This is a genomic window from Rhabdothermincola sediminis, assembly GCF_014805525.1.
Lineage (GTDB): Bacteria > Actinomycetota > Acidimicrobiia > Acidimicrobiales > Acidimicrobilacustridaceae > Rhabdothermincola > Rhabdothermincola sediminis.
Genome location: NZ_JACFSZ010000004.1, coordinates 111,065 through 167,217 on the forward strand (window position 1 = coordinate 111,065; position 56,153 = coordinate 167,217).

The window sequence follows — 56,153 nt, forward strand, 5'->3', positions numbered from 1 at the left end:
AGAGGAAGATCTGGTGCTCGATCGGTCCCCCGACGTCCACGCTCGTCGTGGTGGCGACCGGAACCGCAGCGAGCTCCCCGGCGTCGCCGATCCGCAGCGCGATCGTGAACGGCTCGGAGAGGGCCAGGTCGAGCCTGCTCGCGAATCGGTGGACGACCTCGATGTCCTCGACCCCCTCCATCACCACGACGAACTCGTCGCCGCCGAAGTGCCCGACCAGATCGTCTCCTCCCACCAGGGATCGGAGGCGTTCCCCGAACGCCACCAGCACCGTGTCACCCGCTTCGTGGCCCAGGCTGTCGTTGATCAGCTTGAATCGATCGAGGTCGATGAGCACCACGGCCACCGCCCCCCGGTCGTCAGCGCGGTCGAGCGCCGCCTCGACCCGCTCGACGATGGCCCACCGGTTCGGCAGCCCGGTCAGCTGGTCGTGGCGGGCCTGATGTTCGAGGCGGCGCTGGACCCGGTCGCGCTCGAGCGCGATGGCCGTGAGGTGCGAGGCCACGCCGACCACGTCGAGCTCCCGTGGAGTGGGCTCGCGTGGGTCGGGGTTGTACACCGCGATGGTGCCGAGCACCTCGGAGTCGTCCGTGTCCAGGATCGGCCGGGACCACGCCGATCGGATGCCTGCGACGAGGAACGGGCCGGGATCGGCGGCGGTGAGCGGATGGGTTCGGACATCGGGGACGATCACGGTCTCGCGGAGGCGGATGGCCTCCCCGCAGGTGCCGGCTACGCCTCCTGCCGCGGCAACCTCCAGGGTGTGCAACAACTCGGACGACGCGCAGGCCTGGGCATCGGCCGGAGCGGCGCGATCGAGGATGAACACCCCCGCCCGACCGCCGGTGTGGAACTCGATCATGCGGACGACCTCGTCGAGGATGTCGCGCAGGGAGGCATTGCGGGCGATCAGCTCGAGTACCCCTGCCTCATCGGACACGAGTGCTTCCGCCAATCTCACTTCGGTGACGTTGTGGGTGGTGATCACCACCGCGTCGACCGCGGGGTCATCGAGCTTGTTCACCGCCGTGTACTCGATGAGCTCCCATCGACCGTCGCGGTGATGGGTCCGGAAGACGTCGGTGATCGGCTCGCCGGGGTGGTTCAGCGCCCAGGTGAAGAGTTCCCGCGCCGTGGTGCGGTCGTCGGGGTGGATGAGGTCGAAGCCCGATCGCCCACTCCACCACTCGGCCGGGTAGCCGAGCACGTCGGTGAACTCACCCGTTGTCTGCTTGACCCGACCGGTGTGGTCGACCAGTGTCACCGTGTCGTTGGTGCTCTCCAGGAGCACGCGCCACTTGTGCTCCGCCTGGGCGACCGTCTCGACGGCCCGACGTTGAGCCGTGATGTCGATGGCGTACGCGACGATCGCGAGCGGGGTGCCGTCGTGAGCGGTGAGGACCGATGCCGAGCTGAGGGCATCGATCCGGGTTCCGTCCTTGCGTACCGGCCGGTATTCGACTGGGGGCACCGATTCGCCCTGGATCAGCCGGATCAGCGCTTCGGCGGCTCGTTCACGCTCCTCGGCAGGCAGGAACGGGACCTGTCGGCCGATGATCTCGCCGGCCTTCCAGCCGAACATCTCCTCGGCCGCGGGGTTCCACGACAGGATCCGGCCTCGGAAGTCGACCGAGTAGATGGCGATGGGCGCCTCCCGCACCAGGGTCTCGTCCGGCCCTGGCATCGGGAACGGGAGCAGTTCGGGACCGCGGGCGATTCCGGTGCCCGTGCCGTTCACCAGATCCTCGTGGTGCCCGTGATCGAGCGTCACTCGGTCCTCCCCCCAGCGTCGGCGCCGTCGCCCCCGGCTCCCCAGCCGTCAAAATCGACGCCGGGGAGAGCGTAGACGGCGGTGCCGCGGGGAGCCAGGGCGCCCGGACGGGGTGTCGTGAGCTGGTGGACCGACTGCTACGGTACGCACCCTGTTCGCCCGGGTAGCTCAGTCGGCAGAGCGGCTCACTCGTAATGAGCAGGTCAAGGGTTCGATTCCCTTCCCGGGCTCGTAAGGCTCTGACCAGGGGAAACGGCCCTGGCAGTGCAGGAGCGATGTGAGCACAACGCTCCGACACCGGAGAAGGTCGACTACTACGCCCACATCGACGAGGGCGACAAGGGCTGCTGCCTCTGCGCCCAGTGCCCTTCGTCCTACCCCCCGAGTAGCAGGTACGCTCAACCGGGTCGAACGGCCGTTCTGGTGGGTTGTGTGGTGCCTCAGGCGGTCGTACATTGCGCATCAATCCTCCCCACCTTTTGGGCTTCGCGCCTGGAATGGTGGGGATTTTTCATGCGGGAGTCAGGCAGTGCCGGACCGGCTCAGGGTGTTCATCGACTACCAGAACGCGTACATGCGGGCACGCGAGGTGTTCGGCAACGAGTCGACCAAGTACGACTTCACGTTCGGGCAGATCTACCCGCGTCGACTGGGGGTCCTGCTCCGGCAACGAGCTGAAGAGGCCGGGAAGCCCCGCACGCTCGATCAGGTACGCGTGTACCGCGGGGAGTCCGACGCGCAGCGCAACCCGACTGGGCAAGCGGCCTGTCAGCGCCAGCTCCGGTTCTGGTCAGCCCAACAGAGCGTCGAGGTGTTCACTCGCCCGCTCAACTACCGGCCGACGCGCTGGGAGAACGACAAGCCCGTGGAATGGGAGGTCCGCGAGAAGGGCATCGACGTGATGCTCGCGGTGGACATGGTCATGGGCGCGACCCGCGACGAGTACGACGTAGCCATCCTGATGTCAGCCGACACCGACCTGCTCCCGGCCGCTGAGGCCGTGATCGACACCGGGAAGTGGATCGAGTTCGCCGCGTGGCGGCCCGATGTGGGCTACGCCTCGCACCTCCGGATCGCCGGCCGCCGGACCTGGTGCCATCACCTCCGGCGCAAGGACTTCGAGATGGTCGCTGACCCGACCGACTACACCAAGCCCGTGCCCGGACCGCCGCCGACGACCTGACGGTCGACGACAGCGGATAACACCCACGCACAACGCTCGCCGCCGACCTGCGCTTCCGCAGGTGAGCACAGCGTTCAGGCCCGTATCACTCGTAATGAGCAGGTCAAGGGTTCGATTCCCTTCCCAGGCTCGTAAGGCTCTGACCATGCCACGCAGAAACCGGGACCGGGTCTCATCACCCACCGGCCTCGCCGGCGTGACCGGGCTCGATGCGACGCGGCACGAGGTAGCGGCCCACCAGCGGCAGGCGCACGAAGCCTTGGACCGCTCCGAACAGCACCGCGACCTGTGGCAGCGAGCGCTGGTCCTCGTAGACGATCACCCGCGGCACCCAGTCGGGCCGGAAGCGTCGGTTGAAGTCACGCAGCGACTTGACCTGGAAGAAGGGGTTCAGCGCGGAGACGAGGACACGCGCCACGCGCTGGCGGAGGGTGAATCGCACGTCGGATCCGAACAGGCGCCCCGCGAAGGCGAAGTTCATCGACAGGACCCGCTCCCCGCGATCGCGAAATGCGAACGCGGTGTTGGCAACGAGGAACTCGGTCATCCCGTTCCGTGTATCCGGATCGCGCCGCATCAGGTCCAGGGTGCGCCCCACGATCGGCACCGTCCCGCCGGGTTCCGGTTCGCCGTACACCGGCACCGCCCGCAGGAACCCCCCGACGCTCGCGTCGGCGCGGTGGTGCGAGATCGCGAGAAGGTACTGCTGCTCCTTGCCCTCGACGTCCTGGCCGAGCGCCATCGTGAACCCACGCTCGGGCGCCTTGCCCCGCCACCGCTCGCTGACGGCGTTGCAGGCCGCGACGGTCGCCGCACCGACCTCCGACTCGGCGACGAGCTCGAAGTCGTAGGTGCGGGCGACCCGGCCGACCGATTGCCGCACGCTCTTGTTGCGCTTGCCTCCGAGCGTGAACCTCGTGCAGTCGATGACGGCCTCGTCGCCGAGGTAGAGCGATCGCAGGCCCCGGCGCTCGTAGCGCGCGACCTGATCCTGCCGGACCGTCAGGAACGCGACGCCCCAACCGTGCCGGACGCACATGTCGAGGAACTCGTCGATGACCAGATCGATCGACGGCGCTGCACCGACCGGGTCTCCCGAGGCCAGCGCGTAGCGCGCGAGGTATGCGTAGACGATCATCGCGTCACCGTCGGACGAGAAGAAGTAGCTCTTGTCATGGCGGAGCGCGAAGTAGGCCAGCGTGTCCGTGCCGTACCGGTGGACGAGTCGCTTCGCGGCGACCCAGTCGGCCTCGGTCCGCGGCGTCGCTACGATCGGCCGGAAGATCAGCACCAGGGTGGTCACCAGGCCGATCGAACCGAGCGCGACGAGCGACATCGGGAACGCGACCCCGAAGAACCCCGGCTGGTACGTGTACTCCCCCTCGACGCCGATCAGGCCTTCGAGCACGCCGTCGCCGCGGTGACCGCCGTGACGCGTCGCGGCGACCGGACCGTCACCCGGGGGCAAAATGGTTCGGCAGCAGCGGTTCCCATCGTTCAGACCGGTCAGCCCAGCAGGTCCTCGGTGTTCTCCCTCGCGGCGAGCAGGGGCCGAGTCGGTCACGGGTCACGGACGGCGACGATACCGGCGCGGCGGTCGCCAGCTGGTCCAGCCGACGACGGTCAGGAAGGTCGAGGGTTCGACTTCCCGTCCCGGGCTCCGCGGCGGGCTCGTCGATCAGCCACGGTCGAGCGCCTCGATGATCTCGGAGGCTGCACCTCTCGACCAGCCGGGGGGTGTTCGCAGGAAGAGCCGGTCCAGCTCTGGCGTGGGCGAGGTGGTGAGAAGGCCCTCGACGGTGGCGTCATCGGCTCCGGCCGCCCGGAGCTCGGGCATGGCTCGCTGGATGCTACGGCGTACCCATTGGCAGTCGAGCGGGTGGGTGGCTCCGGCGGCGCATCGCTCCGTGGTCGCCGCGACCAGCGAAGGGGCCTCCTCGACCCGTCGGGCGAGCGCGGCGGTGAGGTCGATCTCCTGGCGATACCCGGGATCGGAGGACGATCGCACGTAGGAGCGGCCTCGTGCCCGGTCACCGCAGAGCGGGTCGGTCGTGGGGTCGGGCGGGTCGCCAGCGAGGCGGGCCAACCGGTACCGCGTGCCGAACGGCGCAGAGGTGACCCAGTCGTCGTGGATGTAGCAGGACCAGATCCCGTGCACCTCCACCACATCGGGCACCTGGACCTGCAGGAGGTAGTCGTCGAGGAGATCCGGGCGCGTGCGGCGGATCTCCGCGGCCACCGGGTCCCCGAGGAAGCCGAGGTCGACGAGGACAGCCGCCTTCTCGAACGAGAGCTTGCCGATGTCAGGTGCGGCGACGATCGTCCTCGGGAGCCCGGTGTCGTGCGCATGCTCGGCAGCGAGATCGAGCACCGCCCGGTGGTCCTCCACCGCACAGCACAGCTCGGCGTCCCCGGACCGCCAGGCCATCACCCCGACCGCCACCAGTCCGCCGCAGGCCAGCACCGTCGCCGCCCCGGCTGCTCGCCGAGCTCCCGCTTCCCACTCGGTGCGGAGTCTCGACGCGTTCGGAGGTGTGAGGAGCCACAGGGCCACGACCCCCGCACCCGAGGCCAGCAGGATCAGGCTCTGCCCTCCGATCCGGGGAGGATCGAGGCGGGCGGGACCGAGCACGAGCTCTTGGGCCATGGGCGCCATTCCCACCAGGAGGATCACGGCCCAGCTGAGCAGGCCCCCTGCCCGCAGGGCCCATCCGGCCGCCGCGAGCATCAGCAGACCGGCCAAGGCGATGACGAGCCGTGTGGGCACGTCGTCGAGGATCAGGCCGTCGGGGTCCGATGCGGCGACCAGGGCGATCGTGAGGAAGGCCATGCCCGCGAGCGAGGTCGCCACCAGCAAGCCGGCTTCTCGGCGCCATCGCCAGCCGACGCCCGCGAGCAGCGCGGCCACGGCACCGAGCGCCAGGAGACCGGTCAGCGACACCGAGGTCTTGCCCTGCACGATCGCCGAGTTCGGCAGGAGCGTGCCGAACGTGGCCGACCTCCAACCGTGGACGAGCGCCCAGATCGCGATCGCGATCCCGGCGACCCGGGCCGCCACGGCGGGCCGGTCGCGCCACAGCAGGTACGTGGTTGCAGCCAGCGCAGGCAGCAGGAACACGGCGAGCTCGGTGCGGGTGATGCCCGTGAGACCGAAGAGGATCCCTGCCGCGTAGCCGCGATGGGAGCGCTCACGGAGCACCCCGAGCGTGGTGGCCATCACGCCGAGCAGCAACGGCACCGTGATGCTGTTCTCCATCCCCGATCCGAACCACCCGAGCGCCACCCAGGTGCTCAGCCCCACGACTGCAACCGCGGTTCCGGCGACGAGGCGCGCCCGGGTCGGAGCGCCGGGCACGGCATGGTGCAGGAGGCGGGACACGAAGTAGCCGCAGAGGGCGAATCCGGCGAGCACCTGCACGTCGAGGAAGGTGTCCCAGCCCGAGCCACCCAGCCGGTAGTACAGCGCGGCGACGAAGAACTGCAGGGGCGCGGAGTAACCCTCGACCCGCTCGCCCGCCGCCGAGACCGACGGGACCCCGAGCTCCACCCAGCCCCGGGCATGCGACAGGGTGATGACCGCGTCGTCCCGCCACCGCCAGAGGGTCGGGTCGCGCAGGCCGAGCAGGAGGATGCCCACCGCGACCCACCCCAGCGCGCCCACCACGTCGATCGAGCGAGCATGGAGCAGGCCAGCACTCTGCCGCAGCCGACGAGCAGGATGAGGGTGGCGTCCCTGAGGAGGCTCCATGTCGGGTCGAACGTATCGTGCCGCCCGCGGCCCGTGAGGGTGAGGGGGTCGGGATGGGGTGGCTCCCGATCGAGCCTCGAGTTCCTGCTCAAGGATGCGTCGGGATCTGCCGATACCCGGGATGTCCCAACCCGATAGTGCACACACCGGAACCCCGGCCCCGTGCCGGGGTTCCGTCATCCCGACGGCGGGTAGGGTGGCATCGATGGCCGATCAGGCGAGGTTCGCGGAGCAGGCGATGGCGTACATGCCCTCGCTCTATGCCGCCGCCCTGCGCATGACCCGCAATCCTGCTGATGCCGAGGATCTGGTGCAGGAGACCTACCTCAAGGCCTACCGGGGTTTCAGCGGGTTCCAGGAGGGCACCAACCTCAAGGCCTGGTTGTACCGGATCCTCACGAACACCTACATCAACCTGTACCGGGCCAGGAAGCGCCGGCCCGACGAGCAGGAGCTCGACGAGGCTGAAGACCTCTACCTCTACCGCCGCCTCGGCGGTCTCGAAGCAGCCCAGGTCGGTCGCAGCGCCGAGGACGAGCTGATGGACTGGTTCACCGACGCGGAGGTGAAGGACGCCATCGAGTCCCTACCGGAGCAGTTCCGCATGGCGGTCCTGCTCGCCGATGTGGAGGGCTTCTCCTACAAGGAGATCGCCGAGATCCTCGACATCCCGATCGGCACGGTGATGAGCAGGCTGCATCGGGGAAGAAGGGCGCTGCAGAAGAAGTTGTACGAGTACGCGACGGGGCGAGGGCTGGCACCCCGGGACGCCAGTGACGAAGCGGTCGGGGAACAGGAGCCGGTGAGGACAGGTGACCGGGTGAGCGATGGGTGACCACCACCGAACGGACTGCAACGAGGCGCTCCGGGAGCTCTACGTCTTCCTCGACGGTGAGCTGACCGAGGAGCGCCGGTCGGTCATCGCCCGCCACCTGGACGACTGCAACCCGTGCCTCGAGGTGTTCGACTTCGAGGCCGAGCTGCGCCTGGTGATACAGCAAAAGTGCCGGGAAAAGGTGCCCCCCGAGCTCCGCCAGCGCATCGAGGAGACGTTGCGATCCCTCTCGACCGCACCCGATCAGCCACCCCGATGATCACCGGCCACGCCGGGTCGGGGTGGGCCGGCGGAATGTGTCGCGGCGGACGTTGCCCGTATGATCGTCCGCATGGATCCCGTCTTGGCCGTCGTGTGGCACTTCTGGATCGCCGTTGCGCTCACCGCGGGCGCGATCGGGCTCGTGCTCGCCATCGGCATCATGTACCTCAAGAAGGTCGAGATGCCGCGCTACCCGCGGGATTGACCTGGTGAGCGGCACGGTCGACTGGGCGCTGGCCGAACGGGTGGCCGTGCGTGCAGCCGGCCGGGAGCCGTTCGCCGAGAGCTACCACTACGCGTCGCTGGAGCCGGACTTCACGGAGTTCACCGCTCGGGCCGAGGACCTGGTCGAGCAGGCGACGGGGTTGCGGTCCCTCAACGGTGATGCCCGCGGGCGGGTCACCGACCGCGCCGGATGGGTGCGCGCCAACATCGCCTCTTTCCAGCGGCTCCTGCGCCCGCTCATCCAGCGGTTCGGCGAGCGGATGGCGGCGAGCCCCTTCGCGCCGATCACCCGAGCGGTCGCGGGAGCCGAGGTCGGGGTGATGCTCGGCTGGATGTCGAACCGGGTGCTCGGTCAGTACGACCTGCTCATCATCGAAGAGGAGTCACCCCACGACCAGGACCTCGTCTACTACGTCGGGCCGAACGTCCTGGCGCTGGAGAAGATGTACGCCTTTCCTCCCCGGGAGTTCCGTTTGTGGATCGCGCTGCACGAGGTGACCCACCGGGCGCAGTTCACGGGCATCCCCTGGATGCGTGAGCACTTCCTCGGGCTCGTGGAGCAGATGCTCGAGTCGGTGGATCCGGACCCCAAGCGCTTCCTGGCGGCGATCGACCGGGCCGTGGCTGCTGTCCGTCGAGGCGAGAACCCGTTGTCGGACGGTGGGGTCGTGGCGCTGGTGGCCTCCCCGGAGCAGCGGGCGGTACTCGATCAGTTGAGCGGGCTCATGAGCCTGCTCGAGGGCCACGGCGACATCACGATGGACCGGGCCGGTGCCGATCTCGTGCCGAGCGCCGGCCGGTTCTCCAGCGTGCTGCGCAAGCGCCGCCAGTCGGCCCAGGGCCTGGCCAGGCTCCTGCAGCAACTCGTGGGCCTCGAGGCGAAGTTGGCCCAGTACGAGCAGGGGGAGCGGTTCATCGAGGAGGTCGAGCGGGCGGGTGGGCCGTCCCTCCTCGAGCTGGCGTGGGAGCGGTCGGAGAACCTGCCGAGCATCGCCGAGATCCGCGAGCCTGCGACCTGGATCGCTCGGGTGGCACCGGCCCGCGTCGCTTGAGCGTGGGGAGATGGAGGGCGGGCTCGCCACCGAGCTGCTCGCCAGGTGTACGTTCCCGCCCCCCGGCACGCCCGTCGTGTGCGCCGTCTCGGGCGGCGCGGACTCGCTGTGCCTGCTCGTCCTCGCGGTGGAGGCGGGCTGCGTGGTCACCGCCGTCCACGTCGACCACGGGCTACGGGAAGGCTCCGAGGGCGAGGCCCGGGTGGTCGAGGCGGCCGCCAGGCGGCTCGGCGCGTCCTTCCGCGCCGAGCGGGTGACCGTCGAGCCCGGCCCGAACCTCGAGGCCCGCGCCCGAGCGGCGCGCCACGCCGTGCTACCACCCGGCGCCTTGCTGGGACACACGGCCGATGACCAGGCCGAGACCGTGCTGTTGAACCTGCTGCGCGGTGCCGGGCTCGATGGTTTGGCGGGGATGCGCCGTGACGGGAGGCGACCGCTGCTGGACCTGCGGCGGTGGGAGACCCGTGCGCTGTGCGACGAGCTGGGACTCGAGGTGGTGGACGATCCGAGCAACCGCGACCCGTCGCTGCGGCGCAACCGGGTGCGCAACGAGCTCCTTCCGCTGCTCGGGGACATCGCGGGTCGGGACGTGGTGCCGATCATCGGCCGGCAGGCAGACGTGGTGCGTGCCGCGGCTGAGCTGCTCGACGAGCTGGCTGCCGCCGTCGACCCGACCGACGCCCGGGCGCTGGACGCCGCGCCTCCGGCGCTCGGCGCGATCGCGGTGCGCAACTGGCTCCGAGGTTGCTCACCTGACTGGCATCCCCCGCCTCTGGCGACCGTGGAGCGCGTGCTCGCGGTGGCCAGAGGCGAGGCGACGGGTACCGAGGTCGGCGGCGGCTGGCGCGTCGACCGCAGCGGTCAGCGCCTCCGACTCCACCGGGCGAGCACGGGCGTCGAGCGGTAGGGTTCCGCTCGCCATGGAGCCGAGCGATCCGGACCGTGAGAGCAGCGTGGATCCGCACCTCGGAGAGGTCATCGTGCCCGAAGCGGTCCTGCAGGCGCGGATCGCCGAGCTCGGTAAGGAGATCACCGCCGACTACGAGGGCCGGTCACCGCTGCTGGTCGGGGTGCTGAAGGGTGCCTTCATGTTCATGGCCGATCTGGCCCGCCGGATCGATCTGCCGGTGGAGTTCGACTTCATGGCCGTGTCCTCCTACGGCAGCGCCACCAAGACGAGTGGGGTGGTCCGCATCGTGAAGGACCTGGACCTTGACCTCTCTGGTCGGCACGTGGTGCTGGTCGAGGACATCGTCGACAGCGGTCTGACCCTCAACTACCTCGTCAAGAACCTCCAGGCACGCCATCCGGCGAGCCTCGAAGTCTGCGCACTGCTGCTGAAGGAGGGGCGGCAGAAGGTCGAGCCCGACCTGCGCTACATCGGGTTCCGGATCCCGGATCAGTTCGTCGTGGGCTACGGCCTCGACGTGGCCGAGCGCTACCGGAATCTGCCGGACGTGGTCGCGTACCACGGTGGCATCACCTGAACGGCGGGGACCGGGCGGAGGCGCCTGCCGGTCGGCCGCCGGTAGCCTTGGCGGGTCGTGAGGAAGCATCTGTCCCGCCCCGTCGTGGTGACGGCGATCGCGCTCGGCGCCGTGCTGGCCATCGCGCTGGTCGTCGTCCTTCGTGACGGCTCAGGCCCGGAACGGCTCGATCTGGGTGCGTTCGAGGCCAAGTTGGCGGACCAGCAGGTGGCCACGGCGACGATCAAGGATCGCGACAACGTGGTCTCCGGGAAGCTCACCGACGGCACCGGATACAAGGTCGTCTACCCGGCTGAATACGCGGACGAGCTGACCCAGCGTCTCATCGAGGCGGGCATCGAGACCGACGCCGACGCCCAATCCCGATCGGTGTGGGCCGATGTGGCCCTGCAACTGTTGCCGGTGATGCTGCTCATCGGGGTGTTCGGCTACCTGCTGCTGGGCATGCAGGGTGGGCGGCCCAACTTCGGCCGGGCTCGTACCCGCCGGCCGTCGAGAGACGCGCCTCGGGTCACCTTCGCCGACGTGGCCGGGGCCGACGAAGCCGTCGAGGAGCTCCGGGAGATTCGTGACTTCCTCGAGAACCCTGCCAAGTTTCACGCCATGGGGGCCACCATCCCGAAGGGCGTGCTGCTGTACGGGCCTCCGGGCACGGGCAAGACGCTCCTCGCTCGTGCCGTCGCCGGGGAGGCCGGGGTGCCGTTCTTCTCCATCTCCGGTTCCGACTTCGTGGAGATGTTCGTCGGGGTCGGCGCCAGCCGGGTACGGGACCTGTTCAACCAGGCCAGGAGTGCGGCGCCGGCCATCATCTTCGTCGACGAGATCGACGCGGTCGGTCGCCATCGGGGCGCGGGCTACGGCGGTGGTCACGACGAGCGGGAGCAGACCCTGAACCAGTTGCTGGTCGAGATGGACGGCTTCGACGCCGCCAGCGGGGTCATCCTCATCGCGGCCACGAATCGGCCGGACATCCTCGATCCGGCGCTGCTGCGCCCCGGCCGGTTCGACCGTCAGATCGTGGTCGATCGCCCTGATCTGGAAGGCCGGCGTGCCATCCTCGGGGTACACACGCAGGGCAAGCCCTTGGCGGAGGATGTGAACCTCGACATCATCGCCAGGCGAACCCCCGGGTTCACCGGCGCCGACTTGGCGAACACGGTCAACGAGGCCGCGATCCTCTCCGCCCGCCGGGGGGAGAGCTGCATCACCATGGCCGACCTCGAGGAAGCCATCGATCGGGTGGTGGCAGGCCCGGAGCGCAAGACCCGGGTGATGTCGGAGCGGGAGAAGCGGGTGATCGCCTATCACGAAGGTGGTCACGCGCTGGTCGGCCACGTGCTGCCCAACGCGGATCCGATCCACAAGGTGTCGATCATCGCCCGCGGTCGGGCCCTGGGATGGACCCAGGCCCTGCCGGTCGAGGACAAGAACATCCGGTCCCGCTCGGAGCTGCGTGACGAGCTGGCGATGTTGATGGGAGGCCGCACTGCCGAGGAGCTCATCTTCGGCGACCCCACCACGGGAGCGATGAACGACATCGAGCGGGCGACCCAGATCGCCCGGGCGATGGTCACCCAGTACGGGATGAGCGACGCGCTCGGTCCGCAGCAGCTCGGGATGAGGACCACCGAGCCGTTCCTGGCGCGCGAGCACGGGCACGAGGTGAACTACAGCGACGCGATCGCGGCGGCGATCGACACGGAGGTGCGGCGGCTGCTGGACGAGGCCCATGACGAGGCGCGGGAGATCCTGACGTTGCACCGGGCCACCCTGGACCGGCTGGCTGACGCCCTCGTCGAGCAGGAGACCTTGGGCGATGTCGAGCTCATGCGCATCTTCGCCGATCTCGACGCGCCCGGCACCGAGCACATGCTCCCGGCGGATGGTGTGAGGGGCGCGGGCAGTGCCATGGGCGACAGCCTCACCGCCGCCGAAGCCGAACCTGGCCCGACCGAGAACCCCGATGGGGGCCCACCCCGCTTCCGCGACGCATGACCGAGCCCGACGTCACTCCGCCCTCCGCCACCACAGCGCTCCCGGCCGAGCCGGTCGACGGTCCGCGGATCGAGCGCGCGGTGCGCGAGATCCTGCTGGCGATCGGCGAGGATCCCGACCGCGACGGCCTCCGGGACACCCCCGCCCGTGTGGCTCGGCTGTACGCGGAGGTGTTCGCGGGCTTGCGGGAGGCACCCGATCACCATCTCAAGGTGGTGTTCGAGGCCGATCACGACGAGATGGTGATGGTGCGCGACATCGCCCTCACGTCGATGTGCGAGCACCATCTGGTGCCGTTCATCGGCAAGGCGCACGTGGCCTACATCCCCAACGACGATGGCCGGGTCACGGGTCTGTCGAAGCTGGCCCGCTTGGTCGACGCGTACGCCAAGCGACCGCAGGTCCAGGAGCGGCTCACGACCCAGATCGCCGACGAGATCGAACGGACCCTCCAGCCGAAGGGAGTGCTGGTGGTCATCGAAGCGGAGCATCTCTGCATGTCGATGCGCGGGGTACGAAAGCCAGGGGCCACGACGGTCACCTCCGCGGTGCGGGGGCTGTTCCGCGACAACACGGCCACGCGATTCGAGGCCATGCGCTTCATCGAGCGGGGCTGACGCCGGCGGCGAGCTCACCCTGGCCATCCGCTCCCGTTCTGGCAGGTCGCGTTCTGGCAGGCCGAACGCGTGCTGGAGCACGCGTTCGGCCTGCCAGAAGCGAACGCGATGGGGGAACGGGCGTGGCGGAGCGGTCGGTAGTCTCCCGGAGGTGACCGGCGAGGAGCGTGTCCTGCCACTGGTGATGGGTGTGCTCAACGTGACCCCCGATTCGTTCAGCGACGGTGGGCGCTGGTGCGATCCGGACTCGGCCATCGCTCGCGGCCTCGAGCTGGTGGCCGAGGGCGCGTCGGTGGTGGACGTCGGTGGGGAGTCCACCCGCCCCGGGGCGAGGCCGGTGGACGCGCCGGAAGAGATCCGCCGGGTGGTCCCGGTGGTCGAGGCGCTGGCGCCCGTGGTGCGGGTCTCGATCGACACCCGCAAGGACGAGGTCGCCAGAGCGGCCGTGCGGGCAGGGGCGACGCTGATCAACGACGTCTCCGCCTCCCTGTGGAGGACCGCCGCCGAGCTGGGCACGGGGTGGGTCGCGATGCACATGCAAGGAAGCCCCGAGACGATGCAGGAGGCCCCCACCTACACCGACGTGGTGGCCGAGGTCGCAACCTTCCTGGAGCAGCGCGCCGCGATGGCGGCGAGGGCAGGCGTGGAGGAGATCTGGCTCGATCCCGGCTTCGGCTTCGGTAAGACCATGGTGCACAACCTCTCGCTGCTCCGGCACCTCGACCGGATCGTCGCCATAGGGTTGCCGGTGCTCGTCGGCCTGTCCCGCAAGGCCACCATCGGCCGCCTGCATGCCGCATCCGACCGGGGCGAGGTGCCGACCGAGTCCACCGCGCCGGTTCCCACCGACGATCGCCTCGAGGGCTCCATCGCCCTCGGCGTGTGGGCGATGACCCAGGGGGCACGGATGATCCGGGCCCATGACGTGCTGGCCGCCGTGCACTCGGCGAAAGTCGTGGCAGCATGAGAGGCGTGGCAACGAAGGGCAAGTGGGCCCAGGGCATCCGCCCTCGGAACTTCCACTGGATCATCAAGGACCGGCTCGCCGTGTGCGAGCGCCCCGGCGGTTACGGCGACAACCACCGGCGGGTGCGTCGGCAGGAGGAGATCATCTGGATCCGCGAGCAGTCCTTCACCACGGTGATCTCGCTGATCCCCGCGCCCCACAACCTGCACAACTACGACGAGCTCGGAGTGGCGTGGCGGCACCGGCCGTTCGCGGCGACCGACGACCCGCACGCGCTGCTCGCCAAGCTCTACCCGGAGCTCGAGGAGCTCATCGGCAGCAGCTCCAAGGTGCTGGTCCACCAGGAAGAGCTCGGTGACCGGGTGTGCGGTCTCGTCGCCGGGTTCCTGTTGTGGAACGGCCTGATCGACACCGGACCACGAGCCATCCAGGTGATTGAGCAGATCACCCAACGCCAGATGGGGCCGGTCGGTCGTGAGCTGGTCACCGTGGCGCTCGACCTCTAGCGTTCCCGCCGTCATGGACATCTCCTCGAACCGCGGCGGTCGCAGTGGCGGGCGGCTGCCCGACACTCACCCGGTGCCGGACCGGATCGAGATCCGCGGGTTGCGAGCCCTTGGCGTGTGCGGGGTGCTCCCGGAGGAGCAGCAGCGCCCGCAACCCCTGGAGGTCGACTTGGTCATCGAGGCCGATCTCGCGGAGGCTGGGACCACCGACGACCTCGTCGACACGATCGACTACGCGGTGACGATCGAAGCGGTCGAGCGCGTGGTGGCGACGGAGCGGTTCCGGCTCCTCGAGCGGCTCGCGACCCGTCTCGCGGAGGTGGTGTTGGTCGACGAGCGAATCTCGGCGGTCGAGGTGGTGGTTCGCAAGCTCCGGCCACCGGTCGCGCACCACGTCGACACCACCGGTGTGCGCATCGTGCGGGGCCGCTGATGCGCGTCTACCTGGGGCTCGGCTCGAACGTCGGTGACCGGTGGGCACACCTGCGGGATGCGGTGCACTCGCTGGAGGGGCTCGGTCCTGTGCGGGTCTCGAACGTCTATGAGACGGATCCGGTGGGTGGCCCTTCCGGTCAAGGTCCCTACCTGAACCTGGTCGTGGAGCTCGACACCGACGCCTCTGCCCGAGAACTGCTCGGGATCTGCCATCGCCTCGAGTCCGCTGCCGGCCGGGTGCGCCACGAGCGGTGGGGTCCGCGCACCCTCGACGTCGACATCCTCTGGATGGAGGCCGGTCCGGTCGACGAGCCCGACCTTCAGGTCCCGCACCCGAGGATGTCCGAGCGACGGTTCGTCATGGCACCGTTGGCCGAGCTGGCGCCCGATCTGGTCCCCCCCGACTGGCAGGACCGGGCCGAGGGTCGGGTCAGCGTGGCTGGTTCGCTCTGGCCGTCCCGCGGTGCTGGCGCCGCTCCAGGATCGCCACGGTGACGGGGTCAGCGACGCGGGTGACGAGCGGGCCCGCCACGGCCAGGATCAGAACGTAGGCGGCGGCGAGCGAACCGAGGTCCGTGGTCAATCCCGCCGACACGGCCAAGCCGGCGATGATGATCGAGAACTCACCGCGGGCGATCAGGGCGGTGCCGGCGCGCACCCGCCCTCGGGTGGCGATGCCCGCCTGCCGAGCGCTCCACCAGCCCGTGTACACCTTCGTCACCGCGGTGACCAATGCCAGCCCGGCGGCCGCAGGGAGCACGGTCACGATCGACGCGGGATCGATCTGGAAGGTGAAGAAGACGAAGAACACGGCAGCGAACACGTCGCGTACCGGCGACAGGATGTTGGCCGCGTTGCGGGCAGCTTCACCTCCGATCGCGATGCCCACGAGGAAGGCTCCCACGCCTGCGGAGATCTCCAGACGGTCGGCCAGCCCCGCGATGAGCAGCGCCAGCCCGAGGATGCTGAAGAGCAGCACCTCGTCGGAGCGGCTGAACAGCACCCTGCTGATCAGGTCGCTGTAGCGGAACGCCACCACGAGGGCGACGGCCACCGCCACCACCGCGATCGCCAGCGAGGCAGTGAGCGATGTCACGGTGCCGCCGATGACCAGCGTGGCGATGAGCGGGAGGTAGATCGCCATGCCGAGATCCTCGATGACCAGGATCGAGAGGATCGTCGGCGTCTCTCGGTTGCCGAGCCGACCCAGATCACCGAGCGTCTTGGCGATCACCGTCGAGGACGAGATGTAGGTCACGCCGCCCAGGAACAGTGCTTCGGTCACCGACCAGCCGAACCACAGCCCTGCGAGCACGCCCGGGACGAAGTTCAAGGCCGCGTCGAGGACACCGGATCGTCCGTGCGCCCGGATGTTCTCGAGGAGCTCGTCACCCGTGTACTCGAGACCGAGGAGCAGAAGCAGCATCACCACCCCGATCTCGGCTCCGACCGCGATGAAATCGTCGACCGCGCTCAGGGAGACGACGCCGCCGTTGCCGATCGCCAGACCAGCGAGGAGGTAGAGGGGAATCGCAGAGATGTCGAGGCGGGTGGCCACCCGTGCCAGGACGGCGACGCCGACGAAGACGGCGCCGAGTTCGAGGAGAACGACCGCGTTGTCCTCGGTCGCTGACGCGAGGAGGGCAGCCGGAGCGGTCACGAGCCGAGCAATCGCGCCGCTTCGGCGAGACCCTCCGCGGTTCCCACGATCACCACGGTGTCGTTCGGCCGGAGCTCGTCATCAGGCCCCGGCGAGGGGATGGCCTCGTCACCACGGATGATGGCGATGATCGAGGCGCCGGTGCGTTGACGCATCTCGGTGGAGCCGATCGTTCGAGGCTCGAAGCCCGGAGCGAGTGGCAGCCAGTCGATGGCCAGACCCTCGACCTCGCTCACGAGCGACGTGAGCTGCTCGTTGATGCGCGAGCCACCGAGCAGTTCGCCGAGCGTGCGACTCTCGTCGACGGAGAGCTCGACCCTCGATCGCACCGCGTCCGGATCGTCCCGGTCGTAGATGATGAGCTCCCGCCGGCCTGAGTGGCGGGTGATGACCCCGACCCGTTGGCCGCCGAGGCACTCGAAGTCGTAGCGGATGCCCACACCGGGCAGGCGGGTCTCGTTGACGTCGGTCATGCTCCATTCTGACCGACCGCTATGGTCCGATCGTGCCCAGCCTCCGCGTCATTGGTCCGGGTCGAGCCGGGGGGAGCCTGCGCGCCGCGCTGGTCGGCGTGGGCTGGCGCGACGTTGGCGCGCTGGGTCGGTCCGACGATCTCTCGGATGCTGCACAGGACGTCGACCTGCTCGTGATCGCGACCCCGGACGCGACCGTGGCCCAGGTGGCCGCCGAGGTCCGGCCGAGTGCCGGCGCGGCCGTGTGCCACCTCGCGGGCTCGCTGGGTCTGGAGGTCCTCGCGCCCCATTCTCGCCGGGCGGCGCTGCACCCGCTGGTGGCGATGCCGAACGCCGAGGTCGGCGCGGCGCGGCTGCGTTCCGGGGCCTGGTTCGCGATCGCTGGCGACCCGATCGTCGAACAGGTCGTGGCCGATCTGGGCGGCCGTTCCTTCCGGGTGGCCGACGAGCACCGCAGCGCCTACCACGCGGCCGCGGTGATCGCGTCGAACCACCTCGTTGCGCTGCTCGGGCAGGCGGAGCGGGTGGCGCGGCTCGCGGGTGTACCGCTCGAGGCGTACCTCGACCTCGTTCGCATCACCGTCGAAAACGTGGCCGAGCTCGGCCCTGCAGCCGCCCTGACCGGCCCCGCGGCGCGAGGCGACTGGGACACCATCCACCGGCACCTGGCGGCGCTCCCCGAGGACGAGCGGGAGACCTACGAAGTGATGGTGAGAGCCGTGCGCCGACTGGTCGACGACCCCGGTGCCGGTGGCTGACCGGTCTCCTCGTTTCAGTCGCTCGGTCACCCTGTGACACGCTTCGCGCGTGGAGGTTCACGAGACCATCGCCTCGATCCGCCAGTCGCTCCTCGAGCAGCACCAGGCCGGGCGCAGCGTCGGGTTCGTGCCGACGATGGGGTACCTGCACGACGGGCACCTGTCACTCATGGCCCGCTCGCGAGCGGAGTGCGACGTGACCGTGGTGAGCATCTTCGTGAACCCACTCCAGTTCGCCCCGAACGAGGATCTGAGCACCTATCCACGTGACCTCGATCGGGATCTCGCCAGCTGCCGGACCATCGGGGTCGACGCGGTGTTCGCACCTGATGTCAACGAGATGTACCCGGAGCAGATGCTCACGTCGGTCTCGGTGGCCGAGCTCGGCTCGACGATGGAGGGTGCTGCCCGCCCGGCGCACTTCACCGGTGTGGCGACGGTGGTCACCAAGCTGTTCAACATCGTCGGGCCGTGCCGCGCCTACTTCGGGGAGAAGGACTACCAGCAGCTCGCCATCGTCCGGAAGATGGCCCGTGACCTGGACCAGCCGGTCACGGTGGTGGGGTGCCCGATCGTGCGTGAACCTGACGGGCTGGCGATGTCGAGCCGCAACGTCTACCTCGATGAGGACGAGCGCGCCGCCGCCCCGGTGCTGCACCGTGCGCTGCAGGCGGGAGCTGCGACCATCCTCGCCGGTGAACGCAGCGCGCCTGCCGTTCGCCATCTGATGGCCGGCATCGTGGAGGCCGAGCCGCTGGCGCAGCTGGACTACGCCGAGGTGGTCGACGCGGCCACCCTGCGACCGGTCGACCCGCTGGCGGGACCGGTGCGCCTGCTCGTGGCCGCCCGGTTTGGCAGGACGCGCCTGTTGGATAATCTTGGGGTCGAGGTCCCCGCCAGGGGGTGAGCCCACGCACGGCGACTGCTTCGCAGCGCCAAGCCAACAGGGAGTCCAGATGCGCAGGCGCATGATGAAGTCGAAGATCCACCGAGCGCGGGTCAGCGACGCCAACCTCCACTACGTCGGGTCCATCACGCTCGACACCGAGCTCATGGCCCTGGCAGACATCCGGGAGTGGGAACAGGTGCAGGTGGTCGACATCGACAACGGCGCCCGGTTCGAGACCTACGCCATCCCCGGTGGGCCTGGTGACGTGTGCCTGAACGGCGCAGCGGCCCGGCTGGTGCAGCCTGGTGACCGGGTCATCATCATCACCTATGCGGATTACGACGAGGTGGAGCTGGAGCACTTCGCCCCGAAGGTCGTGCACGTCGATGCCGCCAACCGGCCGGTCGACGAAGTGACGGCCAAGGCCTTGGCCGCCGGTGAAGGTCCCGGGCCCGTGCGCTACCAGGAGATCCCCGCCGAGCTCGTCTCGCCCTGATCCGTCTCTCGCCTCCCCCGGGACCCACCCATGACGACCGAGCCGCTCGATTTGCTCGTGCTCGGCAGCGGAGTGGCGGGACTCTCCGCCGCGGTCCGCGCCGCGGAGATCCACGGGATGCGCGTGGGTGTGCTCACGAAAGGCGAGCTGCACCAGGCCACCACTCGCTGGGCGCAGGGCGGGGTGGCGGCGGTCCTCCACGACGATCCCGATTCCACCGACCTGCATCTCGCCGACACCCTGGCCGCGGGTGCCGGACTCTGCGATGCCGACGCGGTGAGGGTGCTGGTCGACGAAGGTCCGGGGCGGGTCCACGAGCTGATCGCGCTCGGTGCCATGTTCGACCGGGACGAGCACGGCCGGCTGGAGCTCGCACGTGAGGGCGGTCACAGCCTGCCTCGCGTGGTGCACGCCGGTGGAGCGGCGACGGGTGCCGAGATCGAGCGGGCCTTGGTCGACGCCGTGCACCGCACCGCTGCCGTCCTCCACGAGAACACCTTCGCCCTCGAGTTGCTGGTCGACGGCGGCCGGTGCGTGGGCATCGAGGCCCTCGGCCCCGACGGCGGGCGGTACCAGGTGAGGGCGAGCAACGTACTGCTCGCCACCGGAGGCGCGGGGCAACTGTTCGCCGTCACCACCAATCCGCTCGAGGCGACCGGCGACGGCATCGCCATGGCACTGCGAGCCGGGGTGGCGGTGGCCGACATCGAGTTCGTGCAGTTCCACCCGACGGCGCTGCACCACCCGAGCATGCCGCGCCCGCTCCTGTCGGAGGCGTTGCGCGGGCACGGTGCGGTGCTGCGCGACGCCAACGGCGAGCGCTTCGTCGACGAGCTGTTGCCGCGTGACGAGGTCTCCCGGGCGGAGACGACCCGCATGCTCGAGCAGGGTGTCGATCACCTGTGGCTCGACGCGACCGGCCTCGAGGACTTCGAGCTGCGATTCCCGACCATCGCCGCGGATCTCCGTGCCGCCGGCCTCGATCCGGCCAGGGACTGGTTACCGATCGCCCCGGCCGCGCACTACCTGTGCGGCGGGGTCGTCACCGATCTCGACGGAGCGTCGTCGCTGGGCGGGTTGTGGGCTGCGGGTGAAGTCGCCTGTAGCGGTGTGCACGGTGCGAACCGGCTCGCCAGCAACTCGCTCCTCGAGGGAATGGTGTTCGCGTTCCGGGTGGTCGAGGCGATCGAGCGGGGCAAGCTCGAGGCTGAGGCCACCGGTGCCATGCGGGCGGTGCTCGACGGGGATGGGGCACCTGGGGTGATCCGCGGCCGTCCCGTCGACGAGCCGAGCGTCGACGCGGCCGGTGGAGACGCGACGGAGCTGATCGAACCAGCCGGGGTGGCTCGGCTTCGGGACCGGCTCCAGCGGCGCATGACCGAGCTCGCAGGCGTGATCCGCACCGGCTCGTCCTTGCAGGCGGCGATGAAGGAGGCAACCGCGGCCGCGGCTGCCGTGCCGTGGCCCGCGGGCTCGCCGGCGGCGGCTGAGTTGCGGAACCTCGCCCGCCTCGCGCACGCCATGTCGTTCGCGGCGATGGTCCGTGAGGAGAGCCGGGGGGCTCACACCCGCCAGGACTTCCCCGACCGGGACGACCAGCGGTTCCGCTCGAGGCTCGTCCTCAGGCCGCCGGTGAGCCAGGCTGGTGCAGCATGAGACCCGAGTGCCACCCACCTCGCTTCGCCGTCGCCGATGCCGTGCAGCGCGCGCTCGTCGAGGATCTCACCCCGCTCGGCGACCTCACCTCCTCGCTCCTGCCTGCGGACCTGCGGGCGTCCGCCGCCTTCGTTCCCCGTCGGGACGGTGTCCTCGCGGGCCGCTCGTGCGCGGAGGAGACGTTCCGCCAGGTCGATGCGAGCGTGGAGGTGTCCTGGAGCGCCGACGACGGCGATCAGCTCAGCGCCGGCATGCCGTTCGCGACCGTGGAAGGACGCCTGGCCTCGATCCTGACGGCGGAGCGCACCGCGCTCAACTTCCTCGGTCACCTCTCGGGAATCGCCACCCAGACCCGGCGCTTCGTCGACGCCGTGGCCGCCACCGGCTCGGCCACCAAGGTCTGGGACACTCGCAAGACCACACCCGGGCTACGGGTGCTCGAGAAAGCGGCGGTCCGCGCCGGCGGCGGCGCCAACCATCGAGGCAACCTCTCGGACTGGATCCTCCTCAAGGACAACCACCTCGCCCTGATGGGGGTCAGCGCTGCCGTCCACCAGGCACGCATCCGCTGGCCCGGCCGCACCGTCCACGTCGAGTGCGACCACCTCGAACAGGTCGAGGAGGCGCTGGCCGCCCGGGCCGACGCGCTGCTCCTCGACAACATGACGCCCGAGCAGGTCGCCGAGTGCGTGGTGGCCGCCGACGTGCACGTGGCCCGGCTCGGTGGCCGCCGGCCGCTGCTCGAGGTCTCCGGCGGCATCACCCTCGACACCGTCGCCAGCTACGCCGTGCTCGGAGTCGACTGCATCTCGGTCGGGGGCATCACCAACTCGGCGCCGGTCCTCGACATCGGCCTCGACATCGACCAGATCTGACGGACGAGCTGACGAACGGAAGGAGCTCTCGTGCTGCTCGCCATCGACGCCGGCAACACCCAGACCGTGGTGGGGCTGTACGAACTCGACGACGCGGGCTCGGCAGCAGGCCGCCGCCCGGAGGATGGCCTACTGGATCACTGGCGCATCGCCTCCCTGGCCGACCGCACCTCCGACGAGATGGCGGTGCTGTTGCAGGGGTTCCTCGCGTTCCGTGGTCACGCGCTCGACGACATCGACGGTGTGGTCATCTCGTCGGGTGTGCCACGGATCACCGCCACCCTACGCGACCTGGCCGACGGCTACCTCGACTTCGACCCGGTGGTGATCGAGCCTGGTGTGCGTACGGGCATCGCCATCCAGTACGAGAACCCGAAGGAAGTCGGCGCGGACCGGATCGCCAACGCCGTGGGTGCCTACGACCTCTACGGCGGACCGACGATCATCGCCGACTTCGGCACCGCCACCACCTGCGATGCCGTCTCCGAGAACGGTGAGTACCTCGGCGGCGCCATCGCTCCCGGCATCGAGATCAGCATGGATGCGCTCGTCGGCCGGGCGGCGGCCTTGCGGGCCGTCGAGCTGCGCGAGCCCCGGCACGTGCTGGGCAAGAGCACGGTGGAGTCGATCCAGTCCGGCGCGGTGTACGGCTTCGCGGCGCAGGTGGACGGGCTCTGCGACAGGATCCAGGAGGAGCTCGGGGACTGCACGATCGTGTCGACGGGAGGGCTGGCCGACCTCATCACCCCCCTGTCACGGCGCATCCAGCACGTCGAGCCGTGGCTCACCTTGCACGGCTTGCGTTTGGTGTACGAGAAGAACGCCTAGAGTCGGCGTGGCATGCGCGTCTTCATCACCGGCATGGGTGGTGAGCTCGGTACCGCCGTCGCTCAGCTCGTCGAGGACGACCCCTCGTTCGAAGCCGTAGCCGGGGCCGACCTCTTCCCGCCTCGCCGCCGTCTCGATCGAGCGGAGTTCCATCGCATCGATCCGCGTAACCGGGAGCGGATGTCCGCGGTCATCCGGGCCTTCGCGCCGACGGCCCTGCTACATCTGGGCGTCTACGAGCCCTACTCGCGGAGCAGCCCCCGAGCAGCGGTGGCGCGCACCGCGGCGGGAACGGCGGTGGCACTCGAGGCTGCGCTGGCCGGTGGCCGGCTCGATCGGGTGGTCGTGCGCAGCGGCATCGAGGTGTACGGGCGGCGGCGCGGCGCCCCGCTGCATCCCGACGAGGAGGTGCCACCCGCGCCCACATCGGCCTTCGGGCACACGATGCTGCACGTCGAGCAGGTCAGCCGTGAAGCCGGCAGGCGGGCCGGCGCTGCCGTCACGGTGTTGCGCTTCGCGCCGATCGTGGGACCTCATGTGCCCAGTCCGCTGGGCCGCCTCCTGCGGCTGCCCGCCGTGCCGTTCTCCCCACTCGCCGACCCCGCCTTCTCGGTGGTTCACCAGCACGACGTGGCTGCAGCCTTCGTAGCGGCGATGCGCCAGCCGTTCCAGGGTCCGCTCAACGTGGTCGGCCCCGGCGCGGTCACGGCGTCGCAGGCCGCTCGCCTGGGGGGCCGGGCCCCGGTGCCGGTCGTCGGCTCGGGTTGGCAGGTCGCTCGCGCCCTGGCTCGGCTGGCGGGCGCACCGGTGCCGGACCACGTGCAGGAGCTGCTGGTGCGGGGCCGCACCGCCGATGCCAGCCGGGTCACCGAGGTGCTCGGCATCCGGATGCTCCACCACACGCCCGATGTGGTGCGGCAGCTCTACGCGTGGGAGCCCATCGACTACCTGCGCTCCACGGCGGCCTGATGGAGGAGCTGCTCATCCCCGCGCCATTGGCCGAGATCGACCCGGATCGGCAGGACCTGTCCTACCCGGCGCTCGTCTCCCGCCGGTTCGCCGGCACCTTCCCGGTCGATGAGTGGGGCTTCGATCGTGACCTGGCCCTGCTCCTCGCGCCGTTCGCGAACCTGCTGCCGCGACCTCGAGTGCTGGACGCGGCTCGGGTGCCCGAGGTTGGTCCGGCACTCGTCATCACCGATCGATGGGTGGCGCCACCATGGCGGATGGTGCTCGCGGCCCTGCTGGCGGGCGCGACGGGTCGCCCGGTGCGGTTCGCCGGTGTACCGGACGTGGCGCCGTTCGGCCCGCTCCTTCGCCGTCTCGGAGGCGTGCCGGGGAACCTCCACGATCTGAGGAGCCTGCTGCGCTCGGGGGAGGTCGTGGTCAGCTCGTGCGGGTTCGATCCTCGCCGGCCGTTCGGCGTCGGTCGTCCACCGGAAGCCGTGCTGGCGGTGGCGATGTCGATGGGGGCACCGGTGGTACCCGCCGGTGTGGCGAGCTGCCTCCCGGGCCAGCTCAGCGAGGTCACGCTGCGCGAACCCGTGCGCACGGAGGGCGCGTCAGCGCCGGGCACGGTGGAGCAGCTCGTGGTGCGCCTGGCCGAGCGCTGGGGAGCGTTGTCCGCCTGACGCTCATATCCGCTCGTTCTGGCAGGTCGAACGCGTGCTTCAGCACGCGTTCGACCTGCCAGAACGGAAGGGTCGGTCGAGGTCGGGTCGCCGCATATCGATGTCGAAGGTGACGGTCGTGTCGCTGAACGGTGTTCGTGGCTCGCTACCATCGGTTCCATGCCGTTCGCACACGTGCCGGATGGGACCCGCATCCACTACGAGGTGTTCGGGGATCCCCGGGGCGAGCCCCTCGTGATGATCCAGGGCCTGGGCGCCGACCGGCGGGGCTGGATCCGCCAGCGCCGGGCCTTCGGCTCCCGGTTCCGGTGCGTCGTGCTCGACAACAGGGGAGTGGGCCGATCCGACAAGCCGACCGGTCCCTACGACCTCGAGGTGATGGCCGCCGACGTGGTGGCCGTGCTCGACGCACTCGGCCTCGACACCGTGCACGTGATGGGCGTGTCGATGGGCGGTGTGCTCGCGCAGATCGTGGGAGTCCGCCATGCCGAACGCGTCCGCTCGCTGGTGCTCGCCTGCACCGCCTGCCGGCATCTGCCCTGGCGGCGCGAACTGCTGGCGGAATGGGCCTCCATCGCTACGGTCCGGGGGATGCGCGCCCTCGTCGACGAGGCCGGCGAGTGGCTCATCGGGCCCCGCTCGAGGCATCGCTTCCGGCCCCTGGTCGGCATGATCGGCCCGCTGGCCCTGCAGGTGGCGCCAGAGAGCTTCGTGGCCCAGATCGAAGCCATCCTCGCCCTCGACGACGACGTGCGCTTCGAGCTGGGAGCCGTGCAGGTACCGACCCTGGCGCTCGTCGGCAGCCAGGATATCCTCACCCCGGTCGCTGACAGCGAGGAGATCTGCTCGCTGGTGCCCGGCGCCGAGTTATCCGTGATCGGCGGTGCCGCTCACGGCTTCAACTTCGAGAACGCGGGGGCGTTCAACCGGGCCGCGCTCGACTTCCTCCAGCGCTCCGTGGCTCGGGTCGGATCCGCCTGATCGGGCGCGATCCCCCGGTCCGAGTCCGCTGCCGCAACGTGGAGTGGCCCGGCACCGAGGTGCCGGGCCACGTTGGCGCACTGACCGACCAGGTCAGCGACTGATCCAGATCCCCGTGATGTAGGGCTTGGGCATGAAGTTGCCCCAGGGCAGCACCCGGAACCAGTTGAGGCCGCTGATGTTCTTCTCGGCGATCAGCGCGTACGGGGTGTCGAAGAGCCACACGTCGATGACCTGCTCGTTGCGATCACGAGAGAGCTTCTGGTAGGCCTCGCGGCGATTGGTGCGATCGGTCTCGACCCGGCCGTACCGCAGGGCGTTCTCGGTGACGTCGCTGTAGTACTGGCTGAAGTTGATGATGATCCCGCCCTTGGCGGTCTCCTGGGCCCAGAACACGTACTGGGAGTCCGGATCGGGGTACCCGTAGTTGCGGAACATCGCCGCTTGGAAGTCGCCCTGGGTGAGCTTGACGATGTAGGCGGTCTGCTCGATCGTTTCGAGCTGGGCCTCGATGCCGACCTGGCGCCACATCTCCTGCAGCTCCTGCATCAGGGTCAGCTCCTCGACCGGTGGCAGCCCGATGAGCTTGAAGCGCAAAGCGGGTTGACCGGTCTGGGCCTTGTACGCCTCGATCTCCTCCCGGGCCTTCTGCGGGTCGTAGGCCGGATATCCCGTCTCGTCCGGGGGTACACCGCCCCACCGGGAGGTCTCACTGAACGGCGAGGTGTCCGACCTGACGTCCTCACCGGAAGAGACCTGATCGACGATCTTCGCCCGGTCGGTGGCATAGGCCAGGGCCCGGCGGGCATGCACGTTGTCGAACGGTGGCTTGCTCGTGCTGAGCATCACGAAGGTCTTCTCGGAGTTGTAGTCCTTCACCACCTGGAAGCGGTCCTTCATCGTCGAAGCGTCGACCGCACGGGTGCTCATGATCATGTTCACGTCACCCGAGGCCAGCGCGTTGGCTCGCTGCTGGGGGTCGACGATCGGGCGGAACTCCATGGCATCCAGGTAGGGGCCGTTGCGCTGCCCCAGGGGCACGCCCACCTCGGCGCACAGCTTCTTGACCGAGTCCTCGGGGCTCGGGAGCGCGCACGGCCCACCCCAGTACTCGTCGAAGGCCCGAACCTTCACGCTGTCGTCCTGCTTCCAGCTCTCGAAGCGGAACGCGCCGGTGCCCACGGGCGAGCTCTGCCCCTTGTCGGGCTTGGCCAGCATGGACGGCGCCATCACGAAGCCGACCGGACCGGCCAGGACGTTGAGGAACGCGGACCACGGCTCGGTGGTGACCACCCGGAAGGTGTAGGTGTCGATCACGTCGACGGACTGCACCATGGGACCGAGGGCCACGCTGGAGAGGCCGTCCCGGATCGCGAGGAGGATGCCGTCGACCACGGCCTTTGCGGTCATCTCCGTGCCGTCGTGGAACTTGATGCCCTGGCGGATCTTGACCGTCCAGCGGGTCAGGACCTCGTTGATGTCACCGCTCTCGGAGAGGTCATTGGCCGACGCGCTCTCCGCCAGCCACGGCACGATGTTCTGGTCGGCGTCGTAGACGAAGAGCGGCTCGAGGAACGAAGAGCCGACGAACTCGCCGGCATCGGCCCACTGCGCGAGGGCTGGGTTCCAGCCATTGGTCTCCGCGGTGACCGCGAAGATCACCTTGCCACCTTGTTGAGGCTGGCCTTCCTGGGTGATGCCGGCCTCGACGGCAGGGGTGGTCGATACCGTGTCCGAGGCGTTCTTCTTGTCGCCCCCACAGGCCGCTGCCAGCAACAGCAGTGCCACGAGGACGGCGGCCACCGGCTGGCCCCGTCGTCGCGTTTGGAGGTCGTTGCCCACCATGTGCCCTCCCATCCCGGGTCGCCCACCGATCGTCCCTCGGTGGCCCGGCCCTCGTTCGAGCGGCCCCAGGCCGCTCCCCGTCATCCTCTACGTCGGCCGCCGGGGGCCGAAGTTGAAGGTCATCGCGTCAACTTGCATCCACCTGTCATGACCTCAGCCAGATCGCAGGCCACCACGGCTTGCCGTCCTGGCGGGCGAATCCCAGCCGTTGGGGCGCAGAGAGGCCCCCGACGTTCGCCCTGGCTGCCAGGCCCCAGTCGTTGTGGTACAGCCACACGAAGGCCACCTCGTCGTTGATGGCCCGAACGGCTTGTTTGATCTCGGCAGTGCGCTGGTCGGGGTCGGCGGTGGCGCGGGCGGTGTCCAGGGCTCGGTCGACGGCGCTGCTCCGCAGCCCACCGAAGTTGATGCCACCGGACGGATCGGCGTAGCTCGAGTGCCAGAAGATGTAGTTGGAGTCGGGGTTGACGTACGCGAAGTTCCGGAACATCGCAGCCTGGAACTGTCCGCCGAACACCTGAGCGAGGAAAGCTCCCTGCTCCAGGACCTCGATCGAGACCTGCATCCCGAGGGCCGTCCACTGCGCTTGCAGCAGCTCGGCTTCGGTCTTCTGCTGGTTGGAGCTCGGGGTGGTGATCGTGAACGCGAGCGGCTGGCCCGTCTGCTCGGTGTAGGTGGCGATCTCCTCGCGGGCACGCTCGAGGTCGTAGCTCGGGTAGCCCGAATCCTCGAGGTGGTAGCGCTCGTCCTCCGTGTAGGGCTGGTCCGCGTCCTTCTGGATCCCTCCACCGACAGCGTCGTTGATCGCTTGGCGGTTGGTGGCGTGGGCGAGGGCCTTGCGGGCGTGGATGTTGTCGAAGGGTGGTTTGGCGAGGTTGAGCATGGCGAAGGTCTCTTCGGCGGCGAAGTCCTCCACCTGCACGATCCCGGAGGTGGATCGGAACTTCTTCACCGATTCCGGATCCTGAGTGAGGATCAGGTCGACGTCGCCGGCTTCCAGCGCCGCCGCACGGCTGGTCTGGTCGACGATGGCCCGGAACTCGATGCCGTCCAGATGGGCCTTCGGGCCCCAGTAGGCCTCGTTCCGGGTGACCCGGATCGGATCACCCGGCCGCCACGGACCGGCTTGCTTGAACGGCCCGGTGCCGATGGCCACGGTCGAGTCGTTGGCCTCGATCGCGGCCGGAGCGGCCATGTACCCGCCTTGGGCGGCGACCGTGTAGTCGTAGCCGAACCAGGGGGTGCTCATCCGCACCTCGACCGTGAGGGGGTCGACCACCACGACCTCGCGGATCGGTTTGAGGGCGGTCCCGGTGATGGGAACCGCGCGGCGGGCGTCGATGTTCATCTTCACCGCGGCCGCGTCGAACGGCGAGCCGTCGTGGAAGACGACGTTGGGCCGCAGCATGATGGTCCACACGGTGCCGTCGTCGTTCGGCGTCATGGACTCGGCGAGGTGCGGTACCAGGTTGCGCTCCTCATCGAAGGTCATGAGGGTGTCGTAGATCGACGACGCGATGAGGTTGCCTTCCAGTGACCACCGGGCGGTGATCGGAAGCAGGCCGTCGGGTTCGGCGCCCACGGCCACTTTCAGCGTGCCACCGGGGGTGGGTGGACCCTCCTCCACGGGGGCTGCCTGGTTGACGGTCCCCGCCGGTCCTTCCCCTTCGTCTCCGGAGCCACCACACGCGGTGGTGAGCAGCAGCAAGGCCGCCAGCACGGCGAGCAGGTGCGCGAACGGCCTCACCGAGGGATGTCGCGAGTCGGTCATCTCGGCCCCTTCCCCCCAAGATCTGATAGCTCGTCAGATTGGGACCGACTCTAGTCCGATCGACCCGCCCAGTCCGGGCAGGTCCGGGCCGCTAGCTCGCGATGGCTGCCACGGAGTCCAACAGGTGCCGCGCGGCGGCACCCAGCGCCTCGGCCGATTCGCTGGCACCGAACGGTTCGAGCGCCCCCAGGGCCGACTCCACGTACCGGCGGGCCGTGCCCAGCGCACCGTCGACCGCGCCGTTCGATCGGACGAGCTCCCGCGCCGTCGCCAGGTCGGACTCCGACAGTGGCTGGCCGAGCAGCTGGCCGAGCCGGCGGGCGGCGCCACCCCCCTCGGCGAGGGTGCGGATGACCGGCAGGGTGTAGACGCCCTCGAGCAGGTCGTGGCCTGCGGGCTTGCCGAGCTCCTCGTCCGTGGCGACCACGTCGAGCACGTCGTCGACGATCTGGAAGGCCATGCCGAAGTCCCGACCGAAGCTGGTCAGGTGCTCGACGTCGTCGCGGGGCAGGCCGGCCACCAGTCCGCCGACCCGGCAGGCGGTCGCGAGCAGCGAGGCGGTCTTGCCCTCGATGGACGCGAGGTAGGCCGACTCGGTGCGCGCGGCGTCGAAGGTGTGCTGGAGCTCGAGCACCTGGCCCTCGCACAGCCTGCCGATCGTCGACGCCAACAGTCCGGCTACCTCCGTGCCCAACGATGCGGCGATCTCCGAGGCCTTGGCGAGCAGGTAGTCGCCGGCCAGGATCGCCTTGAGGTTCCCCCACCGGGCGTTCACGCTCTCGACCGTCCGTCGGGTGGTGGCGTCGTCCATCACGTCGTCGTGGTACAGCGAGCCCAGGTGCACCAGCTCCACCGACACCGCTCCGAGGATCACCTCCGGCGCCGCGGGTTCGAGCTGCGTACCCCGGATGCCGGCGGCGGTCACGGTGAACGCTGGCCGGACCCGCTTCCCTCCAGCCCGGATGAGGTGGCTGGCGACCTCGGTGAGGAACGGGTCCTCGGAACGCACGGACGCGACCAGCTCCTCCTCGACTCGGGCCAGATCGGCCTGCAGGACGGGTAGGCGGAGGAGCGGGCTCGGTGTCGCCACGACTCGACGATAGGCCCGCCACTGGCCGATCCCGAAACCCGCGTGGTCGCGGATCCCGAAGCTGGTCCGGGCGGCGATCGGTGCACCCTCCAGGAGCTCGGGCGCCCCGTGCGATCCCGGGGCAGCTGGTTACACTTGATCCACAGTTCCCTCTCCAGGGAGGCACTCCCTTTGTTCGAACGATTCACCGATCGGGCCCGCCGAGTCGTCGTCTTGGCACAGGAGGAGGCGCGCCTGCTCAACCACAACTACATCGGCACCGAGCACATCCTGCTCGGCCTGATCCACGAGGGCGAAGGGGTCGCCGCGAAGGCCCTCGAGTCCCTCGGCATCTCGCTCGAGGCCGTGCGCAGCCAGGTCGAGGAGATCATCGGTCAGGGGGGTTCCTCGCCGAGCGGACACATCCCCTTCACGCCCCGGGCCAAGAAGGTCCTCGAGCTGTCGTTGCGCGAGGCGCTGCAGCTCGGCCACAACTACATCGGCACCGAGCACATCCTCCTCGGCCTCATCCGCGAGGGTGAAGGGGTGGCGGCCCAGGTGCTGGTGAAGCTGGGTGCCGACCTCTCCCGCGTGCGCCAGCAGGTGATCCAGCTCCTGTCCGGGTATGCGGGTCCGGGCGGCCAGGAGAAGGCCGGCGCCACCACCGGCGGCAGCGGCGAGCAGACCCCCTCCGGCTCGCTGGTGCTCGACCAGTTCGGCCGTAACCTCACGCAGCTGGCCCGGGAGAAGAAGCTCGACCCGGTGATCGGCCGTGAGCGTGAGACCGAGCGGGTGATGCAGGTCCTGTCGCGCCGGACCAAGAACAACCCGGTGCTCATCGGTGAGCCAGGCGTCGGCAAGACGGCGATCGTCGAGGGCCTCGCCCAGGCGATCGCGGCCGACAACGTCCCGGAGACCCTGCACAACAAGCAGCTCTACACCCTCGACCTGGGGGCGCTCGTGGCCGGGTCCCGCTACCGCGGCGACTTCGAGGAGCGCCTGAAGAAGGTCCTGAAGGAGATCAAGACCCGCGGCGACATCATCCTGTTCATCGACGAGCTGCACACCCTCGTCGGCGCGGGCGCGGCCGAGGGTGCCATCGACGCGGCGTCGATCCTCAAGCCGATGCTGGCCCGCGGCGAGCTGCAGACGATCGGTGCCACCACGCTCGACGAGTACCGCAAGCACCTCGAGAAGGACGCGGCGCTCGAGCGTCGGTTCCAGCCGATCAAGGTCGAGGAGCCTTCGGTCGCCCACACCATCGAGATCCTCAAGGGGCTGCGCGATCGTTACGAGGCGCACCACCGGGTCACGATCACCGACCAGGCGCTCGTGGCCTCCGCGAACCTCGCCGATCGCTACATCTCGGATCGTCACCTGCCCGACAAGGCCATCGACCTGATCGACGAGGCCGGCTCGCGCCTGCGCATCAAGCGCATGGAGACCCCGCCGGACTTCAAGGAGCTGGAGAACCAGATCGCGCAGGTCGTGCAGCAGAAGAAGGAGGCCGTCGAAGCGCAACGCTTCGAGGAGGCCGGACGGCTGCGCGACAAGGAGAAGGAGTTGCTACAGCTCAAGGAAGCCAAAGAGCGCGAGATGAAGGAGAAGGGCATCGACCTGTTCGACGAGGTCGACGAGGAGTCGATCGCCGAGGTCCTCTCGATCTGGACGGGCATCCCGGTCTACAAGCTCACCGAGGAGGAGACCGCCAAGCTCTTGCGCATGGAGGACGAGCTGCACAAGCGGGTCATCGGCCAGGAGGACGCCATCAAGGCTGTCAGCCAGGCGATCCGGCGCACCCGTGCCGGCCTGAAGGACCCGAAGCGGCCGTCGGGCTCGTTCATCTTCCTCGGCCCGTCAGGCGTCGGGAAGACCGAGCTCGCCAAGACGCTCGCCGAGTTCCTCTTCGGCGACGAGGACTCGCTGATCCAGCTCGACATGTCCGAGTACATGGAGAAGCACACGGTCAGCCGGCTGGTCGGGTCGCCACCGGGCTACGTCGGCTACGAGGAGGGTGGCCAGCTCACCGAGGCCGTGCGGCGCAAGCCGTTCTCGGTGGTGCTGTTCGATGAGATCGAGAAGGCCCATCCCGACGTGTTCAACACGCTGCTGCAGATCCTCGAGGAGGGTCGTCTCACCGACTCGCAGGGTCGGTCGGTCGACTTCCGCAACACCGTGCTGATCATGACCTCGAACCTGGGTACGCAAGATCTCCGCAAGGCGAGCCTGGGCTTCTCCCGGGCCGACGAGGCAATCAGCTACGAGAAGATGAAGGAGAAGGTCAACGACGCGCTGAAGCAGCACTTCCGCCCGGAGTTCCTGAACCGCATCGACGACACGATCGTCTTCCACGAGCTGAGCAAGGCCGAGGTGACCCAGATCGTCGACCTGATGATCCGGCGGGTGCAGACCCAGCTCGAAGGCCAGGGGCTCGGGCTGGAGCTCACCCCTGCCGCCAAGGCGCTGCTGGCCGACAAGGGCTATGACCCGACGCTCGGGGCTCGCCCGCTCCGTCGCGCCATCCAGCGCATGGTGGAGGACCCGCTCTCCGAACGGCTGCTCTGGAAGGAGTTCCGCGCCGGTGAGACCATCATCGTCGACGCGGAGCCCGACCCCGAGACCGGCGAGCACGTCATCACGTTCCGCTCGGTCGAGGGTCTTGAGCCACCGCCGGTCGAGCTGGCGGAGGCCGGGCCCACGGAGTGACCCGACGGAGCGAAAATGAGCCGATCGGCCGAGTGACCTCGGGCTGATCAGTCGTTACGTTGATCACATCCTGTCCGATCCACCCCCGCCCGGGTCACCGGGCGGGGGTGAGGTCGTTTTCGGGGGCGTCGAGGGCCGGGCTAGCGTCTGGCGCCATGTCATCCCGCCCGGGGCTGGTGCACGCCGCGGTGCTGGCCCTCGTGGTGGCCCTCACCGGCTGCCGGATGCAGGTCGCCGTGGACATCGCCGTCGACGACGCTGGGAGTGGCACGGTCACAGTGGGGATCGGGCTGGATGACGACGCGCTGGCCCGGGTGGGTGACCTCCGGCGGCAACTCCGGGTCGATGACCTGCAGCACACGGGCTGGGAGATCTCGGAGCCACAGGAGGAACCCGACGGTCTGACCTGGGTCCGTGCCCGCAAGGCCTTCGATGATCCGGCGGGGGCGACCGCGGTGCTCTCGGAGCTGACGGGCCCGGATGGGGCGTTCCGCGGCTTCACGGTGGGCGAGGAAGCGGGGGTCCTGGGCACGACCTACCGGGTCGAGGGAACCGTGGATCTCACCGCGGGGCCCGAGGCCTTCAGCGACGCGGAGCTCGCGGCCGCGCTCGGGGGTGACCCGTACGGGGGGACGCTGGCGGCGATCGAGCGGGAGGAGGGCCAGCGGGTGGCCGACATGGTCGAGTTCCGGGTCAACGTGGCGCTGCCCAACGCCAGCACCAAGTCCTACGTCGCCAGCTTCGACGACGAGCACCCGACGTCGATCGACGCGTCGTCCACGGTGAACAGCAAGGCAGCGGTGCTGCTCGTCTGGACGCTGGTGGCTGCGGCGGGTCTGGTGGCGTTGGTCGCGCTGCGCCGCGCGTTCGGCCGGGTGCGCGCCTGACGCTCCCCGGCTCGGTGGCGCGCGGGGCTTCAGCCCTCGATGGAGCGGCGGAGCGCTTCGAGATCGAGCGCCCACCCGAAGCTGACCCGCGGCAGGCTGCCGTCGTCGTACTCCCACCCCCCGTGCCAGAACCGCACGACGCTGGCCGAACCCTCGGGGTCCGGCTCGACCCGGATCGCGATCTGGGTGCCCGTCCATTCCTCAGGCCCGTCGAGCACGTCGAAGTGGACCAACTCTGGTGCGTCGAGCGTGTCGATCCGCAGGTGCAGGGGTCGGTCGCCTTTGCATCGCAGATCGCCGCCTTCTCGCACCTCACCGGTGATCGAGCCTCCCCACCAGCGGCCCAGCTCGGTGGTATCGGTGAGGGCCCGGAAGACCCGCTCGGGGGGCGCGGCGATGGTCAGCTCGTGGACGATCGAGTGCATGGCCGGAGCATAGGTTGCCTCCGCGCCGTTCAGCGCCGGTGGCCGGCGCCATCCCTACGACCGATCCTGCATGTCACACCCCCTCGTTAGGTTCGGCAGCATGGCGAAGGTCAAGACGGTGTTCCGGTGCTCGGTCTGCGGTGGCACCTCACCTCGTTGGGTTGGTCGGTGCCCGTCGTGCGCGGAGTGGAACTCGCTGGTCGAGGAGCTCGGATCACCGTCCGGTGACCGCGAGCACGCCGCGACGACCCAGGCTGTTCCCATCGGCGAGGTCGACCTTCAGGCGTGGCACTCCGTTCCGACCGGCGTCCCCGAGGTCGACCGGGTGCTCGGTGGCGGTCTGGTCGCGGGCTCGGTGACTCTGTTGGGCGGGGAGCCCGGTGTGGGCAAGTCGACGTTGCTCCTCCAGGTCGCCGCGGCCATGACCAGGGGAGAGAGACGGGTGCTCTACGTGTCGGCGGAGGAGTCGGTGCAGCAGGTCCGGCTGCGGGCCGAGCGGTTGGGCACGATCACGCCGACGCTGTGGTTGGCCGCGGAGACCGCCGTTCCCGCGGTGGTGGCGCAGGTGGCCGCAGTCTCGCCCGACTGTCTCATCATCGATTCTCTCCATACGCTCCACCACCCCGACTCCGCGTCGGCTCCGGGCTCGGTGACACAGGTGCGGGAGTGCGCAGCGGCGCTGGTGCGCGAGGCGAAGGCGCGCGCCCTGGCGACGATCCTCGTCGGGCACGTCACGAAGGACGGTGCGCTCGCTGGCCCCCGGGTGGTCGAGCACCTGGTCGACACCGTGCTGTCGTTCGAAGGAGAGCGCCACCACGCGTTGCGAGCATTGCGGGTGGTCAAGCACCGCTTCGGTTCGACCGACCGCCTCGGGATGTTCGAGATGACCGGCGCGGGCCTGGGTGCCGTACCGGACCCGAGCCGGCTCTTCCTGGCCGACCGCCGTGCCGGGGTACCGGGATCGGTGGTGGTGCCGATGCTCGACGGGCACCGCCCGCTGCTCGTCGAGATCCAGGCGCTCGTCGGTCCGAACGGGCAAGCCCCGGCGCCCCGGCGGGCGGCCCAGGGGGTCGACAGGGGCCGGCTCTCGACGGTGGTGGCGGTTCTCGAGCAGCGGGTCGGCGCCCCGCTCGGTCGAGCTGACGTGTACGCGTCGGCGATCGGCGGGGTCCGGGTCTGCGAACCAGGTGCCGATCTCGCGGTCGCGCTGGCCATCATGAGCTCCCTCGCGGGGGAGCCGGTGCCATCCGAGGTCGTGGTGTGCGGGGAGATCGGTCTCGGCGGTGAGCTGCGTCAGGTCAACCAGTGTGAGCGGCGGCTGGCCGAGGCGGCCCGGCTGGGCTTCACGGCGGCCATCGTGCCGCGGCACGCCCCCGACCCGCCGCCGGGCCTGCACGCGCTGCGGGCCACGACGGTGGGTGAGGCCATCGCACTCGCCGGGATCCCATTGCCTTGAGAGGGCGGGTTCCCCCGGCTGGGTGGCCGGCGGCATGGGACTGCCCGCCTCGGCGATCAGCGACCATCCCGAACTAGACTTCGGCTGTGACCCGCAGGCGCAGCGAGGCGCTGCACGACGCGCTGGCCGCGGTGGCCCCTGGCAAACCCCTCCGAGAGGGGCTGGACCGGATCCTCCAGGCCGGCATGGGTGCGCTCATCGTGGTGGGCGACGGTCCCGAGGTGTTGAACATCTGCTCGGGAGGCTTCCTACTCGACGCCGCGTTCAGCCCTCAGCGCCTCTCGGAGCTGGCCAAGATGGACGGTGCCATCATCCTCGCTCGCGATGCGAGCCGCATCGCGAGAGCGAACGTGCATCTCGTGCCCAATCCGAACGTCCCGACGTCGGAGACCGGTACTCGCCATCGCACCGCGGAGCGGGTCGCCCGGTCGATCAACGTTCCGGTGAGCTCCGTCTCCGAGGACATGTCGATCATCGCGGTCTACATGGGCGCCGAGAAGCATCAGCTCGTACCGGTCACCCGGCTACTCGATCGGGCGAACCAGGCGCTGCAGACCCTCGAGCGCTACAAGCAGCGCCTCGATGAGGTGTCCGCTCACCTCTCGACCAACGAGATCGAGGACGTCGTGACCATCCGGGACGTCGTGATGCTCCTCCAACGCACCGAGATGGTGCTGCGGATCGCGGACGAGATCGAAGACGCCATCATCGAGTTGGGCACGGACGGGCGCCTGGTGCGGCTCCAGCTCGAGGAGGTGCTCGGTGGTGTCGAGGACGATCGTCGGCTGGTGCTGCTCGACTACTTCCACGAAGACCCGAGCTGGCACCTGGAGGAGGCTCTGGCGGGGCTGGCCGAGCTCGACACGGAAGAGCTCGGGGACCTCAAGCGGGTGGCGGAGGTCCTCCACCTCCCAGAGGGAGTCACCGATCTGGACGCCCCGATCCAACCCAAGGGCTACCGGCTCCTGTCGCGCATCCCGCGGTTGCCCGAGTCCGTGGTCGATCACATCGTCGACCGCTTCGGGAGCCTCTCGAAGATCATGCGGGCCACCATCGACGATCTCGACGACGTCGAGGGCGTCGGCGCGACGCGGGCGAAGGCGATCAAGGAAGGCCTGTCCCGGCTGGCGGAGACCAGCATCCTAGATCGTTACGCCTGACCGATCCCGTCCGTGGCGGATCGCGCTCGGACCACCCGCGCCCGGCGGTCGCGACTAGAACACGATCCATGCGGATCGAGTTGCCGAGTGGCACGGAGGCCGAACTGGTCGTCCCCGGTGGCGACCCACCCTCAGGTGGGCTCGTCGTGATCCCCGACATCATGAGCCTGCGCCCGCTGTTCGACGAGCTCGTGGCTCGGTTGGCGGACGAGACGGGTTGGGCGGTGTGCGCGTTCGACCTGTGGCCCGGTTACGCCGGTGAGCCGCTCGAGTGGCGGCTCCAGCATGTGGGCGATCTCCGTGACGACCGGGTGCTCGGCGATGCCGCTGCCGCGGCCGACGCCACCGGTGCCAGGGAGGTCCGGGTCATCGGCTTCTGCATGGGGGGCATGTACACGCTGAAGGCTGCAAGTACCGGGCGCTTCACGCGGGCCGCGGCGTTCTACGGCATGATCCGAGTGCCCGAACAGTGGCGTAGCCCCACGCAGGCAGAGCCGCTCGAAGCGCTGTCCTCGCCGACCCGGTGCCCGACGATGGCGATCATCGGCACCGAGGATCCCTGGACCCCTCCCGAGGACGTGGCGGCGTTGGAGGAACTGGGGGTGCGGGTGGTGCGCTACGAGGGCGCCGAGCATGGCTTCGTGCACGATCCGAGCCGTCCCGCCCACCGCCCTGAGGACGCCGCGGACGCCTGGCGTCAGGTGCTGGCGTTCCTGGGAGCGTCGTCCTGAGTCGCTGAGCCCGAACTGTTCGACACTGCAGGGGGCTGCCGCCGCACCGCCAGTGACCACCCACGCCGTCACGCGTTCTGGCATGTCAAACGCGTGCTGAGGCACGCGTTTGACATGCCAGAACGAAAAACGGGTGCGGGTGAAGACGAGGGGGCTCGGCATGGGGGCGGCGGGGCCGGAGGAGCCCGCTCAGCGGGCGCGGCGGGCGAGTTGCTCGCGATTGGTGATCCGGTAGCGGCGGTCGGCCTGCTCGATCCAGCCCAGGCGCACGAACGAGGCGATGGCCTTGTTGACCCGCTCCCGGGAGGCGCCGACCATCCCGGCCAGCTCCTCCTGGGTGATGGGCAGTGAGAACTCGTCCTCGTCGCCCGCGAGCTCGAGCAGTCGTTTGGCCGTGCGGCCGGTGACGTCGAGGAACACCGAGTCGGCGAGCGCCTCGTCGGTGGATCGGAGCCGGCTGGCCAGGAGGGCCACGACGTTCCAGAGCAGCTCGGGCTGTGACTCGTAGAGCGCGCGCAGCGGCGCGTAAGGGATGGCGATGACCGTCGAGGGCTCGAGCGCTCGGGCCTCTGCGGAGCGGGTCAGGCCGTCGAACAGCGGCATCTCCCCGAACAGGTCACCGCGCTCCATCAGCGCCATCACCGACTCCCGGCCATCGACGGACTTGTTGGCGATGGCGATGCGACCCGAGGTGACGACGAACAGCTCGGCAGGGTCGTCACCTTCGCTGAACAGCACATCGCCCCGGCTGAACGTCCGGTCCTCGGCCGCTTCGACCAGCTTCTCGAGATCCTCAGGAGCGATGCCGCGAAAGAGCTCGACGTCGGTGAGCAGTGCCCGGTCGACCACGAGGGCGATGCTAGTGCCTGGGGACCCCGCCGGCGGCCGGGCGATCGGTTGGTCTGCGCCGACCGCGCACCGCGGTGCCCGGGCATGAGGTCGGGCGTCGCCACCCGCTCGGATCACTTGTTCGTCGATCCCGGGCGTCCCTACCCTGGGCGCATTCCCGTTGACCGGTCCGTTCGACTCCCGGGAGTGCTATGCCGTTCGACGTCGGTGACAAGGTCGTCTATCCGCATCACGGTGCGGCGGTGGTCGAGAGGAGGGAGAAGAAGGAAGCGTTCGGCGAAGTTCGGGAGTACCTCGTGCTCCGCCTCGCCTACGGCGATCTCACCCTGATGGTCCCGGCCGACAACACCGAAGAAGTCGGCTTGCGCGAGGTCATCAACGACGAAGAGGTCGAGGAGGTGTTCGCGGTGCTCCGCAAGAAGGAAGCGCGGATGCCGACCAACTGGTCGCGGCGGTTCAAGAACCACGTCGAGAAGCTGAAGTCCGGCGACGTCTACCAGGTGGCGGAGGTGGTGCGGAACCTCTCCTTGCGGGACAAGGACAAGGGCCTGTCCGCGGGCGAGAAGCGGATGCTGGCCAAGGCCCGGCAGATCCTCGTGTCCGAGCTCACGTTCGCCATCGACGTCAGCCAGGAAGAGGCCGAGGCCAAGCTCGACGAAGCGCTGGCGTAGCGCATGGGGCCCGAGCCCGTGCGCGTGTGGGCGATCGTGCTGGCGGCCGGCCAGGCGACCCGGTACGGCTCGGACACCCCCAAGCAGTACGAGCGCCTCGGCGGCCAGCGTGTGCTCGACTGGTCGATCGACGCCGCTCGCCGGACCTGCGACGGTGTGGTGCTGGTGGTGGCGGAGGCGTTCGCCGGCGCCCCCGAGCCGGGTGTGGATGCGGTGGTGGTCGGTGGTGCTACCCGATCGGCATCCGTGCGGGCCGGGCTGCGGCTCGTACCGGACGATGCCGAGATCGTGGTGGTCCACGACGCGGCCCGACCCCTGGCGGGCGCGACGCTGTTCGACTCGGTCATCGAAGGGGTGGCCGCGGGAGCGGACGGTGCGGTGCCGGGCGTGCCGCTGACCGACACGGTCAAGCGGGTGGACGACCGAGGCCAGGTGCTCGAGACCCTCGACCGGGAGGAGCTGGTGGCGGTGCAGACCCCCCAGGCCTTCCGGGCCGGGGTGCTGCGGGACGCGCATCGGGGGGAGCCGGAAGCCACCGACGACGCCGCCTTGGTGGAGGAGCTCGGCGCGACCGTGGTGGTGATCCCCGGGGACCCCTGCAACCTCAAGATCACCTTCGCGAACGACCTGCGCATCGCGGAGCTGCACCTGACATGAGTCGAGCTGGGGTTACGGCCCAGTCGAGCGGTGAGGTGCCGGCAAGCGGGCTTGCTAGGTTGCGGGGATGGCCGTCCGGGTGGGGCAGGGCTTCGACGTGCACGCCTTCAGCGAGGATCCCGCACGCCTGCTGATCCTCGGCGGGGTCCGCTTCGACGGCGAGCGGGGGCTCGCCGGCCACAGCGATGCCGATGTGGTGGCCCACGCCTGCGCGGATGCGCTCCTCGGAGCGGCGGGGCTCGGTGACCTCGGGGCGCACTTCCCCGACACCGACGAGCGATGGCGTGGTGCGGACTCGGTCGCGTTGCTCACGGAGGTGGCCGGGCTGGTGCGGGCCGGAGGTTGGACGGTCGGCAACGTCGACTGCGCGGTGGTCTGCGAGCGGCCGAAGCTCGCGCCCTGCCGGGCGGCGATGCAGGAGCGGCTCAGCGCGGCGGTGGGTGCCCCGGTGACGGTGAAGGCCAATCGTTCGGAAGGACTCGGTGCCATCGGTCGGGGGGAGGGCATCGCCTGCTGGGCCGTCGCGGTGCTCGTCTCGTGAGTCGCGCTCGACGGCCGGGGCCTCGCAGTGGTCGCTCTGGCGGCGGTCGCTCGGGCGGTGCTCGCTCGGGCGGTGGGCCGGGCAAGGCATCCCGAGCCATGCCGCGGCGCCCGCGTGAGCGGGGGCTGGGCGGTGAGCAGGTCGAGGGTCGCCAGGCGGTGCGCGAGCTGCTCGTGGCCGGGCGTCGTCGAGTGCGCGAGGTGCTCGTCGCGGCCGACGTCGAGGACCTCCGGCCCCTGCAGGACCTCGCGGACCTGGCCATGGCGGAGGGCATACCCGTGCGTGAGATCTCCCGCCGCCGGTTGGCCGCCGAAGCCCGTACCGAGGCCCCCCAGGGCGTCATCGCCCGCGCCGCACCCCTCGCCGAGGTCGACCTCGACGAGCTGGCGGTGCCGACCGCCGGCCGAACGCCGTTCCTGGTCGCGGTCGACGGGGTGACCGACCCCGGCAACCTCGGTGCGCTGCTCCGCTCCGCGGAGTGCGCCGGGGCTACCGGCGTGGTGTTGCCCCGGCATCGGGCGGTCCACATCACCCCCATGGTGACCAAGGCGGCCGCCGGGGCGGTTGAGCACCTCTCCATGGCGCTCGTCGGGGGGCTGCCGGCCGCCATCCTGCGGCTGCGCGAGCTGGGGGTGTGGGTGCTCGGGCTCGATGCGGCGGGTGATCGACCGCTGTTCGAGCTGCCCATCCGCGACGAACCGGTGTGCCTGGTCCTCGGGGCGGAAGGCGCCGGTCTGTCCCGCCTCGTCCGCCAGCGCTGCGACCTGGTCGTGCGCATCCCCCTGCTCGGGAACCTGGCCTCGCTCAACGTGGCCGCGGCCGGCACGCTCGCCTGCTACGAGGTGGCCCGCCGGCGACTCGCGACCGGCTGAGCCATCACGGACGCGAAGATGGCTCATCGGCATCCGTCGAACGAGGGAGTGTGCTGGTGAGCAAGATCCGGGTCGTCCTGGCGAGTGGGCTGCTCGCCTGCCTACTCGGGGCGTGCGCGTCGGGATCCGGGTCCGAGGACCAGCAGGCGAGCCAGCCACCTTCCCCCACCCCCCCCTCGTCCACGGGCGACACCTGCTCCGACCCCGCGAACGACCTCGCGCTGGACCCGGGGATGGAGACCGGCACCGGCGGGCTGGAAGGGATCGACCTCACCACGGCATCCGCCACCCTCGAGGGCGACCAGCTCGTGGTGCGCTTCGTCACCAACGGTGACATCGCTGCCGTGCCCTCACCGACGTTCGTGGTGGCGCAGGGCGACCCGTTCGGCCCGTTCAGCTTCGAGCTGCGGGCTTCTCGCGACGACACGACCTCCACCTGGACGGTCACCCTGATCACCTGGTCGCAGCGGGAGGAACGGCGACCGATCCCCACCGACACCACCGTGGCCGCCGACACGCTCTCGTTCCGGGTGCCCGCCGAGTCGTTGCCGCCGATCGCGAACTACCTGTCCTTCGGGGCCACCGCCAAGGTCGGCGACGAGCTGGCGGCGGACGATTGCTCGAACCTCTTCCCCACCACGACCGGCGGATGATGCCGGATGTTGCCGGCCGGTCAGCGGCTGAGGATGACCACCGACGCGTTGGCGCCCCGCCCGACCGTGTGGGCCAGCGCGACACGGGCGCCGTCCACCTGGTTGGCGGCTCGACCACGGAGCTGGAGGGTGAGCTCCACCACCTGCCCCAGCGCGGACGCCCCCAGCGGTTCGCCCTTGGAGAGCAGGCCGCCGCTGGGGTTCACCGGCCGGCGACCGCCGAGGTGCACCTCCCCCGAGGCCAGCAGCGATCCCGCCTCGCCCGGGGCGCACAGGCGGAGCTCCTCGTACGCGAGCAGCTCGCGGGCCGCATCGGTGTCCTGGCATTCGACGACGTCGATCTCGTCGGGTCCGACACCGCTCTCCTCGTGAGCCGCATCTGCGGCCAGCGTGGTCGGCGAGGGGATGTCCCGGTCGTCGATCAGGCCGGCCAGCGGTGTCGCCTCCCCCAGCACGTTGCCCGGCAGGTGCGACCGCAGCGTGGCGGCGCGCACCACAACCCGAGAGCGGTGGGCCGAGACGCCCTCGGCACGTCGCAGCACGACCGCCGCCGCACCCTCGTTGGGTGAGCAGAGCATCCAGAGGTGCAGCGGCTCGCATACCACCCGCGACCCGAGCACCTCTCGGGCCGTGACCGGGGTGCGGAACATCGCGTCGGGGTTGGCTGCCCCGTTCGCCCGGTTCTTCACCACCACCGCCGCCAGATCCTCCTTGGTGAGCGCGGACTCGCGCATCAACCGCTGGGCCCGCAGCGCGAAGTAGGCGGGCGTCGCGGCCAACCCAACTTCTTCGCGCCACGGTTCGAAGAACGTCGAGCGGATGATGCCCTTGGGCATCTTCTCGATCCCGAACACGAGGACCGTCTCGTACTGCCCGGCTCGGATGGCGCCGTCGGCGAGCATCAGCGCGGCCGCCCCCGACGCGCACCCGGCCTCGACGTCGACGATGGGGCACCCGGTGAGGGCGAGGGCGGCGAGCACCTTGTGACCGGCGGCGACCCCCGCGTACGCGGTGCCGCAGAACGCGGCCTGGAACGCAGGGCGCGCCGTGATGCCGGCGTCGTTGAGCGCGGCCCGCACGGCGTGGATACCGAGCTCGGTGACGGATCGGTCGGGGAAGCGGCCGAAAGGATGCAGGCCCACGCCTGCGATCTCGACCACCGGCTCGCCCATCAGCGCGCCTCCTGGTGACCGGCGGGGGCGAAGGCCCACGACACGACCCTCGCCCCGCTCTCCTCGTCGGTGTGCACCACGTCGACGACCAACTCGACGGGTTGGCCATGGTGGAGCTGGTCCGGGTCGGCCACCGCGACTCGGGTGACGACGCGGATGCCGTCGGCGGGTAGTTCGACCACGCCGAAGCCGAACGGCACCGGCCCCCGGTAGCCGGGCGGTGCGGCGGTGACCGCAGTCCAGCCCCACAGCGTGCCGGTCCGCGAGAGGTGCACCGTGTCGGTCTGCTCGTTGCCACACCAGGAGCAGGTGGACGATGGCGGGAACGACCGCCTCGCGCAGGATCGGCAGTACGTGCCCACGAGGGCCGGGCGCCCGTCACCGGCGTCGAGCAGGAAGAACTCCGGTTGTATGGAGACCTCGGTCAATCCAGCTCCCTGACGTCGATGTCAGGCAGAGCGTAGTGGCGTGTCGCCGATCAGCCCTCGAGCCGGCTGGTCTGCCGCCGGTGGAGCCCGAGGTCGGATTCGAACCGACGACCTGCTGTTTACAAGACAGCTGCTCTGACCAACTGAGCTACTCGGGCACGGGCGTCGATCGTACCGGGCCGAGGGTTCTTGCAATCGAGGTCCTCGGAGGGAAGGATCGGCGGAATGGAACTCACCGATCGCGACCGGGCCATCCTCGACTTCGAACGATCCTGGTGGTCGGAGTCGGGTCCGAAGGAAGCCCTGATCCGTGAGAAGTTCGAGCTGTCGGCGACCCGCTACTACCAGATCCTCAACGAGCTGCTCGAGTCCGATGCCGCATACGACTACGACCCGCTCGTCGTGCGCCGGCTCCGCCGGCTCCGCGATCGCCGCCGCCGGGCCCGCCACGAGGGTTACCAGGCGAGCGAGCCGCCAGGGCGGTGACGGTGCCTGGAGGCTCCGCCTCCCCTCCGCCGGCCGATGACGATGCCCGAGCCACCACGGTCGGCGCGGTGCTCATCGGGGTGGCGGTGCTCATCGGGTTCCTGCTGCTGCTCAAGGGACTCGACCAGGAAGGTGGGGTGATCGAGACCGGTTCTCCCGCTCGGGACACGACCACCACCACCTCGACGGTTCCCCTCCCCGACCAGACCACCACGACGGTGGCGGCGCGAGCACCCTCCGAGGTCAAGGTGCTCGTCGCCAACGCCTCGGGGGCCACCGGTGTGGCCGGGGCGAACAAGGAGAAGCTCGTCGCGGCTGGCTACACGTCGGTGGAGACCGCGAACGCGCCCAGCCAATCCACGAGCGTCGTGTACTTCGCTCCGGACTGGCAGATCGAGGCGGAGGCCGTCGCCCGTGCCCTGGGTCTCGGTGCCGGTTCGGTGAGCGCCATGCCGGCGTCGCCCCCGGTAACCCTCAACGGTGCGACGGTCCTCGTCGTCATCGGGTCCGACAAGGCCTGATCGTGCGCCACGAGGCACCGGCCCCGTCACGGATCCTCGTACCGGCATCAGTATCCTTCATTCGTGTGAGCGCCGGTGGCGTGCCGATCGAGGCCCTCGAGCCCCTGGTCCGCAACCCGGCCACCGCGGGCATCTTCATGGACTTCGACGGCACGCTGTCGGAGATCGTCAGCGAGCCCGACGAGGCCATCCCGCTGGCCGGCGCCGTCGAGGTGCTGGACGAGCTGGCATCGGTCTACGGCCGAGTCGGCATCCTGTCCGGGCGCCCGGTGTCGTTCCTCGAGCAGTTCTTCCCCCGCTCCGTGCTGTTGGCCGGCCTCTACGGGCTGGAGACCGTCTACGGCGGCGAGCGCCGCGACCACCCGCTCGGGGGCGCGTGGCGGGAGGTCATCGACGACGTGGCCGCCATCGCCCGAGCGCGGGGCCCGGCCGGGATGAAGGTGGAGTCGAAGGGCCTCTCACTCACCCTGCACTACCGCACCCGCCCCCGGCTGGCCCCCAAGGTGCGAGCCTTCGCCGAGCAGCAGGCGTTGCGCTCCGGACTGGAGTGCCGCCCGGCGCGCATGTCCTACGAGCTGCACCCCCCGATCCCCGCCGACAAGGGCACGGCACTGCTGGAGCTGGCCGAGGGCCTCGAAGCCGTGTGCTTCATCGGCGACGACTTGGGTGATCTCCATGCCTTCGACGCGCTGGACACGCTCGCCAAGGAAGGGCAGTACACCTTGCGCGTCGCGGTGCACAGCAACGAGGAGGCCACCGAACTGATCGACCGTGCCGACGCGGTGGTCGACAGCCCCAAGGCCGTGCTCGAGCTGGCGGAGTACCTGCGGGACTCAGCCCGCCGCTGACACCAGATCCCCGAGCCAGTCCGCCGGGGTGCGTGCCCCCGCCCGCCGCCGGAGCTCGGCCGATCGGTCGCGACGATCCTCAGGGGTGGCTGCGAGTGCTTCGGCCAGCGCGTCGGCAGTCGCCGACACGTCGAACGGGTTGACCCCCCGGGCTGTGCCGGCCAGCTCGTCCCACACCCCCGCTTCGGTGCTCAGCACCACCAGTCCGTCACGCTCGTTGACCAAGGGCCCCTCCTTGGCCACCAGGTTCAAACCGTCGCGGATGGGGTTGACGAGCAGAACGTCGTAGCGGCGGAGCGCGGCGACCGACCGGGGGAAGTCATCGGAGGTATCCAGCCACACCGGCTGCCAGCCTGGTGTGGCCCACTTGGCGTTGAGGGCGCTGACCGCGGCTTCGACCTCCGAGCGGTACGCGACGTACTCGGGCAGCGCCTCGCGGGAGGGATAGCAGAACGCACCGAAGATGACCTGCTCGCGGAGGGCCGGGTGCCGGTCGAGGAGCTCGTCGAACGCCTCGAAGCCCCGCAACAGGTTCTTCGAGGGCTCCATGCGGTCGACGCGCACCACCAACCGGCGGTTCCCCACCAGCTCGTCAAGCTCACGGAGCGCGTCCTGACAGCGTCCGGAGGCGGCGACCCCGCGGATGTCGTCGGGATCGGGACCGAGCGGCGCCACGAAGGTGTTCGGATCGACGTCCAGTAGCGACCGGCAGCTGGCGACGAACGCGTCGGCCCAGCGCGCGCAATGGAACCCGCAGGCGTGGTGGGCGGTGAGACCGGTGAGCATCTCGGTCGCGATGTCGGTGGGCAGGACCCGCATCAGCTCCGGCCCGGCGAACGGCGTGTGCGAGAAGTGCACCACCTGCAGGTCGGGGCGGGTGCCGCGCAGCTCGGCCGCCAGCAGGGTGAGGTGGTAGTCCTGCACCAGCACGGCCGCGCCCTCGGGAGCTTCCTGCGCGACGGCCGAGGCGAACGTGCGGTTCACCTCCCGGTACGCATCCCACGCTTCGCGCCAGTGGCGGTCGAAGACCGGGCGGCGGGGCAGGTCGAACAGCCCGTGGTGCAGGAACCACAGCGTCGCGTTGCAGACCACGTCGTAGGCCAGCCGGTACTGCTCGGCATCGAGGGCGAGCAACCGGAGGTGGAATCCCTCCGCGTCGAGCGCGCCGCGCTCCGCAGCGAGCCGGTCGCCCTCGGAGATGGCGGCGGCCAGCCACCGAGTGTCGGTGCCGGCGACGAGCGGAGCGAGGCCTGACACCAGTCCTCCCGCGCCCCGTCTGGCGACCAGCTCGCCGTCTCGGACGTCGAACGACAGCGGACCGCGGTTCGAGACGAGGACGACGGGTCGCTCAGGCACGGACCCCGACCCTACCTGCAGCGCCCCGCCCACCATGGTGCCGGGATTTCGGCCACCATGAACGGATGCACGTCGTCGCGGCGCCGGACAAGTTCAAGGGCACGGCCACCGCCTCCGAAGTGGCACGGGCCATCGCCCGCGGGGTCGCGGCGACCGGCGGGTCGTGCGTGGAGTGCCCGATGGCGGACGGGGGCGAAGGCTTCCTCGAGGTGCTCGGTGGTGCCAACCGCCGCGGCACCGTCACCGGCCCGCTCGGCGATCCGGTCGAGGCCGGTTGGCGTCTCGAGCGAGGTTCGGCGGTGATCGAGATGGCGGCTGCATCGGGCCTGGCACTGGTCGGCGGACCGGAGGGCAACGACCCGATGGCCGCGTCGACCTACGGCACCGGTGAGTTGATCCTGGCTGCGCTCGAGTCCGGGGCTCGTCGGGTGCTGGTCGGGGTCGGCGGCTCGGCGACGACCGACGGTGGGCTGGGTGCCCTGCGAGCCCTGTACCCGCAGCGGCTTCGGGGGGCCGAGCTGGTGGTGGCCTGCGACGTGACCACCACCTTCGTCGACGCGGCCGAGATCTTCGCCCCGCAGAAGGGGGCCACGCCCCGCCAGGTGGAGCTGCTGCGCCGCCGGCTGGAGCGGCTGGTGCAGGTGTACCGCGACGAGTACGGGATCGACGTGTCGGCCATCCCCTGCTCAGGCGCCGCCGGAGGCCTCGCCGGCGGCCTTGCCGCGATCGGCGCGGAGCTGCGACTCGGCTTCGAGGTGGTGGCGGAGGAAGTGGGGTTGGAGGAGAAGATCGTGGGTGCGGACCTGGTGGTGACCGGCGAAGGGTTCCTCGACCGCGAGTCGTTCGAGGGCAAGGTGGTCGGCGGGGTGGTGGAGCTGGCTGCCGCGGCCGGCGTGCCGGTGCTGGCGGTGGTCGGCGAGGTCTTCGACGGGATGGACCAGCGGGTGCCGACCGTCGCGCTGGTGGAGCGCTTCGGTGAGGAGCGCTCCAGGCTCGAGACGGCGGCGTGCATCGAGGAGGCGGTGGCCGAGCGTCTCGGTGCCCGGGCCGGTCGCTAGGTGGGACGGTCGAGGGCGCACGCGCCGAGCGTCCTAGTGTGAGCCCATGACTGACGATCTGGCTCGGTTGGATGCGACGGCCCAGGCGGAGTTGGTGCGTCGTGGGGAGGTCACGCCGCTGGAGCTGGTCGACGCGGCGATCGAGCGGGTGATGAGGCTCAACCCCGAGCTCAACGCGGTGATCCATCCCCGCTTCGAGGAGGCCAGGAGGGAGGCGGCGGGCGGTCTGCCCGATGGCCCGCTGCGAGGGGTGCCGATGGTACTCAAGGACCTCGACGGCTTCTCGGCCGGTGACCCCTACCACGGGGGCACCCGCCACTTGCGTGACCTGGCGTACCGGGCCTCGCACGACAGCTATCTGACCCGGTCGTTCCGTGACGCCGGGGCGGTGATCATCGGTCGCACGAACACCCCCGAGCTCGGCTTGCAGCCCACGACCGAACCGGCGGCGTACGGCCCCACCTGCAACCCGTGGGACACCACCCGCTCCACGGGAGGCTCGAGCGGCGGCTCCGCGGCCGCGGTCGCCTCGGGGATGGTGCCCCTCGGCCACGCGGGGGACGGGGGTGGGTCGATCCGGATCCCCGCCAGCGAGTGCGGTCTGGTGGGACTCAAACCGTCCCGGGGTCGGATCTCGCTGGGGCCGGAGGTCGGGGAGTCATGGGGTGGGCTCGTGGCCCGGCTGGCGCTCACCCGATCGGTCAGAGACACCGCGGTGGCGCTGCAGGCGGTGCAGGGCCCGCGCCCGGGCGATCCCTACACGGCCCCGCCGCCCGCCCGCCCGTACCCCGAGGAAGTCGGTGCCGACCCGGGGGTGTTGCGTGTCGGGTTCACGGTCGTTCCTCCCGACCCGTCGATCACCACCCACCCCGACTGCGTGGCCGCGGTGGAGCGAACGGCCGCCACCCTCGAGCAGCTCGGGCACCGGGTCGAGGAGGGTCGCCCGGCTGCGTGGGCCGACCCCGGGTTGCAGGAGCAGGTCAGCGCGAACTTCATCAACGCCTTCGCGGTCTGGACCGCAGGCGATCTCGAGGTGCTCGGGCGCCTCGCCGGCTCGCCGTTCGACGCCAGCGGGGTCGAGCCGGGCACCTGGGCGGTGGCAGAGCTGGGCCGGGCCATCACCGGGGTCCAGTACCTGGAGGCGATCACCTTCCTCCACGCCTACGCCCGCCGGCAGAGCGAGTGGTGGCAGGACCACGACCTGCTGCTCACCCCGACCATCCCTGAACCGCCACCGACCCTCGGCCAGTTCACCTCCACCGAGGAGAACCCGCTGAACGGTCTGGTCCGCTCGGCGGCGATCGTGCCCTTCTGCGCGCCGTTCAACATCAGTGGGCAGCCGGCCATGTCGCTACCGGTGCACTGGAACGACGCCGGCCTGCCCATCGGCGTGCAGCTCGTGGCCCCGTACGGGCGTGAGGATCTGCTGCTGCGGGTCGCGGCCCAGCTCGAGCAGGCGATGCCCTGGGCCGGTCGGATCCCCCCGGTGCACGCCTGAGTCCGGTCAAGCGCTGGAGCGGGCCCGGCGGTAGGCCGGCACCTCGGTCATCGGTGGCCGCTCGACGTAGCGGACCTCGACCGGCTCGTACCCCGGCGCTTCGATGACCGCGGGACCCTGCCCGAGCCGGGGCTCGGCGCGCTGGAGCACCGCTTGCAGCACCGCGGCGGCCTGCGGCGCGAGCTCGCCGAGGGGGCGGTTGCGGTGGCGGCGCACCCCGAGGTCGACCTGCGCGATCCGCTCGGTGCCGAACCGCTCGGCGACGTCGATGAGCAGCCCGATGTCGACGCCGTAACCCTGTGCGAACGGGAGTTGCTCGAGCACCTCGCGCCGTCCCGCATACTCACCGGCCAGCGGCTGGACCACGCTCGTGAGCTTGGGGAAGAGCTGCGCGAGCAGCGGGCGGGCCACCAGTTCGGTCACCCGGCCCCCGCCGCTGGGCTCACCGTCGAGGGGCCGCTCGTAGAAGCCCTTCACGAAGTCCACGTCGCCCCGGGTGAGCAGCGGCCCGAGCAGGCCGACCACGAAGGCGGGGTCGAAGCCGGCGATGTCGGCATCGCACCAGACGACCAGGTCGCCCGAGGAGACGAACAGCGACTTCCACAGCGCCTCCCCCTTGCCGTGCCCCGTGCCGTAGGAAGGGAGGACCGCGGCCGCGTCGACGACCGTGGCCCCCGCGTCGCGGGCCTCAGCAGCGGTCGAGTCGGTCGAGTGGTCGTCGATCACGATCAGCTCGTCGACCAGCGGGCAGGCTCGGACGAGCCCGGCGCGGATCCGCTCCACGATCGGGCCCACCCGCCCGGCCTCGTTCCGGGCCGGCAGGCACACCGAGACCCGCTGGCCGCGCTTGGCCTCGACGAGCGTGCCGGGTGTGAACTCGTCGGCACGGAATGTCCGGATCACGGGCACGAGCACGCCCGACATCGTTTCCGACCGTTCAGAGGGGGGCAAGGCGTGGTCGGCCGAGTGGCGAGGCGCCCACGGCTCACTCGGCGCCGCCCGGCGTCGCGGGTGGCGGGTCTGGCGGCGATGCGGCCTCTGGCCAGTAGCATCGTCGGTCCGTACACCGGTCCGCCGACCTCACGGCCACGAGAGGTCCGATCAGAGGGAATTGCCAGATGAGTGTCACCGTCCGGGTACCCCCCGTCTTCCGCGCCATGACGGGAGGTCAAGCGCAGGTCAGTGTCGATGGCGGGACCGTCGGCGAGGTGCTGGCCGCGCTCGACGCTGCTCATCCCGGCTTCCGTGACAAGCTGCTCGACGACGGCGGGGCCCTGGTGCGGTACGTGAACCTCTTCGTCGACGACGACGACGTCCGGTTCCTCCAGGGCCTCGACACCCCGGTGCCCGACGGGGGCACGGTGTCGATCATGCAGGCCGTAGCCGGCGGCTGATAGCGCCCTCCCGACGCACCCGGCGTGCGCCGCGCGCCTATCGGGCTCGGCTCTGTCGTGAGCCACTCCGTCGATGCGAACGCCGTTCTGATCCCATGTAGGCCAGCGGCCTCATTTCCGGGGCCAGCCGGCTCATTTGCGTCAACAGCTGCTCGTCGGCCGACGAAGATCTAGCCGCAACCAACCTTCAGCGGCGGTTCCCCAGACGGCACGGCTGGCCGGTCGGCTTCCCGGCGGGGGAGGCGGACCGGCCACCGGCACCCGTGTCAGCGCAGGCGGGCCAGCATCTCCCGCCGGGGTGGGCCGAGCTCCGGCTCGGGTGGGCGGCTCTCCCGGTCCTGGAACACCTCGAGGATCCGGCCGAAGACGTCGGGGTCGGTGAGCATGGCCTCGGGGGGGTCGAGCAGGTTGAACGTGCGTATGAAGGCCCGGAACACCCCGGCGTCGGTGCGCACCGCGGGGAGCAGGCCGTCTCGCATCACCTCCCGTGCGAAGGCCGCGGGATCGCTGGGCGCTCCCACCGACCCGCTCGCCGGGTCTCGCCCGTCGCGGGCCTCGCGCTCAGCCGCGGCCGCCTCGCGGGCCAGGCGGTCCTGGTTCACGGCGGCGCGGTACCAGGGCAGCACCTCCCGCTCGCAGGCCGCCTCGTAGAGCCGTCCCCGTGCCCGCGGGTCGTCGCCGCCCTCGGCGATGGCATCGGCCAGCAGGGTGGCCTGCACGGTCGCGAGCGAGCAGCCCCGCCCGTACAGGGGGTTGGTGCAGGTGTGGGCGTCACCCAGCGCGTGGAACCCGAGCACCAGTGGCTCGCCGCCGTCAGCGGTGAAGCGCAGGCGACGGTTGAGCAGGCCCCCCATCACGTGCACGGGGGTGGTGGCCGCCGCCCGCTCAGCCTGGACCCAGGGCGCGGTGGCGGTGAGGTTTCGGGCCGCGAGGTCGAACAGGTCAGGATCGAGCAGGAGCTTGCGCAGCTCGTCGTCGTGGGTGCGCACCGCCAGGGTGACCGAGAACGTGCGGTTGTCTCCCTGGAACACCCCGTACTTCAGGTAGCCGAGGTCACCACCGATGGGGCCGGCGGCATCGGGGAAGCCAGCCCCGTCGCGCAGGCGGTAGAAGCGCGAGAGGTAGACGATGCCGGTGTCCTCCTCGGTCTGTTCCAGTTCCACCCCGAGGAGGGAGAACCACCGGGGGATCGCGGACCGTCGACCGACGGCGCCCACGACCAGGTCGGCGGTGAGGACGTCTCCGCCGTCGAGGACCACGCCGGTGACCACCGGCGGGCCCTCCGGGTGGCCGGGCGAGGATGCCAGCCTGTCGACGCCGCGCCCGTGCATCAACGACACGCTCGGCGACTCGAGCACGACTTGTCGCAGCACCCACTCGAACGTGGTGCGCCGGCAGGCGAGGGCCACGAGGTCGTCGTCGCCGGGCTGTGGTGAGCGGTCGTCGATGGTCTCGGGCAGCATCTCGCCGAAGCGAATCTCGGTGGCCCCCGCGTCGAGGAGGTGCTGCAGCACGTCCGGGTAACGGTCCCGCAGGAGGTTGCGCAGCCGGGCGAGGAGGGCGTGCGAGTGCCGTACCTGCGGCGCGCCCCGGCGGTTCCAGTCGAACGCCGCGTCCGGGTCGGGTGGCAGCGGCGTGGCATCGCGCTCGATCACCGTCACCCGGTGCCCCTCCCGCGACAGGGCCAGCGCGGCCGCCAGGCCGCCCACGCCGGCTCCCACCACGGCTGCGTGCAGGCTCTCGCGCTCCATGCCCCTCCCTGTACGGGTGTGGTCGGGCTGCCCCGAGGACGTACACGGGACTTGACTGGGTGGTCAAGATTATCGGCTGAGGGAGCGCCGGCCATCTCCCTCCCCAGGTTGCGAACCGCCGCGTCGTCTGGTTGGCTGGTTAGCAGTCTCATAGCGAGAGTGCTAACCACCGGCAAGAGCAACGCCTGTACCTACGGAGGGACAACCGCAGATGCCCAAGATCATCGAGTTCGACGAACAGGCTCGTCGGGCCCTCGAGCGAGGCATGAACCAGCTCGCGGACGCCGTACGGGTCACGCTCGGCCCCAAGGGTCGCAACGTGGTCCTCGAGAAGAAGTGGGGCGCGCCGACCATCACCAACGACGGCGTCTCGATCGCCAAGGAGATCGAGCTCGAGGACCCCTACGAGAAGATCGGTGCGGAGCTGGTCAAGGAGGTCGCCAAGAAGACCGACGACGTGGCCGGCGACGGCACCACCACCGCCACGGTGCTCGCCTGGTCGATGGTGCGTGAGGGCCTGCGCAACGTGGCGGCCGGCGCCAACCCGATGTCGCTCAAGCGGGGCATCGAGAAGGGTGTCGAGGCCGCGGTGGAGGCCATCAAGGGTCTGGCCCAGGACGTGGAGGACAAGAGCCAGATCGCTCAGGTGGCCGGCATCTCCGCTGCGGACCCCGAGATCGGCGACATGATCGCCGAGGCCATCGACAAGGTCGGCAAGGACGGGGTGATCACCGTCGAGGAGTCCAACACCTTCGGCATGGAGATGGACCTCGTCGAGGGCATGCGCTTCGACAAGGGCTACATCTCGCCCTACTTCGTCACCGACCCGGAGCGGATGGAGGCGGTGCTCGAGAACCCCTACATCCTCCTCGTGGGCTCGAAGATCTCGGCCGTGCGCGACCTGGTCCCGGTGCTCGAGAAGGTGATGCAGGCGGGCAAGCCGCTCGTGGTCATCGCCGAGGACGTCGAGGGGGAGGCACTCGCCACCCTGGTGGTCAACAAGATCCGCGGCACCTTCAACTCGGTCGCCGTGAAGGCGCCGGGCTTCGGGGATCGCCGCAAGGCCATGCTCCAGGACATGGCCATCCTGACCGGGGGCCAGGTCATCACCGAAGAGGTGGGCCTCAAGCTCGAGAACACCACCCTCGATCTGCTCGGCCAGGCCCGCAAGGTGGTGGTCACCAAGGACGAGACCACCATCGTCGAGGGCGCCGGCTCCGAGGAGGACATCCAGGGCCGCATCAACCAGATCAAGGCCGAGATCGACAAGACCGACTCCGACTACGACCGGGAGAAGCTCCAGGAGCGTCTCGCCAAGTTGTCGGGTGGCGTGGCGGTGCTGAAGGTCGGCGCGGCCACCGAGGTCGAGCTCAAGGAGAAGAAGCACCGCATCGAGGATGCGGTCAGCACCACGAAGGCGGCCATCGAGGAAGGCGTCGTGGCGGGTGGTGGCGTCACCCTGTTGCGGGCTCAGAGCAAGGTGCTGGACCTCGCCAAGGACCTCTCGACCGATGAGGCGACGGGGGCCAAGATCGTCGCCCACTCCCTCGAGGAGCCGCTCAAGCAGATCGCGACCAATGCCGGCCTGGAGGGCGGCGTGGTGGTCGAGCGGGTGCGCAACCTCGAGACCCCGTCGGAGGGCCTCAACGCAGCCACCGGTGACTACGAGGACCTGGTGAAGGCCGGCATCATCGACGCCGCGAAGGTGACCCGCTCGGCGCTGCAGAACGCGGCGTCGATCGCGGCCCTCTTCCTCACCACCGAGGCGGTCATCGCTGACAAGCCCGAGGAGAAGGCCCCCGCCATGCCCGGCGGCGGCGACATGGACTTCTGATCCACCCGGGCTCCAGCTCGAGCGGAGGGCGCCCTTTCGGGGCGCCCTCTATCCCTTTTCCCGTTCTGTTCAGCTCAGCGCGGTCTGAGTCCGCGCTGAGCTGAACAGTTCGCCAGTCGGGGCTGGCATCGGGTCCCTCCGGCGGGGCGGGATAGCGTCAGAGCGATGAACGCCCGGGGCCGGACGGCGAAGGTGCTGACGAGCCGGTATACCGGCTCGGGCACCGGCCTGCGGCGGGGGCCAGACGAGCTCATCGTCGAGGAGCCGCTCGAGATCCGCCTCGACGGTGTGCTCGTGACCACGACCATGCGCACCCCGGGCAACGACTTCGAACTGGCGGCGGGCTTCTGCTTCACCGAGGGCTTGCTCGCCGGTGCGGCGGTGCAGACCTGCCGGTACTGCGCGACGGCCTCCGCGGTCGGGACAGCGTTCAACGTGGTGAGCGTCGACACCGCAGGCCGCGCCCCCGTGCCCACCCCCCGGCTGGGGGCCACCACCTCGTCGTGTGGGCTGTGCGGCTCTACGAGCATCGACCAGCTCGCCGAGCGGCTCCGCCCCCTGGCGGAGCCGCAGGGTTTCGCCCTTGATGTGCTGGCCTCGGTCCCGGATCGGGCCCGGGCGGCCCAGCCGCTCTTCGAGGCCACCGGGGCGGTGCACGCCGCCGCCGCGTTCGACCGGGCCGGTGAGGTGGTGCACGTACGGGAGGACGTGGGCCGGCACAACGCGGTCGACAAGGTCGTCGGCCGGCTCCTACTCGACGGCGTGCTGCCCGCGAGCGGGTACGGCCTCTACGTCAGCGGGCGGGCGTCGTTCGAGATCGTGCAGAAGGCCTGGGCCGCGGGCTTTCCGGCCGTGGTGGCCGTGAGTGCCCCCTCGTCGCTGGCCGTCGAGACCGCGCACCGGGCGAACATCCTGCTCGCCGGCTTCGCCCGCGACGGCAGGATCAACCTGTACTCGGGGGCGGATCGTGCGGCGTGACCTGTGGGTCGGGCTCTCGCCGAACGGTCTCGGCCAGCAGAAGCCGAACCACTACCTCGACATGCTCAGGACGGTCTGGGACAACCGGGCGCACCCCAAGTACGCCTTCGACGTGCTCACCAAGGGCGTGTGCGATGGCTGCGCGCTGGGTGTCGCGGGCTTGCACGACTGGACCATCGACGGCGTGCACCTGTGCACCACCCGCCTGCGCCTCCTGGAGGTCAACACCGCCGATGCGATCGATCCGCTGGTGCTGGCCGACGCGGAGGCCTTGCGGCAGCGCTCGGGGGAGGAGCTTCGCCTCCTCGGCCGGCTCGCCTACCCGATGCGCCGCAACGCCGGTGAGCGGGGCTTCCGCCGCATCAGCTGGGATGAGGCCCTCGACGCCCTCGCAGTGGGGATCCGCCGCGCCGGTGGGGAGCGGGTCGCCCTCTACCTGACCAGCAGGGGCCTCACGAACGAGACGTACTACGTCGCCGGCAAGGCCGCTCGGGCGATGGGCATCGCCAGCATCGACTCGGCCGCCCGGGTGTGCCACGCCCCCTCCACCCTCGGGCTCAAGCAGACCATCGGGGTGGCGGCCACCACCTGCTCGCTGCGCGACGTGATCGAGAGCGACCTGGTCGTCATCTGGGGAGCGAACCCGGCGAACAACCAGCCGGTGTTCATGAAGTACCTCTACCTGGCCCGCCAGCGGGGTACCCGGGTCGCGGTCGTCAACCCGTACCTCGAGCCGGGCCTGGAGCGTTACTGGGTGCCTTCCAACGTCGAGTCCGCCCTCTTCGGCACCAGGATGTGCGACCTCCACGTCCCGGTGCGCCCAGGGGGTGACGTGGCGTTCGCCAATGCGGTGCTCAAACGGCTGGTCGAGGCCGGCGCCATCGATCGGCGGTTCATCGAGGCCCACACCGAGGGGTGGGATGAGCTGGTCTCGACGCTGGAGCGCCAACCGATCGAGCGACTGCTCGACGGCGCGGGGCTGACCGCGATCCAGCTCGACGCGTTCGTGGACGAGTACACCCGGGCCCGATCAGCCATCCTGCTGTGGTCCATGGGCATCACCCAGCACCGGGATGCGGTGGCCGGTGTGCAGGCGATCGTGAACCTCGCCCTGGCCCGCGGCAACGTCGGCCGCGACGGCGCAGGTCTCATGCCGATCCGCGGTCATTCGGGGGTGCAGGGTGGCGCGGAGATGGGAGCGTACGCG

General features: G+C 70.1%; 56 protein-coding genes and 2 tRNA genes (2 of these 58 running past the window's edge). 42 read left to right on the forward strand and 16 right to left on the reverse strand.

Features of this window, described 5'->3' with window-relative positions:
• Window positions 1-1,771, reverse strand: the 5' portion of a protein-coding gene (locus tag HZF19_RS04600) for a sensor domain-containing protein (RefSeq protein ID WP_208027577.1). Its footprint begins 929 nt before the window's first position; 1,771 of the gene's 2,700 nt are visible here — the first part of the coding sequence; its start codon is at window positions 1,769-1,771; the stop codon falls past the left edge of the window.
• A gap of 157 nt (window positions 1,772-1,928) precedes the next feature.
• On the opposite strand from HZF19_RS04600, the gene HZF19_RS04605 reads away from it, so the two are divergent.
• Window positions 1,929-2,001: transfer RNA gene (locus HZF19_RS04605), tRNA-Thr, on the forward strand.
• Between the two features lie 299 nt (window positions 2,002-2,300).
• Entirely contained in the window at window positions 2,301-2,954 is a 654-nt protein-coding gene (locus tag HZF19_RS04610; protein WP_208027578.1) for an NYN domain-containing protein, read from the forward strand.
• 175 nt (window positions 2,955-3,129) lie between these two features.
• Here HZF19_RS04610 and HZF19_RS04615 read toward each other — a convergent pair whose 3' ends face one another.
• Both HZF19_RS04615 and HZF19_RS04620 read right to left on the reverse strand, forming a co-directional pair.
• Entirely contained in the window at window positions 3,130-4,362 is a 1,233-nt protein-coding gene (locus HZF19_RS04615; RefSeq protein WP_208027579.1) for a bifunctional lysylphosphatidylglycerol flippase/synthetase MprF, read from the reverse strand.
• Window positions 4,363-4,632: 270 nt separating this feature from the next.
• The gene (locus tag HZF19_RS04620; RefSeq protein WP_208027580.1) at window positions 4,633-6,702 is read right to left on the reverse strand and encodes a glycosyltransferase family protein; all 2,070 of its coding nucleotides are present in this window, start codon (window positions 6,700-6,702) and stop codon (window positions 4,633-4,635) included.
• A 205-nt stretch (window positions 6,703-6,907) separates the two neighbouring features.
• Here HZF19_RS04620 and HZF19_RS04625 point away from each other — a divergent pair, with 205 nt between their 5' ends.
• The 12 genes from HZF19_RS04625 to folK all read left to right on the forward strand — a co-directional run bounded on the left by HZF19_RS04625 (window position 6,908) and on the right by folK (window position 15,577).
• Entirely contained in the window at window positions 6,908-7,537 is a 630-nt protein-coding gene (locus HZF19_RS04625) for a sigma-70 family RNA polymerase sigma factor (protein ID WP_208027581.1), read from the forward strand.
• The gene (gene rsrA, locus HZF19_RS04630; protein WP_208027582.1) at window positions 7,530-7,796 is read left to right on the forward strand and encodes a mycothiol system anti-sigma-R factor; all 267 of its coding nucleotides are present in this window, start codon (window positions 7,530-7,532) and stop codon (window positions 7,794-7,796) included. The genes HZF19_RS04625 and rsrA overlap by 8 nt, the downstream gene beginning before the upstream one ends.
• Before the next feature lie 72 nt (window positions 7,797-7,868).
• On the forward strand, window positions 7,869-8,003 hold the full coding sequence (locus tag HZF19_RS16770; RefSeq protein WP_268962762.1) for a hypothetical protein: 135 nt from the start codon (window positions 7,869-7,871) through the stop codon (window positions 8,001-8,003).
• 4 nt (window positions 8,004-8,007) lie between these two features.
• Window positions 8,008-9,075, forward strand: coding sequence for an Rv3626c family coenzyme F420 biosynthesis-associated protein (locus tag HZF19_RS04635; protein ID WP_208027583.1), 1,068 nt, complete (start codon window positions 8,008-8,010; stop codon window positions 9,073-9,075).
• 10 nt (window positions 9,076-9,085) lie between these two features.
• Window positions 9,086-9,982: a tRNA lysidine(34) synthetase TilS gene (tilS, locus tag HZF19_RS04640; protein ID WP_208027584.1), complete on the forward strand. Its 897-nt coding sequence runs from the start codon at window positions 9,086-9,088 to the stop codon at window positions 9,980-9,982.
• A gap of 13 nt (window positions 9,983-9,995) precedes the next feature.
• On the forward strand, window positions 9,996-10,562 hold the full coding sequence (hpt, locus tag HZF19_RS04645; protein WP_208027585.1) for a hypoxanthine phosphoribosyltransferase: 567 nt from the start codon (window positions 9,996-9,998) through the stop codon (window positions 10,560-10,562).
• A 57-nt stretch (window positions 10,563-10,619) separates the two neighbouring features.
• Window positions 10,620-12,557, forward strand: a complete 1,938-nt coding sequence (ftsH, locus tag HZF19_RS04650; protein ID WP_208027586.1) for an ATP-dependent zinc metalloprotease FtsH — start codon at window positions 10,620-10,622, stop codon at window positions 12,555-12,557.
• Window positions 12,554-13,174, forward strand: a complete 621-nt coding sequence (gene folE / locus HZF19_RS04655; protein WP_208027587.1) for a GTP cyclohydrolase I FolE — start codon at window positions 12,554-12,556, stop codon at window positions 13,172-13,174. The genes ftsH and folE overlap by 4 nt, the downstream gene beginning before the upstream one ends.
• Before the next feature lie 151 nt (window positions 13,175-13,325).
• Window positions 13,326-14,141, forward strand: a complete 816-nt coding sequence (gene folP, locus HZF19_RS04660; RefSeq protein WP_208027588.1) for a dihydropteroate synthase — start codon at window positions 13,326-13,328, stop codon at window positions 14,139-14,141.
• A 5-nt stretch (window positions 14,142-14,146) separates the two neighbouring features.
• Window positions 14,147-14,647 (forward strand): hypothetical protein, encoded by a 501-nt coding sequence (locus HZF19_RS04665; RefSeq protein WP_235979344.1) that lies wholly within the window; start codon window positions 14,147-14,149, stop codon window positions 14,645-14,647.
• A gap of 13 nt (window positions 14,648-14,660) precedes the next feature.
• Window positions 14,661-15,080: a dihydroneopterin aldolase gene (folB, locus tag HZF19_RS04670; RefSeq protein ID WP_208027590.1), complete on the forward strand. Its 420-nt coding sequence runs from the start codon at window positions 14,661-14,663 to the stop codon at window positions 15,078-15,080.
• Window positions 15,080-15,577 carry a 2-amino-4-hydroxy-6-hydroxymethyldihydropteridine diphosphokinase gene (folK, locus tag HZF19_RS04675; RefSeq protein WP_208027591.1) on the forward strand — a complete coding sequence of 166 codons (498 nt, stop codon included), beginning with the start codon at window positions 15,080-15,082 and terminating at the stop codon, window positions 15,575-15,577. Before folB ends, folK begins: the two co-directional genes overlap by 1 nt.
• On the opposite strand, the gene HZF19_RS04680 is transcribed toward folK, so the two are convergent.
• Entirely contained in the window at window positions 15,513-16,742 is a 1,230-nt protein-coding gene (locus HZF19_RS04680; RefSeq protein WP_208027592.1) for a cation:proton antiporter, read from the reverse strand. The two genes, folK and HZF19_RS04680, sit on opposite strands and share 65 nt — an antisense overlap.
• Window positions 16,739-17,215 carry a cation:proton antiporter regulatory subunit gene (locus tag HZF19_RS04685; RefSeq protein WP_208027593.1) on the reverse strand — a complete coding sequence of 159 codons (477 nt, stop codon included), beginning with the start codon at window positions 17,213-17,215 and terminating at the stop codon, window positions 16,739-16,741. Before HZF19_RS04685 ends, HZF19_RS04680 begins: the two co-directional genes overlap by 4 nt.
• A gap of 32 nt (window positions 17,216-17,247) precedes the next feature.
• Between HZF19_RS04685 and HZF19_RS04690 the strand changes: the two genes are divergently transcribed.
• From HZF19_RS04690 to HZF19_RS04730, 9 genes are all read left to right on the forward strand, one after another.
• Window positions 17,248-17,973, forward strand: a complete 726-nt coding sequence (locus tag HZF19_RS04690; RefSeq protein WP_208027594.1) for a Rossmann-like and DUF2520 domain-containing protein — start codon at window positions 17,248-17,250, stop codon at window positions 17,971-17,973.
• Window positions 17,974-18,022: 49 nt separating this feature from the next.
• Window positions 18,023-18,880 carry a pantoate--beta-alanine ligase gene (gene panC, locus HZF19_RS04695; RefSeq protein ID WP_208027595.1) on the forward strand — a complete coding sequence of 286 codons (858 nt, stop codon included), beginning with the start codon at window positions 18,023-18,025 and terminating at the stop codon, window positions 18,878-18,880.
• Window positions 18,881-18,929: 49 nt separating this feature from the next.
• On the forward strand, window positions 18,930-19,358 hold the full coding sequence (gene panD / locus HZF19_RS04700; RefSeq protein WP_208027596.1) for an aspartate 1-decarboxylase: 429 nt from the start codon (window positions 18,930-18,932) through the stop codon (window positions 19,356-19,358).
• A gap of 30 nt (window positions 19,359-19,388) precedes the next feature.
• Window positions 19,389-21,014, forward strand: a complete 1,626-nt coding sequence (nadB, locus tag HZF19_RS04705; RefSeq protein ID WP_208027597.1) for an L-aspartate oxidase — start codon at window positions 19,389-19,391, stop codon at window positions 21,012-21,014.
• Complete coding sequence (gene nadC, locus HZF19_RS04710; protein WP_208027598.1) at window positions 21,011-21,889, forward strand: carboxylating nicotinate-nucleotide diphosphorylase; 879 nt, start codon at window positions 21,011-21,013, stop codon at window positions 21,887-21,889. Before nadB ends, nadC begins: the two co-directional genes overlap by 4 nt.
• Before the next feature lie 30 nt (window positions 21,890-21,919).
• A complete protein-coding gene (locus HZF19_RS04715) occupies window positions 21,920-22,717 on the forward strand; it encodes a type III pantothenate kinase (protein ID WP_208027599.1) in 798 nt (265 codons plus the stop codon).
• Between the two features lie 12 nt (window positions 22,718-22,729).
• Window positions 22,730-23,686, forward strand: a complete 957-nt coding sequence (locus HZF19_RS04720; protein WP_208027600.1) for an NAD-dependent epimerase/dehydratase family protein — start codon at window positions 22,730-22,732, stop codon at window positions 23,684-23,686.
• Entirely contained in the window at window positions 23,686-24,348 is a 663-nt protein-coding gene (locus tag HZF19_RS04725) for a lysophospholipid acyltransferase family protein (protein WP_208027601.1), read from the forward strand. The genes HZF19_RS04720 and HZF19_RS04725 overlap by 1 nt, the downstream gene beginning before the upstream one ends.
• 159 nt (window positions 24,349-24,507) lie before the next feature.
• Window positions 24,508-25,329: an alpha/beta fold hydrolase gene (locus HZF19_RS04730; RefSeq protein WP_208027602.1), complete on the forward strand. Its 822-nt coding sequence runs from the start codon at window positions 24,508-24,510 to the stop codon at window positions 25,327-25,329.
• Between the two features lie 93 nt (window positions 25,330-25,422).
• On the opposite strand, the gene HZF19_RS04735 is transcribed toward HZF19_RS04730, so the two are convergent.
• From HZF19_RS04735 to HZF19_RS04745, 3 genes are all read right to left on the reverse strand, one after another.
• Window positions 25,423-27,132: an ABC transporter substrate-binding protein gene (locus HZF19_RS04735; protein WP_208027603.1), complete on the reverse strand. Its 1,710-nt coding sequence runs from the start codon at window positions 27,130-27,132 to the stop codon at window positions 25,423-25,425.
• Window positions 27,133-27,319: 187 nt separating this feature from the next.
• A complete protein-coding gene (locus HZF19_RS04740; RefSeq protein ID WP_208027604.1) occupies window positions 27,320-28,945 on the reverse strand; it encodes an ABC transporter substrate-binding protein in 1,626 nt (541 codons plus the stop codon).
• A gap of 91 nt (window positions 28,946-29,036) precedes the next feature.
• On the reverse strand, window positions 29,037-30,035 hold the full coding sequence (locus tag HZF19_RS04745) for a polyprenyl synthetase family protein (RefSeq protein WP_208027605.1): 999 nt from the start codon (window positions 30,033-30,035) through the stop codon (window positions 29,037-29,039).
• A gap of 171 nt (window positions 30,036-30,206) precedes the next feature.
• Between HZF19_RS04745 and HZF19_RS04750 the strand changes: the two genes are divergently transcribed.
• Together HZF19_RS04750 and HZF19_RS04755 are read left to right on the forward strand one after the other, a co-directional pair.
• Window positions 30,207-32,720, forward strand: coding sequence for an ATP-dependent Clp protease ATP-binding subunit (locus HZF19_RS04750; protein WP_208027606.1), 2,514 nt, complete (start codon window positions 30,207-30,209; stop codon window positions 32,718-32,720).
• A 155-nt stretch (window positions 32,721-32,875) separates the two neighbouring features.
• Window positions 32,876-33,607 (forward strand): hypothetical protein, encoded by a 732-nt coding sequence (locus tag HZF19_RS04755; RefSeq protein ID WP_208027607.1) that lies wholly within the window; start codon window positions 32,876-32,878, stop codon window positions 33,605-33,607.
• A gap of 29 nt (window positions 33,608-33,636) precedes the next feature.
• Here the strand turns inward: HZF19_RS04755 and HZF19_RS04760 are convergent, their stop codons facing one another.
• The gene (locus HZF19_RS04760) at window positions 33,637-34,032 is read right to left on the reverse strand and encodes an SRPBCC family protein (RefSeq protein WP_208027608.1); all 396 of its coding nucleotides are present in this window, start codon (window positions 34,030-34,032) and stop codon (window positions 33,637-33,639) included.
• 100 nt (window positions 34,033-34,132) lie between these two features.
• Here HZF19_RS04760 and radA point away from each other — a divergent pair, with 100 nt between their 5' ends.
• The 3 genes from radA to HZF19_RS04775 all read left to right on the forward strand — a co-directional run bounded on the left by radA (window position 34,133) and on the right by HZF19_RS04775 (window position 37,379).
• Window positions 34,133-35,488, forward strand: coding sequence for a DNA repair protein RadA (radA, locus tag HZF19_RS04765; RefSeq protein WP_208027609.1), 1,356 nt, complete (start codon window positions 34,133-34,135; stop codon window positions 35,486-35,488).
• A gap of 86 nt (window positions 35,489-35,574) precedes the next feature.
• Window positions 35,575-36,648: a DNA integrity scanning diadenylate cyclase DisA gene (disA, locus tag HZF19_RS04770; RefSeq protein ID WP_208027610.1), complete on the forward strand. Its 1,074-nt coding sequence runs from the start codon at window positions 35,575-35,577 to the stop codon at window positions 36,646-36,648.
• Window positions 36,649-36,716: 68 nt separating this feature from the next.
• Entirely contained in the window at window positions 36,717-37,379 is a 663-nt protein-coding gene (locus HZF19_RS04775) for a dienelactone hydrolase family protein (protein WP_208027611.1), read from the forward strand.
• Between the two features lie 189 nt (window positions 37,380-37,568).
• Here HZF19_RS04775 and HZF19_RS04780 read toward each other — a convergent pair whose 3' ends face one another.
• Entirely contained in the window at window positions 37,569-38,228 is a 660-nt protein-coding gene (locus HZF19_RS04780) for a Crp/Fnr family transcriptional regulator (protein ID WP_208027612.1), read from the reverse strand.
• 191 nt (window positions 38,229-38,419) lie between these two features.
• On the opposite strand from HZF19_RS04780, the gene HZF19_RS04785 reads away from it, so the two are divergent.
• The 5 genes from HZF19_RS04785 (at window position 38,420) to HZF19_RS04805 (ending at window position 41,622) form a co-directional block, all read left to right on the forward strand.
• Window positions 38,420-38,899: a CarD family transcriptional regulator gene (locus tag HZF19_RS04785; RefSeq protein ID WP_208027613.1), complete on the forward strand. Its 480-nt coding sequence runs from the start codon at window positions 38,420-38,422 to the stop codon at window positions 38,897-38,899.
• Window positions 38,900-38,902: 3 nt separating this feature from the next.
• On the forward strand, window positions 38,903-39,556 hold the full coding sequence (gene ispD / locus HZF19_RS04790; RefSeq protein WP_208027614.1) for a 2-C-methyl-D-erythritol 4-phosphate cytidylyltransferase: 654 nt from the start codon (window positions 38,903-38,905) through the stop codon (window positions 39,554-39,556).
• Between the two features lie 67 nt (window positions 39,557-39,623).
• Entirely contained in the window at window positions 39,624-40,097 is a 474-nt protein-coding gene (gene ispF / locus HZF19_RS04795; RefSeq protein ID WP_208027615.1) for a 2-C-methyl-D-erythritol 2,4-cyclodiphosphate synthase, read from the forward strand.
• 98 nt (window positions 40,098-40,195) lie between these two features.
• Window positions 40,196-40,969, forward strand: a complete 774-nt coding sequence (rlmB, locus tag HZF19_RS04800; protein ID WP_208027616.1) for a 23S rRNA (guanosine(2251)-2'-O)-methyltransferase RlmB — start codon at window positions 40,196-40,198, stop codon at window positions 40,967-40,969.
• Window positions 40,970-41,025: 56 nt separating this feature from the next.
• Window positions 41,026-41,622: a hypothetical protein gene (locus HZF19_RS04805; protein ID WP_208027617.1), complete on the forward strand. Its 597-nt coding sequence runs from the start codon at window positions 41,026-41,028 to the stop codon at window positions 41,620-41,622.
• A 20-nt stretch (window positions 41,623-41,642) separates the two neighbouring features.
• Here the strand turns inward: HZF19_RS04805 and HZF19_RS04810 are convergent, their stop codons facing one another.
• The 3 genes from HZF19_RS04810 to HZF19_RS04820 form a co-directional block, all read right to left on the reverse strand.
• Window positions 41,643-42,794, reverse strand: coding sequence for a thiolase family protein (locus HZF19_RS04810; protein ID WP_208027618.1), 1,152 nt, complete (start codon window positions 42,792-42,794; stop codon window positions 41,643-41,645).
• Window positions 42,794-43,222 (reverse strand): Zn-ribbon domain-containing OB-fold protein, encoded by a 429-nt coding sequence (locus tag HZF19_RS04815; RefSeq protein ID WP_208027619.1) that lies wholly within the window; start codon window positions 43,220-43,222, stop codon window positions 42,794-42,796. Before HZF19_RS04815 ends, HZF19_RS04810 begins: the two co-directional genes overlap by 1 nt.
• Before the next feature lie 81 nt (window positions 43,223-43,303).
• Window positions 43,304-43,380, reverse strand: a tRNA-Thr gene (locus tag HZF19_RS04820).
• Between the two features lie 67 nt (window positions 43,381-43,447).
• On the opposite strand from HZF19_RS04820, the gene HZF19_RS04825 reads away from it, so the two are divergent.
• The 3 genes from HZF19_RS04825 (at window position 43,448) to otsB (ending at window position 45,077) form a co-directional block, all read left to right on the forward strand.
• The gene (locus HZF19_RS04825; RefSeq protein WP_208027620.1) at window positions 43,448-43,708 is read left to right on the forward strand and encodes a DUF3263 domain-containing protein; all 261 of its coding nucleotides are present in this window, start codon (window positions 43,448-43,450) and stop codon (window positions 43,706-43,708) included.
• Window positions 43,705-44,229, forward strand: a complete 525-nt coding sequence (locus tag HZF19_RS04830; RefSeq protein WP_208027621.1) for a LytR C-terminal domain-containing protein — start codon at window positions 43,705-43,707, stop codon at window positions 44,227-44,229. The genes HZF19_RS04825 and HZF19_RS04830 overlap by 4 nt, the downstream gene beginning before the upstream one ends.
• 65 nt (window positions 44,230-44,294) lie before the next feature.
• Window positions 44,295-45,077 carry a trehalose-phosphatase gene (otsB, locus tag HZF19_RS04835; RefSeq protein WP_208027622.1) on the forward strand — a complete coding sequence of 261 codons (783 nt, stop codon included), beginning with the start codon at window positions 44,295-44,297 and terminating at the stop codon, window positions 45,075-45,077.
• On the opposite strand, the gene HZF19_RS04840 is transcribed toward otsB, so the two are convergent.
• Window positions 45,063-46,433, reverse strand: a complete 1,371-nt coding sequence (locus HZF19_RS04840) for an alpha,alpha-trehalose-phosphate synthase (UDP-forming) (RefSeq protein WP_208027623.1) — start codon at window positions 46,431-46,433, stop codon at window positions 45,063-45,065. The two genes, otsB and HZF19_RS04840, sit on opposite strands and share 15 nt — an antisense overlap.
• 65 nt (window positions 46,434-46,498) lie before the next feature.
• On the opposite strand from HZF19_RS04840, the gene HZF19_RS04845 reads away from it, so the two are divergent.
• Together HZF19_RS04845 and HZF19_RS04850 are read left to right on the forward strand one after the other, a co-directional pair.
• Window positions 46,499-47,491: a glycerate kinase family protein gene (locus HZF19_RS04845; protein ID WP_208027624.1), complete on the forward strand. Its 993-nt coding sequence runs from the start codon at window positions 46,499-46,501 to the stop codon at window positions 47,489-47,491.
• Between the two features lie 46 nt (window positions 47,492-47,537).
• A complete protein-coding gene (locus HZF19_RS04850) occupies window positions 47,538-48,989 on the forward strand; it encodes an amidase (RefSeq protein ID WP_235979347.1) in 1,452 nt (483 codons plus the stop codon).
• Between the two features lie 6 nt (window positions 48,990-48,995).
• On the opposite strand, the gene HZF19_RS04855 is transcribed toward HZF19_RS04850, so the two are convergent.
• Window positions 48,996-49,904, reverse strand: a complete 909-nt coding sequence (locus HZF19_RS04855) for a glucosyl-3-phosphoglycerate synthase (protein WP_208027625.1) — start codon at window positions 49,902-49,904, stop codon at window positions 48,996-48,998.
• A 203-nt stretch (window positions 49,905-50,107) separates the two neighbouring features.
• On the opposite strand from HZF19_RS04855, the gene HZF19_RS04860 reads away from it, so the two are divergent.
• Entirely contained in the window at window positions 50,108-50,383 is a 276-nt protein-coding gene (locus HZF19_RS04860) for a MoaD/ThiS family protein (protein WP_208027626.1), read from the forward strand.
• Window positions 50,384-50,649: 266 nt separating this feature from the next.
• Here the strand turns inward: HZF19_RS04860 and HZF19_RS04865 are convergent, their stop codons facing one another.
• Window positions 50,650-52,134 (reverse strand): NAD(P)/FAD-dependent oxidoreductase, encoded by a 1,485-nt coding sequence (locus tag HZF19_RS04865; RefSeq protein WP_208027627.1) that lies wholly within the window; start codon window positions 52,132-52,134, stop codon window positions 50,650-50,652.
• 211 nt (window positions 52,135-52,345) lie between these two features.
• Here HZF19_RS04865 and groL point away from each other — a divergent pair, with 211 nt between their 5' ends.
• The 3 genes from groL to HZF19_RS04880 all read left to right on the forward strand — a co-directional run.
• Window positions 52,346-53,968, forward strand: coding sequence for a chaperonin GroEL (gene groL, locus HZF19_RS04870; RefSeq protein ID WP_208027628.1), 1,623 nt, complete (start codon window positions 52,346-52,348; stop codon window positions 53,966-53,968).
• 165 nt (window positions 53,969-54,133) lie between these two features.
• Window positions 54,134-54,946 (forward strand): formate dehydrogenase accessory sulfurtransferase FdhD, encoded by an 813-nt coding sequence (gene fdhD / locus HZF19_RS04875; RefSeq protein ID WP_208027629.1) that lies wholly within the window; start codon window positions 54,134-54,136, stop codon window positions 54,944-54,946.
• Window positions 54,936-56,153 carry the 5' portion of an FdhF/YdeP family oxidoreductase gene (locus HZF19_RS04880; protein WP_208027630.1) on the forward strand. The gene runs 984 nt beyond the window's last position, so the window shows 1,218 of its 2,202 coding nt (coding positions 1-1,218); the start codon lies at window positions 54,936-54,938; the stop codon falls past the right edge of the window. The genes fdhD and HZF19_RS04880 overlap by 11 nt, the downstream gene beginning before the upstream one ends.

Bases quoted from the DNA above. Each gene is read 5' to 3' on its own strand.
- HZF19_RS04730 (WP_208027602.1), top strand. From the start codon at position 24,508: ATGCCGTTCGCACACGTGCCGGATGGGACCCGCATCCACTACGAGGTG.
- HZF19_RS04725 (WP_208027601.1), top strand. From the start codon at position 23,686: ATGGAGGAGCTGCTCATCCCCGCGCCATTGGCCGAGATCGACCCGGAT.
- hpt (WP_208027585.1), top strand. From the start codon at position 9,996: ATGGAGCCGAGCGATCCGGACCGTGAGAGCAGCGTGGATCCGCACCTC.
- nadC (WP_208027598.1), top strand. From the start codon at position 21,011: ATGAGACCCGAGTGCCACCCACCTCGCTTCGCCGTCGCCGATGCCGTG.
- HZF19_RS04810 (WP_208027618.1), bottom strand. From the start codon at position 42,794: ATGGGCGAGCCGGTGGTCGAGATCGCAGGCGTGGGCCTGCATCCTTTC.
- HZF19_RS04720 (WP_208027600.1), top strand. From the start codon at position 22,730: ATGCGCGTCTTCATCACCGGCATGGGTGGTGAGCTCGGTACCGCCGTC.
- HZF19_RS04760 (WP_208027608.1), bottom strand. From the start codon at position 34,032: ATGCACTCGATCGTCCACGAGCTGACCATCGCCGCGCCCCCCGAGCGG.
- nadB (WP_208027597.1), top strand. From the start codon at position 19,389: ATGACGACCGAGCCGCTCGATTTGCTCGTGCTCGGCAGCGGAGTGGCG.
- ispD (WP_208027614.1), top strand. From the start codon at position 38,903: ATGGGGCCCGAGCCCGTGCGCGTGTGGGCGATCGTGCTGGCGGCCGGC.
- HZF19_RS04625 (WP_208027581.1), top strand. From the start codon at position 6,908: ATGGCCGATCAGGCGAGGTTCGCGGAGCAGGCGATGGCGTACATGCCC.
- HZF19_RS04825 (WP_208027620.1), top strand. From the start codon at position 43,448: ATGGAACTCACCGATCGCGACCGGGCCATCCTCGACTTCGAACGATCC.
- rlmB (WP_208027616.1), top strand. From the start codon at position 40,196: ATGCCGCGGCGCCCGCGTGAGCGGGGGCTGGGCGGTGAGCAGGTCGAG.
- fdhD (WP_208027629.1), top strand. From the start codon at position 54,134: ATGAACGCCCGGGGCCGGACGGCGAAGGTGCTGACGAGCCGGTATACC.
- panD (WP_208027596.1), top strand. From the start codon at position 18,930: ATGCGCAGGCGCATGATGAAGTCGAAGATCCACCGAGCGCGGGTCAGC.
- HZF19_RS04865 (WP_208027627.1), bottom strand. From the start codon at position 52,134: ATGGAGCGCGAGAGCCTGCACGCAGCCGTGGTGGGAGCCGGCGTGGGC.
- HZF19_RS04845 (WP_208027624.1), top strand. From the start codon at position 46,499: ATGCACGTCGTCGCGGCGCCGGACAAGTTCAAGGGCACGGCCACCGCC.
- tilS (WP_208027584.1), top strand. From the start codon at position 9,086: ATGGAGGGCGGGCTCGCCACCGAGCTGCTCGCCAGGTGTACGTTCCCG.
- folB (WP_208027590.1), top strand. From the start codon at position 14,661: ATGGACATCTCCTCGAACCGCGGCGGTCGCAGTGGCGGGCGGCTGCCC.
- HZF19_RS04775 (WP_208027611.1), top strand. From the start codon at position 36,717: ATGCGGATCGAGTTGCCGAGTGGCACGGAGGCCGAACTGGTCGTCCCC.
- folE (WP_208027587.1), top strand. From the start codon at position 12,554: ATGACCGAGCCCGACGTCACTCCGCCCTCCGCCACCACAGCGCTCCCG.
- HZF19_RS04755 (WP_208027607.1), top strand. From the start codon at position 32,876: ATGTCATCCCGCCCGGGGCTGGTGCACGCCGCGGTGCTGGCCCTCGTG.
- HZF19_RS16770 (WP_268962762.1), top strand. From the start codon at position 7,869: ATGGATCCCGTCTTGGCCGTCGTGTGGCACTTCTGGATCGCCGTTGCG.
- ispF (WP_208027615.1), top strand. From the start codon at position 39,624: ATGGCCGTCCGGGTGGGGCAGGGCTTCGACGTGCACGCCTTCAGCGAG.
- HZF19_RS04740 (WP_208027604.1), bottom strand. From the start codon at position 28,945: ATGACCGACTCGCGACATCCCTCGGTGAGGCCGTTCGCGCACCTGCTC.
- HZF19_RS04620 (WP_208027580.1), bottom strand. From the start codon at position 6,702: ATGGAGCCTCCTCAGGGACGCCACCCTCATCCTGCTCGTCGGCTGCGG.
- folK (WP_208027591.1), top strand. From the start codon at position 15,080: ATGCGCGTCTACCTGGGGCTCGGCTCGAACGTCGGTGACCGGTGGGCA.
- rsrA (WP_208027582.1), top strand. From the start codon at position 7,530: ATGGGTGACCACCACCGAACGGACTGCAACGAGGCGCTCCGGGAGCTC.
- radA (WP_208027609.1), top strand. From the start codon at position 34,133: ATGGCGAAGGTCAAGACGGTGTTCCGGTGCTCGGTCTGCGGTGGCACC.
- HZF19_RS04785 (WP_208027613.1), top strand. From the start codon at position 38,420: ATGCCGTTCGACGTCGGTGACAAGGTCGTCTATCCGCATCACGGTGCG.
- HZF19_RS04685 (WP_208027593.1), bottom strand. From the start codon at position 17,215: ATGACCGACGTCAACGAGACCCGCCTGCCCGGTGTGGGCATCCGCTAC.
- HZF19_RS04850 (WP_235979347.1), top strand. From the start codon at position 47,538: ATGACTGACGATCTGGCTCGGTTGGATGCGACGGCCCAGGCGGAGTTG.
- HZF19_RS04860 (WP_208027626.1), top strand. From the start codon at position 50,108: ATGAGTGTCACCGTCCGGGTACCCCCCGTCTTCCGCGCCATGACGGGA.
- groL (WP_208027628.1), top strand. From the start codon at position 52,346: ATGCCCAAGATCATCGAGTTCGACGAACAGGCTCGTCGGGCCCTCGAG.